The following is a 56,111-nucleotide window of genomic DNA, read 5'->3' on the forward strand; positions in this document are numbered from 1 at the left end:
GTGTTGTGGGGGTGGGGGGCGCCCCGCTTTCTCGCCACCCAAACCCCCGCCCCCCCCCCCCCCCCCCCCACACCTGCATCCGCAACAATGGGGTTTTTACCAATCCAGTACCAAGGACACTTATGTCGCGTCGTATCTCCCCCGTCATACCCGGCTTCGGGCTGACGCTGGGCTACACCTTGGTGTACCTCAGCCTGATTGTGCTGATTCCCCTGGCGGTGATGTTCGTCCATGCCGCCCAGCTCACCTTCGACCAGTTCTGGGCCATCGTCAGCTCGCCGCGCACGCTGGCGGCACTCAAGCTGAGCTTCGGCACCGCCCTGTGCGCGGCCATCGTCAACGGCATCATCGGCACGCTGCTGGCCTGGGTGCTGGTGCGCTACAGTTTCCCCGGGCGCAAGATCATCGACGCCATGATCGACCTGCCGTTCGCGCTGCCCACCGCCGTGGCCGGCATCGCCCTGACGGCGCTGTACACCCCCAACGGCCTGGTCGGCCAGTTCGCCGAGAGCCTGGGCTTCAAGATCGCCTATACCCCGCTGGGCATCACCCTGGCGCTGACCTTCGTGACCCTGCCATTCGTGGTGCGCACGGTGCAGCCGGTGCTGGCCGACATCCCCCGTGAAGTCGAGGAAGCCGCCGCCTGCCTGGGCGCCAAGCCGCTGCAGGTGTTCCGCTACATCCTGGCGCCAGCGCTGCTGCCGGCCTGGCTCACCGGTTTCGCTTTGGCGTTTGCCCGGGGCGTGGGCGAGTACGGTTCGGTGATCTTCATCGCCGGCAACATGCCCATGAAGACCGAGATCCTGCCGCTGCTGATCATGGTCAAGCTGGACCAGTACGACTACACCGGCGCCACCGCCATCGGCGTGATGATGCTGGTGGTTTCCTTCATCCTGTTGCTGCTGATCAACTTGCTGCAGCGGCGCATCGAAACCCCTTGAAGGAGGCGTCGGATATGTCTGCATCTTCAATTGCCGCTACCAGCGCCAACGCCGCCCGCCGTGGCAGCGCACTGTCGCGCACGGTGTTGATCGGCCTGGGCTGGCTGGTGTTCGCGGTGTTCCTGCTGTTGCCGTTGTTCATCGTCGTGTCCCAGGGCCTGAGCAAGGGCGTGGGCGAGTTCTTCACCGCCATCCTTGAGCCCGACGCGCTGTCGGCGCTGAAGCTGACGGTTATCGCCGTGGTGATCTCGGTGCCGCTCAACGTGGTATTCGGTGTCAGCGCCGCCTGGTGCGTCAGCAAGTACTCGTTCCGTGGCAAGGCCATCCTGGTAACGCTGATCGACCTGCCGTTCTCGGTGTCGCCAGTGATTGCCGGCCTGGTCTATGTGCTGATGTTCGGTGCCCAGGGCCTGTTCGGCCCGTGGCTGGCCGACCATGACATCCAGATCGTGTTCGCCCTGCCGGGCATCGTCCTGGCGACCATTTTCGTCACCGTGCCGTTCGTGGCCCGTGAGTTGATCCCGCTGATGCAGGAGCAGGGCACCCAGGAAGAGGAGGCCGCGCGCCTGCTGGGCGCCAACGGCTGGCAGATGTTCTGGCATGTCACCGTGCCGAACATCAAGTGGGGGTTGATCTACGGCGTGGTGCTGTGTACTGCGCGGGCCATGGGCGAGTTCGGCGCGGTGTCGGTGGTGTCCGGGCACATCCGTGGCGTCACCAACACCTTGCCGCTGCACGTCGAGATCCTCTACAACGAATACAACCACGTCGCCGCCTTCGCGGTCGCGAGCCTTCTGCTGGTCATGGCGCTCTTCATCCTGCTGCTCAAGCAGTGGAGCGAGAACCGTATTAACCGCCTGCGCCATAGCGCTGCGGAGGAATAATTCATGTCGATCGAAGTTCGTAATGTCAGCAAGCGCTTCAACGCCTTCCAGGCCCTGAACTCCATCAATCTGGACATCCAGAGTGGCGAGCTGGTGGCCCTGCTGGGCCCGTCGGGCTGTGGCAAGACCACCTTGCTGCGGATCATCGCCGGGCTGGAAACCCCCGACGATGGCAGCATCGTGTTTCATGGCGAGGACGTGTCGGGCACCGACGTGCGCAACCGCAACGTCGGTTTCGTGTTCCAGCACTACGCGCTGTTCCGCCACATGACCGTGTTCGACAACGTCGCCTTCGGCCTGCGCATGAAGCCCAAGGGCGAGCGCCCCAACGAGACGCGCATCGCCGAGAAGGTCCACGAACTGCTGAACATGGTGCAGCTGGACTGGCTGGCCGACCGCTACCCCGAGCAGCTGTCCGGTGGCCAGCGCCAGCGTATCGCCCTGGCTCGCGCCCTGGCGGTGGAACCCAAGGTGCTGCTGCTGGACGAGCCGTTCGGCGCCCTCGACGCCAAGGTACGCAAGGAGCTGCGCCGCTGGCTGGCGCGCCTGCACGAAGACATCAACCTGACCTCGGTATTCGTCACCCACGACCAGGAAGAAGCCATGGAAGTGGCCGACCGCATCGTGGTGATGAACAAGGGCGTGATCGAGCAGATCGGTTCGCCGGGCCAGGTGTACGAGAACCCGGCCAGCGACTTCGTCTACCACTTCCTCGGTGATTCGAACCGCCTGCACCTGGGCGAAGACAACCACGTGCTGTTCCGCCCGCACGAGGTGTCGCTGTCACGCTCCGAGGTGGAAGGCCACCACGCTGCCGAAGTGCGTGACATCCGCCCGCTGGGTGCTACCACCCGGGTGACGCTGAAGGTGGAAGGCCAGCCAGACCTGATCGAGGCCGAAGTGGTGAAGGACCACGACAGCCTGACCGGCCTGGCCAAGGGGGAAACGCTGTTCTTCAAGCCCAAGGTATGGCAGAAGGTTGCCAGCCTGTAGGATCGCATTCGCGGGCTTCGCCCGCTCCTACAGGATTGCGCGATCCCTGTAGGAGCGGGCGAAGCCCGCGAAGAGGCCCTAGACCGCAGCAGATTTATTCTTGGCGCCCACTGCCCCAGCCCTCACCTCGATGTCCCGCTTCAATGCTTCCCTCAGGCCCAGCAAGAACCCAGCTTCGGCCACCACAAACAACGGCCCCACAATCAACCCCGCCACGTCATCCACGAACGCCGGCTTGCGGCCCTCCCAGTAGTGGCCGACAAACTGAATCACCCAGCCCACCACGAACAACCCCAGCCCCGCACTCAGCCACACCATGGTGGCCTGTACCGCCAGCGCCTGCCCGGCCCACAGGCATAGCCCCAGCAGCAGCGTCATCAGCGCGCCGAAGCGCTTGTCCAGGCGCAGGTAGAACCACGCCGACGCCAGCGCCACGAACAGCGCCGGGCTGACCCACACGCCGGCCAGCCAACCGCCGGGCCGCGACAGCAGCACCGTCACGGCGACCACAATCATGGGAATGCCGATGAAATGGCTGGCGATGTTGCGCGGGTCGCGGTGGTAGGCCGCGTATTGGCTCAGGTGCTGCACGAGGTTTTTCATTGTTGTGCCCTCAGGGTGGGTGATGATTGATCATGCCCGTTCGCTGGCCCATGCTCTGTCGGCTAGCCGACAAACCTGTACGAGAGGCTTCATGAACGACGTCACCGCCTGGCGCCCGCGCCTGCTCAGCGGGCACTGGTTCGCACATTTGCCACCCAGCCTTCAGGATAGTGTGCTGGCGGCCGCCCGCGTGCGCCGCCTGCCGGCAGGCGCCTGCCTGTTCCAGCGCGGTGATGCGCCGTGTGGCCTGTATGCGGTAGTGGAGGGCGCCATGCGCATCGGTGCGGTGAACGCCCAGGGCAAGGAGGCGCTGCTGGCGCTGGTGGAGGCGCCACAGTGGTTCGGCGAAATCGCCCTGTTCGACGGCCAGCCGCGCACCCATGACGCCTATGCCGAGGAAGATTGCGTGCTGGTATGGGTGCCCCAGGGTGCGCTGTTGACGCTGCTGGCGGCCACCCCCGGTTACTGGCGGGAATTTGCCTTGCTGATGAGCCAGAAACTGCGGTTGGCGTTTGTCATGCTTGAGCAGCAAAGCCTGCTGGCGGCGGCGCCACGGCTGGCGCACCGGCTGCTGCTGATTGCCCAGGGGTACGGCGAGGTGGAGGGGGCGCGACGGGTTATTCGGCTAGGGCAGGAGCAGTTGGCGATGATGTTGTCGTTGTCGCGGCAGACTACCAACCAAATCCTCAAAGAACTGGAACAGCAGGGAGTGCTGCGGCTCAGCTACGGCGAGATCGAAATCCTCAACCTCAATGCCCTCAAGCACGCCGCAACCCTGTAGCAGCTGCCGAAGGCGGCGTCGGGCCCACGCGAACCATCAGCCACACTGCGGTGCCTGTGACGCGGCCTGGCGGCCGCTGCTACAGAGGGTAGGGGTGCTTTTTACGAACCGCGGTACGTGCTGAAGCCATAAGGGCTCAGCAGCAGCGGAATGTGGTAGTGCTGATCCGTCTGCTTCACCTGGAAGATCACCGGTATCTCCGGGAAGAACGTCTCATGCCCGGTGCGCTTGTAATAATCGCCAGTCTTGAACACCACCCGGTATTCACCCTGCACGAAGGTGTGGTCCGCCGGGAACAGCTCGGCAATGCGCCCCTGTTCGTTGGTGGTGCCGTGGGCCAGCATCTGCCAGTCCTTGCCCACGTGCTGCTCCAGGGTCACTTCCACGCCCGGCGACGGCACGCCGTTCTCCAGGTTCAACACGTGCACGCTCAGCGGGTTGGCCGCCATGGCCAGGCTCGACAGGGTGCTCAGGCCCAGGGCCAGCATCAGTTTCATCGGTAGCTCCTTCAAGGGTGAATGGCCAGGCCCAGGGCGCTGGCGGCAGTGGTTGCGCATTGTTCGTCCTGCTCGGCGCCGCCGGCCCCGGCCACGCCCAGCGCGCCCACCAGCTCGCGGCCTTCGAACAGCGGAATGCCGCCGCCCAGCAGCAACAGCTCGCCAAGCGTGTTGAGGTTGGCGGCTTCCGGGTTGTTGCGGGCGCGCTCGGCGAACAGGCGGGTAGGGGTCTTGGTCGACAGCGCGGTGTAGGCCTTGCGCCGCGCCGCATCGGCGTTGTGCGGGCCGACGCCGTCGGCGCGCTGGGCCAGGATCGGGTTGCCACCGCGGTCCAGCACGGCGATGGCGGCGTGGCAGGGCGCGGCGTCCACCAGCCGGCGGGCGTTGGCCAGGTCCAGCTCGGGGTGCTGCGGCAGGGCGGCCTGGGCCTGCAGGGAGGCCAGGGCGGCCAGGCTGAACAGCAAGGGTTTGAGCGGCATGGGACGGCTCCGTAATCAGGTGCCGGCAGGCTACCGGGCGCATGCCCACAGAACCCCGTCAGCCTGATTACAACTTTGTAATGGGCAAGCGCCGCCAACAGGCCTAGCCTATGGCCTGCGCAAACGAGGTGTACGATGCATTTGCTGGTGGTTGAAGACGAAGCCAAGACGGCCCGGTTCCTGGCCAAGGGCCTGGGTGAATCCGGGTTCAGCGTGGACGTGGCGCTCAATGGCCTGGATGGGCGGCACTTCATTGAGGAGCAGGCCTACGACCTGATCATCCTCGACGTCATGCTGCCCGGGCTTAACGGTTGGCAGTTGCTCAAGCTGATCCGCCAGCGCGGTGACACCCCGGTGCTGTTCCTCACCGCCAAGGACGCCATCGAAGACCGGGTGCGCGGGCTGGAGCTGGGTGCCGATGATTACCTGGTGAAACCGTTCGCCTTCGTCGAACTGCTGGCGCGGGTGCGCACCCTGCTGCGCCGCGGGCCCACGCGGGAAGTCGAGTACTACCGCATCGCCGACCTGGAACTGGACGTGCTGCGCCGCCGGGTCAGCCGCGCCGGCCAGCGCATTGCCCTGACCAACAAGGAGTTCGCCCTGTTGCAGCTGCTGGCCAGCCGCCGTGGCGAGGTGCTGTCGCGCACGCTGATCGCCTCGCAGGTGTGGAACCTGAATTTCGACAGCGACACCAACATGGTCGAGGTGGCCGTGCGCCGCCTGCGCGCCAAGGTCGACGACCCCTTCATGCCCAAGCTGATTCACACCGTGCGCGGCGTCGGCTACCAGCTGGACGGCCCCGATGAGTGAACCGAACCGCGGGCCGTCGCTGGCCTGGCGGCTGGCCCTGGCTTTCGCGGCGGTGTGCGCGTTGGTGCTGGGCGTGGCCGGGGTGTTTCTGTACCGCAGCCTGGAGTCGGAGCTGGCCTACCGTGACGACCAGGCCTTGCTCGGCCGCCTGGAACAGGTACGCGCGCTGCTGCAGGACAGCGACAGCCTGGACGCCCTGCAACAGCGCCCCAGGCTCTACCAGAACATGCTCGGCAACCAGGAGAGCCTGCTGTTGGTGAACCGCGCCGACGGCACCCCGGTGATCGCCATAAACCCGCGCGGGCAGCAGGTGCCCCAAGTGGCGCCGATCCCCGAGCAGCGCAGCCCACAGCGTGCCGATATTCACGATTGGCGCGCGACGGGCGCAGCGCCGTTGCTGCTGCTGGCCGGCCAGGCCCAGGGGCCACGGGGCGAAGCGCTGACGGTGGTGGTGGGCAAGCAGTTGGCCGAGCGCGAAGCGATGCTGGCCAGTTACCGCCTGCGGGTGTACCTGGCGGCTGGGGCCGGTGCGTTGCTGGCGTTTGCCGTGGGCCTGCTGCTGTTGCGCCGGGCCTTGCTGCCGCTGCGGCAAATGGCCCGCACAGTGGCGCAGATCGACCTGCGCAGCCTCGACCGGCGGCTGCAGTTGCACGCGGTTCCCAGCGAGTTGCACGAGCCGGTGCAGGCGCTCAACGGCATGCTCGCCCGCCTGGACGACAGCTTCGGGCGCCTGTCGCAGTTCTCTGCCGACCTTGCCCACGAGATCCGCACGCCCCTGCATAACCTGCTGGGCAGCAACGGCCTGGCCCTGAGCCAGCCGCGCAGCAGTGATGAATACCAGGAGCTGCTGGCGTCGAACGTGGAAGAGTTCGAACGCCTCAACCGCATGGTCGAGAACCTGCTATTCCTGGCCCGCGCCGACCATGGCCAGCGCCTGCTCAACCTGCAGGCCGTGGACCTGCACGCGCTGGGCGAAGACCTGTGCGCGTATTTCGAAGCGCTGGCCGAAGACCGCCAACTGCGCCTGGACAACCAGCTGCGCGGTAGCCTGGACGCCGACCTGCAGCTGTTGCAGCGGGCCCTGGGCAACCTGTTGGCCAACGCCGTACGCCATGCCACGCCAGGCAGCACGGTGACGTTGACACGGGTGGACGCGCAGTTGAAGGTCAGCAACCAGGGCGAGCCCATCGAACCGCAGCACCTGGGCCGGCTGTTCGACCGCTTCTACCGGGTCGACGCCTCACGGGCCGAGCCTGGCGACTCCGGTGGCCTGGGGCTGGCCATCGTGCGCTCGATCATGCAACTGCATGGCGGCCAGGTCACCGTCAGCAGTGACCCGCAGGCCACTGTTTTCAGCCTGGTATTCACACCATCCGGTCGCGGAACTGCCCCGGCGACAGCCCCGTCCAGCGTTTGAACGCGCGGTTGAAGCTGCTGGCGTCGGCAAAGCCCAGGCGGAACCCAATCTCGGTAAGCGTGACTTCAGCGTCGCGCAGGTAGGCCAATGCCAGGTTCTGCCGGCACTGGTCCAGCAGCGCATCGTAGCGGCAGCCTTCATCGGCCAGGTGGCGCTGCAGGCTGCGCAGGCTCAGGTGCATGGACTCGGCGATCTGGTCGGCCGAGGGCACGCCATTGGGCAAATGGTGCTCGATGGCATTGCGCACCCGCCGTTCCCACGTCAGCGGGTGCAGCAGCTCCAGGGTGCGGTTGAGCACCGCTTCGTTGTGCTCGGCCAGCTCGGGGTTGGCGTCGTCCAGGTGGCACTCGAAATCCACGCAGGCGAATTCCAGGCAGTTGCACGGCGCATTGAAGTGCACCGGCGCCCGGAAAACCGTGTGCCAGGGCGTCGGGTCGGCCGGCGGCGGGCGCGTCAGCCACACCCCCAGCGGCGCGTAGTCGCGGCCCAGGCGGTTGCGGCAGGTGCGCACGTAAATGGCGGCGAAGGCGTCCATGGCCTCTGGCGCCGGGGCCGGGCTGCCCTCGGGCACTTCCAGGCGGAACACATAGCGGCCGTTTTCGCGGCTCAGGTGCGGCACCACGGCGTCGCTGACCACCTGGTGGTAGCGCACGATGCGCTCGAACACCTCGCGCAGATTCTCGCTGGCGACAAGCGCGTAGCCCAGGGCGTGAAAGGTTGTGGGGCTGACGTAGCGCGACACGCGCAGGCCGATGGCCGGGTCGCCGCTGGCCTGCACCGCCAGTTGCCACAGGCGCGTGGTGGCGGACAGCGGGTAGCGGGCCTTGGGGTCGTCCATGTGCTGCAGGTCGAGGCCGGCCTTCTCGCACAGCGCGGTGCTGTCGAGGCCCAGGGCGTCCAGTTGCTTGCGCAAGGCGCGGGTCCAGCTGGCAAGCGAGGTCGGTTCAGTCATGACGAATGGCGCCTGAAGTCAACAGGTTGGCGTCCATGGCTAGCGTTCCTTGGCTGATTCCGGGTCAGAGTCGACCCATCCATAACAAGAGGATGGAAGCATGGACCGCACTTGTGCAAGCCCCGACAGACTGAATGCACAGCAACGCAGCGCACATATTCGCCAGGTAGTGATGGCCAAGGGCGATGAATTGCGCCGCCGCTACCCGATTCTCAAGCATCAGGACGCCATCGGCGCCAGCATCCTGGCCTTCTCGCTGCTGGGCATGGTTGGCAGCGCGGCGCTCTATATCGAGGGTTACATGGCGTGGTGGGCGTGCCTGCTGCTGAACGCCTTCTTCGCTTCGCTGACCCATGAACTGGAACACGACCTGATTCACAGCATGTATTTCCGCAAGCAGCGGGTGCCGCACAACCTGATGCTGGCGCTGGTGTGGCTGGCGCGGCCCAGCACCATCAACCCGTGGATCCGCCGGCACCTGCACCTCAACCACCACAAGGTTTCGGGCACCGAGACCGACATGGAAGAGCGCGCCATCACCAACGGCGAGCCCTGGGGCATCGTGCGCCTGCTGATGGTGGGCGACAACGTGATGTCATCGTTGATCCGCATGCTGCGCGCCAAGACCTGGGCGCACAAGTGGAGCATCCTCAAGCGCACCCTGCGGGTCTACGCACCGCTGGCGCTGCTGAACTGGGGCACCTGGTACGTGTTCCTCGGTTTCCATGCCGCCAACGGCGTGGCCTGGCTGCTGGGCGCGCCCATCGACTGGTCGGCGGGCACGCTTGCGGCCATGCAGGTGGTGAACGTGGCGGTGGTGGTGATCGTCGGGCCCAACGTGCTGCGCACTTTCTGCCTGCACTTCATCAGTTCGAACATGCACTACTACGGCGACGTGGAGCTGGGCAACGTGATGCAACAGACCCAGGTGTTGAACGCCTGGTGGTTGTGGCCGCTGCACGCGTTCTGCTTCAACTTCGGCAGCACCCATGGCATCCACCACTTCGTGGTGAAGGAACCCTTCTACATTCGGCAGATGACGGCGGGGGTGGCGCACAAGGTGATGGCGGAGATGGGCGTGCGCTTCAATGATTTCGGCACGTTTGCGCGGGCGAACCGGTTTACGCCGGTGGCGAATGAAGCCACGGCCCCGGTAGCGCAAGCCAACCCGTAGCAGCGGCCGCAGGCCGCGTCCGGGAGGGCCTCACGGTGCCTGCGGACGCCGCCTGGCGGCAGCTGCTACGGGGGTTAGTCGGGTTGGAACGGGGATTTGCTGAGGATTACCCCTGTCTCCTCAACATACTTCTGCCATTCGCCAATCAATTCCGCCAACTTCTGCGGGTGGCTGGCGGCCAAATCATGCACCTCGCCGCGATCCCGGCTCAGGTCATACAGCTGCCAGGTCGCCGGCCCGATCGGCCCGGGGATCCATACCGCTTTCCAGTCGCCCTGGCGAATGGCACGTTGGCCGAACAGCTCCCAGCCGGTGACAGTCTTGTCGTCATGCACGGTGGGCGTTTCGCCCGACAGGTAACCCAGCCACGAACGCCCGCGCACCGGCGCCACGTCCTTGCCACGCCAGCGCGTGCCGGGGTGGCGCACGCCGGCCAGGTCGAGAATGGTGGGGGTCACGTCCATCACCGTGCCGAAGCCATGGCCGATCTGCTTCTGCCGTGCCAGCGGCGGGTAGTGGATCAGCGCCGGCACGCGGATGCCGCCTTCGGTAGTGAACGCCTTGAACAGCCGCGACGGCGCGGTGGCCGCCTGGGCCCAGCCGGGGCCGTACCAGACGTAGGAGTTGGCGCGGCCAATGTTCTCCAGGCTGTTGTCGTAGTGGGCGTCCAGGTAGCTGAGCAGCTCGGGGCCGAACTTGGGGAAGGCTTCCAGCAGCGCGCCTTCGGCACCGTTGTCGGACATGAACAGGATGAAGGTATTGTCCAGCTGGCCCTGCTGGCGCAGGTACTCCACCACCCGGCCGATGTTCCAGTCCATGCGCTCGACCATGGCGGCGTACACCTCCATGGCCCGCGCCGAGGCCTGGCGCTGGCTGTCGTCGAGCTTGCTCCACTCGGCGTTGAGTTCCAGAAGCGGGTGCGCCTCGGTGGCGTCGTCGATCAGGCCCAGTTCGCGCAGCCTGGCCAAGCGCTCCTGCCGCAGGGCGTGGGGGCCGGCGTCGTAGCGGCCCTTGTATTTGGCGACGATGTCGGCTGGCGCCTGCAACGGCCAGTGCGGCGCAGAAAAGGGCAGGTAGGCGAAGAATGGCCGGCTCTGGTCGCGCTCCTTCAGGTACTGCAGCAGCTTGTCGCCGAAGGCGTCCGAGGAATAGAAGTCCTTGGGCAGCTCGTCAACGAAGGTGTCGTCCTCGATGTACAGCGCGGGGGTGGAGCGCAGCAGGCCCGGGGTGCTGTCGTCGTAGGTGGGTTCGAACCCGTAATGGTTGGCCGCGCCCGGCAGCAGCGAGAACGAACGCTCGAAGCCGCGCGCATGGGGCGCCAGCTCGGCGGTCAGGCCCAGGTGCCACTTGCCGCTCATCAACGTCTGGTAGCCGGCTTCGCGCAGCAGCTCCGGCAGGGCTACCACGCGGTCGTTCAGGTAACCCTCGTAGCCTGGCTTGCCGATCAGCTCGGGCGTCAGCGCCTCGGCCATGGTGCCGATGCCGGCGATGTGGTGGTCGGTGCCGGTCAGCAGCATGGAACGGGTAGGCGAACAGGTGGGGGCGGTGTGAAAGTCGGTCAGCCGCAGGCCGGCCAACGCCAGCTTGTCCAGGTGCGGGGTGGCGATCTCGCTGCCAAAGGCGCCGATGTCGGAAAAGCCGAGGTCGTCGGCCAGGATCACCAGGAAATTGGGACGTTGGGGCATCGTGCGGTTCCTTTGCTCAGCAGGCGATGAAAGCCGGCGGCAGATCGCGGATCTGCACCGGGTTGGGCGCGACGTAGTGGTCGTCGCTGGTCAGTTCGTGCAGCAGCTCTTCGCGCAGTTGGTGGAATTCGAAACTGCTGCGCTGGCGCGGGTGGGGCAGGTCGACCTCGACCACGCGCTTGATGCGCCCCGGGCGCGGTTCCATCACCACCACGCGGTCGGCGAGGAAAATCGCTTCCTCGACGTCGTGGGTCACCAGCACCGTGGTGATGCGCGCGCGCGCGCGGATGGCCAGCAGTTCGTCCTGCATCTGCTGGCGGGTCAGGGCATCGAGGGCGCCGAAGGGCTCGTCCAACAACAGGATCCGCGGGCTGGCCACCAGGCCACGGGCGATGGCCACGCGCTGGGCCATGCCGCCGGACAGTTGGTGCGGGTAGGCGCGGGTGAAGTCCTTGAGGCCCACCAGGTTGATGAAGTCCTGCACGCGGCGTTGGCGCTGCTCGTTGCTCAGCGCCTCGTTGACCAGGCCCAGGCCGATGTTTTCCTCGACAGTCAGCCAGGGGAACAGCCGGTGTTCCTGGAAGACGATGCCGCGCTCGCTGCCGATGCCTTTCACGGCCTTGCCGTCGACCTGGATCTCGCCGCGAAAGTCGGTGTCCAGGCCGATCAGCAAGCGCAGCAGGGTGGACTTGCCGCAACCGCTGGAACCGACGATGGCGACGAACTCGCCCTCGGCGATCTGCAGGTTGAACTCGCGGATGGCTTCCAGGGTGCCGCCGTCGACGTCGAATTGCTTGCCAACGTGGTTGAAGCTGACGATTGGGTGGGTCAGTGCGTTCATGCGTGTCTCCAGCGCGTGGCGCGCGCTTCGATGCGTTGTCCGAGGGCGTTGAGCAGCGCGCCGGTGATGCCGACCAGGAGCATGCCGCTCATGATCAGGTCCATGCGCATCAACTGTTGGGCGCCGATCATCAGGCTGGCGATGCCGCCGTTGGATGGCATGAAGTATTCGGCGCCGATGGTGCCCAGCCAGGCGTAGATCAGGCTCAGGCGCAGGCCGGCGAATATGCCTGGCGCTGCCCCCGGCAGAATCAGCCGGCGCAGGCGCTGCCACAGGCTCAGGCGCAGCACTTGGGCCGCTTCCGCCAGCTGTGGCGACAGGCTGGCGACGCTGCGGTGGGTGGCGATGAACAGCGGGAAGAACGCCGCCAGGGCCACGAACACCCACTTGGCCGGTTCGCCCAGGCCGAACCAGGCGGTAATCAGCGGCACCCAGGCGAAGATGGCGATCTGGCGCAGGGCGCCCAGGCTGGGGCCCAGCACCCGTTCAGAGGTTTTCGACAGGCCCAGCAGCAGCCCCAGCGCAAAGCCCAGGCCGCCGCCCAGCAGCAGGCCGCCCACGGTGCGGCCCAGGCTAAGCCCCATGGCGGTCAGCAGTGAACCGTCGGCAAGGCCGGCCCAGGTGGTGTGCAGCACCGCCAGCGGCGCGGCCAGAATGTTGGCGTCTACCCAGTTCAGCTGGCTCGCCAGCTGCCACAGCACCAGCAGCGCGGCCGGCAGCAGCCACGGCGTCAGGCGGTCCAGGCCCTGGCTGCGGGCGGTACGCGGCAGTGCGGCGGTGGCCGCGTGGGGCCAGTGCACCAGCTTGCGGTCGGCCAGGGCAATGCCCTTGTCCATGACCACGCCTATTACACCGATCACCACCACGCAGACGAAGACGATATCGAGCATGAACAGCTGCCGCGCCCACACCATCAGGTAGCCGATGCCCTCGCTGGAAGCCAGCAGCTCCACTGCCAGCAGCGACGACCAGCCGGCGCCCAGGGCCAGGCGCACGCCCGCCATGAACGAGGGCAGGGCGGCCGGCAGCACCAGCCGGCGAATCAGCAGGCGCGGCGGCAGGCGCAGCACCGCGGCGGCTTCGCGCAGCCGTGGTTGGGCATCGCGCACGCCCACCAGGGTATGCAGGGTCACCGGCACCACGATGGCCTTGATCAGCACCACCAGCTTGAGCAATTCGCCGATGCCGAAGAACACCATGAACAGCGGAATCCAGGCCAGGGTCGGGATCTGCGCCAGGGCCGTGAAGGTCGGCAGCACCAGGCGCTCGGCGCGGCGGCTGGCGCCCATCCAGGCGCCCAGCAGCGCACCGCCGAGAATGCCGGCCAGCAAGCCCCAGAACAGCCGCTGCAGGCTGATCCACAGGTTGGCGGGCAGGTCGTTGCCCGCCAGGTCCAGCGCGCTCTGCCACACCAGCGAGGGCGCGGGCAGAATCTGCTCGCTCATCCAGTGGTTGCGCGCGGCCAGCCACCACAGCACGAACAGCAGGGCGGGCAGCAGGAAGGGTTGCAGGCGTTGGCCCAGCCCGGGGCCGGTGCGCTTGCTGGCGCTGAGGGGTGTTGCCAGGGGCACACTGAGAAGCGATTCGCGGGCCATGTCAGACCTCCGTTGTCGGCTACTGCGTAAGGCTATTTGCTTATTCTTATCCGCTATATAAATAATAATTAACGGCAGATATGGAGATAAGAGGTGCCATTTAAGGCTCAAGCGCGCAACGCATCCAATGCATTCTTGGAATATTTTCGATGCACTCCATGCATGGGCCGCGCACGCCTCATCAAGCGCCTGCTTATTCCTATAAGTAACTAAAATGTGAATTTATAGTATTTATGGAAATCACCAGACCTGTGTCTGACTGGGCGCCAAACGTGATTCAGCCAGGAGCACCCACCATGAGAAATGCCCTTGCCCGCGCTATCAGCCGGTTCGCCCTTCCCGCCGTGCTGGCGCTTGCGCCGTTGGCCAGCTACGCCGACGCGGTGAAGGAAATTCGTATTGCCGTGCCTGACCTGAGCGCCGGCGCCCAGCCCAGTGGCGGCGGGGTGGTGGACGTGCTGCGGCAACAGCAGCTGTTTGAAAAAGCCTTCGCGGCCGATGGCATCAAGGTGCAGTGGACCTTCTTCAAGGGCGCAGGCCCGGTGATCAACGAAGCCTTCGCCAACGGCCAGGTGGACTTCGCCTACCTGGGCGACCTGGCGGCCATCATCGGCAAATCCAACGGCCTCGACACCCGCCTGCTCAGCGCCAGCGCACGGGGAGTAAAACAGTACCTGGCGGTGCAACCGGGCTCGGGGATCAAAACCCTGCAAGACCTCAAGGGCAAGCGCGTAGGCATCTTCCGCGGCAACCCCAGCCAGCTGTCGTTCGACGCCGCACTGGCCAGCCAGGGCCTCAGCGAGAAGGACATCAAGGTGGTGAACCTGGACTACGGTGCGGCCCAGTCGGCGCTGGCCGCCAAACAGATCGACGCCACCTGGGGCTTGAACAGCGTGATTGCCCTGCAACAGAAGGGCCTGGCCGAACTACCGCTGAACACCCGCGACCTGGGTGATGCTGGCAGCATCCAGAGCGTGCTGGTGGGCAGCGGGGCGTTCGTCGATGCCCATCCCGACATCGTCGCGCAGCTGCTCAAGGCGCAGGGCACGGCGGTGGAGTGGTTGACCCAGGACAGCAACAAGGACGCCTACGTGCAGTTGGTGTCGCAGGTGGCCAGCTACCCGCCGGCCATCCTGGCGCAGGACTTGAAGAATGACCGGCTGAGCCAGGTATTCCCGTCCACCCTGGACCCGCAGTTCCTGGGCACCTTGCAGGCGTCGGTGGATTTGGCGGCGAAGGAACGCTTGATTCGCAAGCCGTTCAAGGTGGCGGAGTGGGCGGCCCGCTAACCCTGTAGCCGCTGCCGCCAAGCTGCGCTCAGCCAGCCTTCGCCGCTGGCTGCGCATCAATCTCCACAATCGTATCAATCATCGCCCGCGCCGCCGGTGACAGCCGGTAGCCCATGCGGCTGACAATGCCGCAGCGGGCGCTCAGGCTTTCCAGGTTCTGCGGCAGGTTGCGCCAGTGCAGCCGCACCAGGCGCCGGTCGGCGCTGTCTTCCTCGAAGCCTTCCTCGGTGCACAGGCCGATCGCATCGGAGTTGAGCACGATCTTCACCAGCGTGGGCACGTGTTCAGTCTCGATGTGCGGGCTGAAGTCGGTCTTGCCGCTGAGGTTGGCGAGCAGCTTGCGCACCCCGGGCGGGATCAGCGTGGCCGCCAGCGGGTAGTCGAACATGTCGTTGGTGGACAGACTTTCCTTGTGCTCCAGCGGGTGCCCCGGGCGGCAGAAGAACACCCCGCGCCGGGGTGTCAGTGGCTGGGTCTGGAAATTGGGGTCGGCTTCGAAATGGCGAATGTCGGCGATGAAGAATTCGATCTCCTCGCGGCTCAGGGCGCGGCTCAGTTTCTCCCAGTTGTTCACCTCGAAACAGGTGCGCACTTTGGGGTGGGCGCGCACGAACGCCGATATCGCTTCCGGTACCAGCCGCACGGCGGGCGCGGGGCCACAGCCGAAGCGCAGCTCGCCGGCGTCGAGCTTGGTCATTTGCGTCACTTCGCTGGCCAGCAGGGCGGCGCCCTGCACCAGGCTCAGGGCGTGCTGCAGCACCACCTGGCCTTCCGGGGTTGGGCGCAGATCCTTGTTGCCGCGGTCCACCAGCACGCAGCCAAATTCCTGCTCCAGGCCCTGGATGCTGCGGCTGAAGGCTGGCTGGGTGATGCCCATGGCGTCGGCGGCACGCACGAAACTGCGGTGTTCGGTAAGGGCGATGAAGTACCGCAGTTGGCGCAGATCCATATGCATTCCCGGCATTTGAAAAATAGGTCGAAGGTATTGGTACAGCGGGTGGGTTGAGGTTTTAAATGCAAGCTCTTATTCCGTCAACGAAGCATTGGTGATTCATCTAGAACTAATGCTTATATGCATAGAGAGAAGAGGGTCGAACCATGAGCAATGCCACCGTCGCCACAAACCCCACCGCCGTTGCGTTGGATATTCACCCGGTTGCCGGCCGCATCGGTGCCGAGATCCGCGGCATCAAGCTGGGCGCCGAACTGGATGCTGCCACCGTCGCGGCCATCCAGGCTGCGCTGGTGCAGCACAAGGTGATTTTCTTCCGTGGCCAGACCCACCTCGACGACCAGAGCCAGGAAGCCTTTGCCCACCTGCTGGGCGAGCCCATTGCCCACCCCACCGTGCCGGTGCGTGACGGCACCCGCTACCTGATGCAGCTGAGCGGCGCCGACGGCCAGCGCGCCAATTCCTGGCACACCGACGTGACCTTCGTCGACGCCTACCCCAAGGCTTCCATCCTGCGCTCGGTGATCGCCCCGGCAGCCGGCGGCGACACCGTGTGGGCCAACACTGCGGCGGCCTACAACGACCTGCCGGCACCGCTGCAGGAACTGGCCGACAAGCTCTGGGCGGTGCACAGCAACGAATACGACTACGCCGCGGCCAAGCCCGACGTGTCGGCGGAAAAGCTGGAAAACTACCGCAAGGTGTTTACCTCCACGGTGTACGAAACCGAGCACCCGGTGGTGCGCGTGCACCCCATCAGCGGCGAAAAAACCCTGTTGCTGGGGCACTTCGTGAAGCGCATCAAGGGTTATAACGCCAGCGATTCGGCGCACCTGTTCGGCCTGTTGCAAAGCCACGTGGTGCGCCTGGAAAACACCGTGCGCTGGCGCTGGAGCACCGGCGACGTGGCCATCTGGGACAACCGCGCCACCCAGCATTACGCGGTGGACGACTACGGCACCCAGGAACGCATCGTGCGCCGGGTGACCCTGCAGGGCGAAGTGCCGGTCGGCGTGGCGGGGCAGCGGAGCGTCACCACGCGCGGGGCTTGAAGGCGACGCAGCCTGCGGCAGCTGCTACGGGATTTGTGTAGCAGCGGCCGCCAGGCCGCGTCCAGGGCATGCGCGGTTTACCAAACGCCGATAGGTACCAGCTTCTCTTCCTCAGGCTCGCCATAGCGGAAGCGCTGCCCACGCATATCAATCTCGCGATTGCTGATAGTGGTGCGGCGCTTCAAGCCGCGCAGCCAGTCAAACAGATACCCCTGATGCTGCTCCCGCACCCCGGCCAGCGCCGGATCGGTGCCCAGGTCATTCAGCTCCTGCGGGTCTTCATGCAGGTCGAACAGCTGCGGGCGGTGCCCGTCGTAGGCCAGGTACTTGTAGCGGTCGCTGCGCACCATGTACATGCGGCAACGGTCGATGGCCTGGCCCAGGCGTTCGCGGGCGGGCGCCTGGAACGCGTAGTCGTATTCGGCCACGGCGAAGTCGCGCCAGGCCGGTTGCTGGCCGTGCAGCAGCGGGATCAGCGAGCGGCCCTCCAGGCGGTGGTCTGCCGGGGGCAGGCCCAGGGCGTCGAGGAAGGTGGGCAGGGCGTCGATGGTCTCGGCCAGGCGCGCGTCCACGGTGCCACGGGTGACATCGGCGGCGGCACGCGGGTCGCGCACAATCAACGGCACGCCCACGGCCGGCTCCAGCAGGAACTCCTTTTCACCCAGGAAATGGTCGCCCAAATAGTCACCGTGGTCGCTGGTAAAGACGATCAGGGTGTCATCCCAGCGGCCGTTGCTTTGCAGGAAATCGAACAGCCGGCCCAACTGGTCATCCACCTGCTTGATCAGGCCCATGTAGGTGGGAATCACATTGAGGCGCACCTCCTCGCGGGAGAAGTTGCGGCTTTCCTCGTGCTGGCGGAAAGCGTTGTACACCGGGTGGTCATTCTCCTGGCCGGGCTGCGGCAGCACGGCCGGCAGCACCTGGTGTTTGCCGTACAGCGCGTGGTACGGCGCCGGGGCAATGTAGGGCCAGTGCGGCTTGATGTACGACAGGTGCAGGCACCAGGGATGTTCGGCCTGCTCGCTGATGAAATCGATGGCGCGGTCGGTGGTGTACACCGTTTCCGAGTGCTGCTCGGGCACGCGGGCCGGCAGGTGGGCGTTGCGCATTTTCCAGCCGCTGAGGATCTCGCCATTGGCACCTTCGGCAGCGTTGGCCCAGTCATGCCAGGGGTTGCGGCCGGCGTAGCCGAGTTTGCGCAGGTAATGGGTGTAGGGCGCGCCTTCGCGCTTGCCGTCGAAGATGGGGTCGTCGGGGAACAGGCCGTCGTGGCGCACGTAGGGTTCGAAGCCCACCTCGTTCAACTGCTCGGCCTGGGCGCTGTCCGGGGCCATGTCCAGGCGCTGTTGGGCGTCGGTGTTGGGCGTGGCGTGGGTCTTGCCCACCAGGGCGGTACGGATACCGGCCGGGTTCAGGTAATCGCCGATGGTGAACTCGTCCAGCGGCAACGGCACGCCGTTCCAGGCCACCTGGTGGCTGCTGACGTAGCGGCCGGTGTAGGCCGACATGCGCGACGGCCCGCAGATGGTGCCCTGGGTATAGGCACGGCTGAACCGCACGCCGGCGGCGGCCAGGCGGTCGATGTTGGGGGTGTGCAGGTGCGGGTGGCCGTAGCACGACAGGTAGTCGCGGCGCAGCTGGTCGCACATGATGTACAGCACGTTCTTGATCGCGGTCATGGTCGGTACCTGGAAGTCAGAGGGCTTTGCCGGTGGCGTCGAAAGCCGGCCACAGGGCGTCGAGTTTCTGCTGCTGCACGGCGGCGTCGACGAAACGCGGCTCTACCCAGTCGGCGGCAGTGAAGGGGCGGCGGATCAGGCCCAGGGACTTGGCCTGGTCGATGCTGTCCTGCAGGCTGGCGCGCAGGAACGCGTCGATGCGCGGCGACTCGCGAAACTTCAGGTCGTCGCCGGCGCTTTCCTTGGCGAACAGCTGCGCGGGAATGGCGCTCTGTTCAGCCATCAGCTGGTTGTAGGGCGCCTGGTTCTGCGGCTCGGTCAGGTAGGCGGCATTCTTCACCAGCACGTTGATCAGGCGCTGGGTGAGGTCGGGGTGTTTGTCGATGAAGTCCTGGGTGGCCACAAGGCCGGCCTGGGTGGTGGACAGGCGTGGCAGCTGCTTGGTGCTGAGCGGGAACTGGATGCCCTGCTTGTCGAGGGCGAGGATACCCATGCCCGACCAGGTGGCGTCGATCTGTCCGCTGGCCAACGCTGCGCGCGAGGCGCTCCAGTCCAGGCTGATGATTTGCAGGTCACGTTCTTTCAGGCCCTGGCTCTGCAGGGCGCGGCCGAACGACAGCTGGTCGGCGGTGCCACGGTATACGGCGACGCGCTTGCCCTTGAGGTCGGCGAGGCTGTGGATATTGGCGTTGGGCGTTACCGCAAGGTAGGTGTTGGCGCCGCGCGCACCCAGCAGCAGGCGGGTTTGCAGGCCGCTGGAACGGCCGATGATGGCCGCCAGGTCACCCAGCCAGGCGAAGTCCAGCTGCTGGTTGGCCAGGGCCTCGTTGACGGCGGGGCCGGCGCCTTTGAAGAAGTGCCATTCCACCTTCACGCCGTCGGCGGCGAACTCGTTCTCCAGCTGTTTCTGGATATGCGCCAGGCCCACGGGGCCGGCAATGAACGGCGTGCTGCCGGCGCCCTGGTCAGGCGCGCCGATGCGCAGGGTGACGGGGTCGGCTGCCTGGGCCTGGCCCAGCAGGCTGGCCAGGACGATGCCCAGCAGTGGTTTGAAGAACTTTTTCATGGGCCTTCCTGATTGCGCAAGTCACTGAAATAGCGACTATTTCGCGATCGGGAAGGGGTATTCGGCAAGCGCATTCAATGAATACTTTGTATGCGTTGCATGCATACGCTTCGCCTTTGATCCTGTGGGAGCTGGCTTGCCAGCGAGTTGTTGGGGCCAAAAAGCTCGCTGGCAAGCCAGCTCCCACGGAGCCCCTACACCGCCAGGTTCTGGATGTCGTAGGTGTTGCCGCCCTCATCCCGCGCATCCACCAGCTTGATCTCCTCGATCATCGCCTCGGCCAGCGGCGACAGCCGATAGCCCGCGCGGCTGACGATGCCGTAGCGGGTGAACAGCTCGTCACGCTGCTCGTCCAGCCCCTCCACCCGCAGCCGCACCAGCTCGCCGCCGGCGTTCTGCACGGCATCGCTGTAAGTGCCACTGATACCGATGGCGTCCGAGCGCAGCACCACGCTCAGCAGGGCATAGCTGCTTTCGCATTCCACATTGGGGCTGAAATCCGGGCGGCCGCTGAGGTCGGCCAGCACCTTGCGCAGGTTCGGCGGGCGCAGCGTGGCGGCCAGCGGGTAGCTCAACAGCTGCTCGGCGGTCACGGTTGCCTGTTGCGCCAGCGGGTGCCCGGCGCGGCAGCAGAAATGCCATTTGCGCGGGCGCAGGCGGTGGGTGTGGTAGTCGGGGTCGGCTTCGAACTGGCGGGTGTCGGCGACGAAGAACTCGAATTCCTCGCTGAGCAGCCGCTTGCTCAGGCTGTGCCAGTCATCGACATGAAAATGCACCCGCGCCTTGGGGTAGCGGCCAATGAAGCTGCCCACCGCCGACGGCACCAGCCAGGAGGCTGGGGCCGGGCCGCAGCCGAAGCGCAGCTCACCGGCCTCAAGACCATTGAACTGGCTGATCTCGTTGCTCAGCTGGCGTGCGCCGCTGACCAGCCGCCGGGCGTGTTCAAGCACTACCTGGCCTTGCTTGGTGGGCGGCAGGTCCTTGCGCCCACGGTCCACCAGCTGGCAGCCCACGGCGTGTTCCAACGCCTGGATGCTGCGGCTGAAGGCCGATTGCGACAGGTTCACCGCCACGGCCGCGGCCACGAAGCTGCGGTGTTCGGCGAGGGCGATCAGGTGGCGGAGTTGGCGCAGGTCTATATGCATTTTTCACATTAAAAGTATCGGGCAAATGCATTTGCTATGCATCCGGTGCACTCCTTATAAAGGCAATCACTTATGCAGTAAATCTCTAGAAAAACATATGCAAATAACTGAAGGGAATATGCGGAGTGGTCGGCACATCGAATGCCGTCCCCCAGTTCCCTCACCAAGGAGCCGTGCCATGAGTCGTCAGTCACCCCCCGCAGCCCCCACTTCCGCCAGGCGCCTGAAGCGCCTGCCGCTGGCCCTGCTGTTGGCCGGCAGCGCCAGTTTTTCCCTGGCCCATGCGGCTGACGACGTCGTCCCCACCAGCGCTGCGGCGCCCGCCGCCCAGGACGATGGTGCCCACCTCAAGACCGTGACCGTTACCGCGCGGCGCCGTGAGGAAAGCGCCCAGGACGTGCCCACGCCAATCAGCACCGTGGACGGCAGCACCCTGGAAGCCCAGCACGTTTACCGCATTCAGGACCTGCAGCAGCTGGTGCCCAGCGTCAACGTGGCGTTCATGCACGCGCGCCAGTCCAGCGTGTCGATTCGCGGCCTGGGCAACAACCCCGCCAGCGACGGCCTGGAAGGCAGCGTCGGCCTGTACATCGACAACGTCTACCTGGGGCGCCCGGGCATGGCGGTGTTCGACCTGATGGACATTGACCAGCTGGCGGTGCTGCGCGGCCCGCAAGGCACGCTGTTCGGCAAGAACACCACGGCGGGGGTGATCAACATCACCACCCGTGCGCCCAGCTTCACCCCCGAGCGCACCATCGAAAGCTCAGTGGGCCAGCATGGCTACGTGCAGACCAAGGGCACCATCTCCGGGCCCATCACCGATGAGCTGGCAGGCCGCCTGTCGGTGTACCGCAGCGACAGCGGCGGCACCATCACCAACGAAGAGAACGGCCACAAGCTGGGCGGCGGTGAGCGCGACGGCCTGCGCGGGCAGCTGCTGTTCAAACCGAACGAAGACTTCAGCCTGCGCGCCATCGTCGACTACAACGAAGAAGACTCAAGCTCTGGCACGCGCACGCTGTTCAGCACCGGGCCGACCATCAACGGCGTCAACCAGTACGAAACCCGTGCTGCGGCAGCGGGCGCCACGCTGGTGGAGCCGGGGTCGCGCAAGGTCAACCTGGATGGCAGCCAGCACGTTACCGTGCACCAGGGCGGCGGCTCGGTAGAGGCCAACTGGCGTTTGCCCAGCGACTTCACCCTGACCTCCATCAGTTCCTACCGCTTCTGGAACTTCACCCCGCGCAACGACGATGGCCTGAACGTGGCCGCCGCCTACAACGCCGGCGTGTCGGTGGAAGACAAGCAGTGGTCCCAGGAATTTCGCCTGGCATCGCCCACCGGCGGGGCGTTCGACTACGTGCTGGGTGGCTACTATTTCGGCTCCAAGACCGACAACAAATCGTTCTCGTACTACGGCCCCCAGGCCGATATCTGGAATGGCACCGCCACCGGCGCACTGGCCAATGTCACCAGCATTGGCCACGGCCATATCGATACCGACAGCTTTGCGCTGTTCGCCCAAGGCACCTGGCACCTCACGCCCAAGCTGGACCTGACTGCCGGCGTGCGCGGCACCTATGAAGAGAAGAGCGCCTGGGTTGAGCGCGATGCACCGGTGGGCGGCGCTGCGGTGACCGGCGCTGCGCTGGCCGCCCGCAACGGCCGTGCCGGCGCCTACAACTCCGGCGACCTCAGCCTGTACAGCGCCAGCCCTTCGGGCATGGTCAACTTGAGCTACCACTTCACCGATGACCTGATGGGCTACGCCACTGTGTCCCACGGCGAGAAGTCGGGCGGCGTCAACCTGGCCGTGGGCAGCGCGCCCACCGCCGGTGCCGACTCGCTGCTGATTGGCGCCGAGCGTGCCAACGATGCCGAACTGGGGCTCAAGAGCACCCTGTGGGACCGCCGCCTGCTGCTTAACGCCAACCTGTTCTGGACCACGGTCAATGGCTACCAGGCCAACGCCTACGACTCGGCGAACCGCGTGTCGTACCTGACCAACGCCGGCACCGTGCGCTCGCGTGGCCTGGAACTGGATGGCACGGTCATTCCGGTGAAGGGCCTGACCCTGAACTTCAACGGCGCCTACAACGACGTTCGCTACATGTCCTACAAGGATGCCCCGTGCCCACCGGAAGTCAGCCTGCAGGCCGGTGCGCCAGCCTCGTGCAGCCTGTCCGGCCACCAGGTGGTGGGCGCTTCGAAATACATGTTCAACACCAACGGCGAATACAAATGGAACTGGGATAACGGCCTGGAAGAGTACGTCACCGGCAGCTACTCGTACCGCTCCCATGCCGTGGGCACCCTGGAAGACTCTGCCTACGCACAGATCCCGGGCTACAGCCTGGTCAACCTCAGCACCGGCTTTCGCGGCAACCTCGGCCAGGGTCAGTGGGACGTATCGCTGTGGCTGAAAAACGCTTTCGACAAGACCTACTACACCACCCTGTGGGCCGAGGGTAACGGCGGCTACAGCGGCGTCCTGGGCGACCCGCGCACCTTGGGCGTGACTGCCCGCTACGACTTCTGACAACAAAGGACGTGATCATGAAAGCCTTCAAGACAGCGTTGCTGGCCAGTGCCGTGTTCGCCAGCGTGGCCCAGGCCGCCCCCAGCGTGTACCCCACCGGGGTGACCCGCTACGACCCGGCCAAGGCCTACAACCAGTACGTGATTTTCGCCGGTGCCGACAAGCAGACGCACCTGATCGACATGGACGGCAACGAGGTGAAAAACTGGCCGCACAACGGCTTCCCGTCGGCCATCATCGACCCCAGGCTGGTAGGGGGCGAGCGCGGCCATGTGCTGCTGCAACTCAGCGACAAGGCGCCGGGCCCGTTGGGGGCGGCCGGCAACGGCCTGGCCAACCAGAGCGTCGGCGAGCTGGACTGGAACGGCAAGGTGGTGTGGCAATGGGGCGACAAGGCCCCAGGCGGCGCCGCCCAGCAGCACCATGACCAGCGCCGCCTGAGCAACGGCAACACCCTGGTGCTGGCCAACAAGGTGCACAAGGTGGCGGGCTTCAAGGTGCCGCAACTGATAGACGACGTGGTGTACGAAGTGGACCCGCAAGGCCAGGTGAAATGGCAGTGGCTGGCCAGCGACCACCTTACCGAGTTCGGCTTCACGCCGGCGCAGTTGAAGCTGGTGCGCGCCACCGACAACCCCGATTACCTGCACATCAACAACCTCAGCGTGGTGGGCCCCAACAAGTGGTTCGACGCCGGCGACAAGCGCTTCGCCCCCGACAACCTGCTGCTGGATTCGCGCAACTCCAACTTCATCGCCATCATCGACAAGGCCAGCGGCAAGGTGGTGTGGCACCTGGGCCCGAACCTGCCAACCATCAACCCCAAGACCGCCCAGCAGGTGCCACGGCCGCTGGACCAGTTCGTTGGCCAGCATGACGTGCACATCATTCCGGCCGGGCTGCCGGGCGCTGGCAACCTGCTGGTGTTCGACAACCAGGGCACCGCCGGCTACCCCTCGGCGCCGCTGGGCCTGACCCCGGGTTCGCGCGTGCTGGAGGTCGACCCCATCAAGCAGCAGGTGGTGTGGCAGTACACCGCCGCCAGCTCGAAGCAGCCTTCCTGGGCGTTCTACAGCTCGTTCATCAGCAGTGCCCGGCGCTTGCCCAACGGCAACACGCTGGTCGATGAAGGCATGAACGGGCGCTTCTTCCAAGTGACCGACAAGGGCGAGATCGTGTGGGAGTACGTCAGCCCCTACCAGGGCAAGGCACCGGGCAGCGATGCGGTGAGCAACTGGGTGTACCGCGCCTTGCCGGTGGCCTACGACTGGGTGCCCGAGGGTACGCCGCACGCCGAGACTGCCGTGCTGGCCCCCGACGCTGGGCTGAAAAACGCCAACGCCAGCCGCTGAAAGCCATGCCTTGGGGGAATATTTTAAATGCCGCCAAGGCATCGGCTTGCGAGCGCTCTGCTACAGGCCTTGCAGGGCAAGGGCTGGGGCGAAACAGGGGTTCTGCATATTCCATACAGGTCTATGTATAACTTTAAAGATTACTTTCAGCGCTAAGCGTGTGGCGTCGATGATTCGCCTCGCGAGGCCTCCCTCGCGCTATCGCTGAAGACCGCAGGAGTACAACAATGGGCAATGTCCAGACCGCAGCCAGTGCACCCCAAGCGCTTCGGCGCCAGGCGCCAGGCGGCGAGTTGGTCGACCTGGGCCGCGCGCACCGTGCGCCGCTGGTCCAGTCGCGTCTGCACACGACCCCCAAGGGTGTACTGAGCCGGCGTGAAGGGATTCTGCTCGGCGTGTTTGCGCTGGTGCTGCATGGAGCGGTGATTTACTGGCTGAGCCAGGAACCGTTGGCCGCGCTGCCGATCAAGCCGCCAGAAATCCCGCCAATGACCATCGAGTTTTCTCAACCGGCACCGCCGGTGGTTGAAACGCCTCCACCGCCGCCGCCACCGCCCGTGGCGCAGCCGGTCGAGCCGCCGCCACCGGTCGAGGACGAACTGGCCACCAAGCCACCGCCCAAGCCAAAACCCAAACCCAAGCAGGTCGCAAAACCTGTGCCCAAGCCTGTGCCAAAACCGGTGGAACAACCGCCAGCGCCGCCACAACCGGTCGCTGCGCCCACGCCACCGGCTCCGCCAGCACCACCGGCGCCCAAGCCGGTGACCCCGGCTTCGGCCAACGCCGGTTACTTGCATAACCCGGCGCCTGAATACCCGGCGCTGGCCATGCGCCGCAACTGGGAAGGCACCGTGCTGCTGCGGGTGCATGTACTGGCCACGGGCAAGCCCGGCGAGATTCAGATTCAGAAAAGCAGTGGTCGCGATCAGCTCGATGACGCCGCGCTTGCCGCCGTCAAACGCTGGAGTTTCGTACCGGCCAAGCAGGGCGATGTCGCCCAGGACGGTTGGGTCAGCGTTCCCATCGACTTCAAGATCCGCTAATTCGCGCTAACACAAGGAATACACATCATGAGTACTTTGGCTTCCCCATTTGCATCCATCGAAGGCGCGGTGATCTGGTTGTTGATCGTCTTCTCCGTCGCCACCTGGGGCCTGTTCCTGCTGAAGGGCACCCAGTTCGGCCGCCTGAAGAACCAGGACCGCAAGTTCCACAAGCAATTCTGGGCGGCGTCGAGCCTTGATTCGGCCGCCGAACTGACCGTGACCCAGCCTGGCGCCGCCGCCCGCGTGGCCCAGGCAGGTTACGCCGCCATCCAGGTGGGTGAACCTGGCCATGCGGCTGACCTGAGCCAGGCCATCAACCACCAGGACCGCCTGGAGCGTGCCCTGCGCCAACAGATCGTGCGTGAGCGCCGCTCCCTGGAAACCGGCCTGGCCGTGCTTGCCAGTATCGGTTCCACTTCGCCCTTCATCGGCCTGTTCGGCACCGTGTGGGGCATCATGTCCGCGTTGAAAGGCATTAGCGCCGCCGGCTCTGCCAGCCTGGAAACCGTGGCCGGCCCGATCGGCTCGGCCCTGGTAGCCACCGGCGTGGGTATCGCCGTCGCCGTGCCGGCAGTCCTGGTCTACAACTACTTCCTGCGCCGCCTGAAGCTGACCGTCGCCGACCTCGACGATTTCGCCCACGACTTCTACAGCCTGGCCCAGAAGAGCCAGTTCCGGGTGCTGCTGCACCCGGCCCTGACCAAGACTGCCCAGGGCGGTGCTGGCCAGAAAGTGAAGGAGGCGTCCTGATATGGCCTTCTCTACCCAGGACAGTGATGAGGTACTGAGCGAGATCAACGTCACGCCGCTGGTGGACGTGATGCTGGTGCTGCTGGTGGTGTTCATCGTCACCGCGCCGCTGCTCACCAACTCGATCCCGATCAACCTGCCCAAGACCGACTCCGTGGCGCCGGTCGAGCAGAAAGACCCGTTGGTGGTGAGCATCGACGGTGGCGGCAAGTTCTTCATCAACAAGGATGAGGTGCAACCCGACCTGCTTGAATCGAACCTGGAAGCGGCCAAGGCCAAGAACCCGGATTTGCGCGTGCAGTTGCAGGCCGATGACGGCGTGGGCTACGGCAAGGTGGCGGGGGCCATGGCGTCGATTGAAAAGGCGGGCATTACCAAGTTGTCGGTGATTACCAAGCGGTAAAGATTGCAGAGGTTTCTTGGGTCGCTCCTCAGGCAGGGGGCGGCCCTTTTTTTTGCGCCTCCCCCGTAGCAGCGGCCACAGGCCGCGTCCGCAATCACCGCACAGTTATATCGTTATAAGTTATTAACAAATAGCTTCTTATTCCTTAACGAATATATGACCCGCCCCTATACTGACCTCAACGCAAACGATGCAGGAGGCGTATACCATGCGCAACGAGTCGATCCGCTACCTGATTGTGCCGGGCTGGCAAGGTTCACCCCAGGACCATTGGCAAAGCCACTGGTGCAACAGCCTGCCCAACAGCGCGCGGGTAGAGCAGGCCGACTGGTTGGCGCCGCAACGCCAGGACTGGGTGGCCGCCCTTGACCAGGCCATCAGTGCCAGCACCGATCCGGTGATCCTGATTGCCCACAGCCTGGGCTGCATCACCGTGGCCCACTGGGCCGCGCAGGCGCCGCGGGCGTTGCTGCGCCGCGTGCAGGGCGCGTTGCTGGTAGCACCGGCCGACGTCGAGCGCCCGGCATGCTCGCCGGCGCTGCGCAATTTCGCCCCTGTGCCCAAGCACCTGCTGCCGTTCCCAAGCCAGGTAGTCAGTTCCGACAACGACCCTGCGGTGAGCGTGCCGCGCGCCATGCAGATGGCCCGCGACTGGGGCGCCGAGGCCGGCATCCTGGCGGGCGCCGGGCACATCAACGTCAAGTCCGGCCACCAGCGCTGGGAGCAGGGCTTCGCCTACCTGTACCGCCTGCAGACCCGCCTGCAATCGCACGCCCTGCGTAGCGCCTGACCGCCACTTATTTGAATAAAACGCCCGGGCCCATGTTGTCCGGGCGGGAGTATTGCCATGAGTCATCCTGAACATTTCGGCCAGCCGCTGCTGACCTTCCCCGAAGCCGACAAAAGCCCGCTGAGCATCCGCGCCAAGGCGCTGGTGTTCGTCGACCCACGTTCGCGGCAGCTGCGCCAGGAGCTGGAAAGCCTGGCACCGCGCAGCCTGCCGGTGCTGATACACGGCGAAACGGGCACCGGCAAGGAGCTGCTGGCGCGGCACATCCACCGCGCCAGTGACCGCGCCGGGCTATTCGTGTCGGTGAACTGCGGCGCCATCAGCCCCACGTATGCCGACGCCGAATTGTTCGGCTACAGCGCCGGCGCCTACAGCGGCTCGGCCAGCAGCCGGGCAGGGTGGTTCGGTTCGGCCAATGGCGGCACCCTGTACCTGGATGAGATTGGCGACCTGCCGCTGCCTATCCAGCTGAAGCTGCTTGCCGCACTGGAAAACCACGAAGTGACCCGCGTCGGCGCCCAGCAGCCCAGCCCCGTGGACGTGCGCCTGGTGGCTGCCACCAGCATCGACCTGGCCCAGGCCGTGGCCGCCGGCAAGTTCAACGAGCGGCTTTACCACTACCTCAGCGAAGGCCGCCTGGTGTTGCCGGCGCTGCGTGAACGCCCAGGCGATATCCTGTCGCTGGCCGAATATTTTGTTGGCATCTACAGCGTACGCCTGAACCTGCCGGTGCCCCTGATCAGCGAGAGCGCCCAGCTGCTGCTGGAGCGGCACAGCTGGCCGGGCAATACCCGCGAACTGGAAAACATCATCCATTTTGCCTTGCTGGTCAGCAGCGGTGACGAGATCCTGCCCGAGCACCTGAACCTGCCGGTGGTGGCCGAGCCGCTGGCCGACATCGAGCGGCAGATTGACGCACTGCTAAGCGAAGGCTCTGGCTCGGCCCTTCAGGGCCTGAAGGCAGTGTTGGAACGCAGCGCATTGCGTGTGGCGCAACACAAGGGCTGAACCATGCACGGGGCGCCGACATGGCCTTTTGCCTGAAAATGATTAAAAAGGCATAAGCAGTGAAATAAAAGATATTGTCTTGGTATAAAAAATATCGGTATTGTCCGCCCCAAGCCGGCCAAATACGCAGCTGGCACCTTATTGATCAAGGACATTGCATGAAAAAGGCTCTGCTGTTCACTGCCCTGGCCGCCGCCCTGACCATGGGTGTTGCCAACGCCAACGAGAAGCTGGTGGTTGCCGCTACCCCAGTCCCGCACGCTGAAATCCTGGAACTGGTGAAACCGGTGCTGGCGAAAGAAGGCGTGGACCTGGAAATCAAGGTGTTCACCGACTACGTGCAGCCGAACGTGCAGGTTGACCAGAAGCGTCTGGACGCCAACTACTTCCAGACCCTGCCATACCTGAAGAACTTCAACGACGGCAAAGGCACCCACCTGGTGACTGTGGTCGGCGTGCACGTCGAACCTTTCGGCGGCTACTCGAAGAAGATCAAGTCGCTGTCCGAACTTAAAGACGGCGCTACCGTTGCCATTCCAAACGAAGGCAGCAACAGCGGCCGCGCCCTGATCCTGCTGCAGAAAGCCGGCCTGATCACCCTGAAAGATCCGAAGAACGCCCTGGCCACCCCGAAAGACATCGCCGAGAACCCCAAGCACCTGAAGTTCAAGGAGCTGGAATCGGCCATGCTGCCACGCGCCCTGGACCAGGTTGACCTGGACATGATCAACACCAACTACGCGCTGGACGCTGGCCTGAACCCGGCCAAGGACGCACTGGTCATTGAAGGCGCCGACTCGCCTTACGTGAACTACCTGGTTGCGCGCCCGGACAACAAGGACAGCGACGCCATCCAGAAACTGGCCAAGGCGCTGACCAGCCCGGAAGTGAAGGAATTCATCGCCAAGAAATACAACGGCGCGGTACTGCCGGCGTTCTGATCGCCCGCGAAGCTGCACTGAAACAAAAACGCCGACGGCTTATACAGCGTCGGCGTTTTTTATTGCCTGGGTCAGCGCGGCGGTTTGACCGCACGGCGCAGGGCCGCCAGCAATTTGATCACTTCCTGGGGGTCGAGCTTTTTCACGGGATTGTTATTCATTATTGGTCTTCCTTGGCACGGGCAGAAAAGTTTCGAGTACGGCCGTGCGAAAAAAATTCCGTGGTGGCGAAAAAACTTTTGCAGCGCCCGAATAATCCCCCACAAGTTTCCAGCGTATCGCCGCACGTACATCGCAGTTGTCCACACGATGAACCCTGAGCTACCCTCACAACTCGCAATAATTTCGAGTGAAACAGCGCACGCAAAGGAGCCTGCATGGCTGCTCTTAGGTTGGGGTGGGTGGTTGGTGTTTGCCTGGCGGCAACCCTGGCCGGTTGTGGGCAGGGCAAGCCGGCGGAGCCGCAGCGGCCCAGGGTGAGGGTGCAGACGGTGCAAAGCACCGACTTTGCCGCGCCCGTCAGCCTGACCGGCGACATTCAGGCGCGGGTGCAAACCCAGCTGTCGTTCCGCGTGGGCGGCAAGATCATCAAGCGCATGGTGGACGTGGGCGACCGCATCAGCGCCCGCCAGGTGCTGGCGCAACTCGACCCCAAGGACCTGCAGACCAACGTCGACTCGGCGAAAGCCGCCGTGTTTGCCGAACAGGCCCGCGTCACCCAGGCCCAGGCCGCCTTCGTGCGCCAGCAGAAGCTGTTGCCCAAGGGCTATACCAGCCAGAGCGAATACGATTCCGCCCAGGCCGCGCTGCGCAGCAGCCAAAGCGCCCTGGCCGCCGCCAACGCGCAGCTGGCCAGTGCCCGCGAGCAGCTGAGCTATACCGACCTTGTCGCCGACGCGCCAGGCATCATCACTGCGCGCCAGGCCGAAGTGGGGCAGGTGGTGCAGGCCACCGTGCCAATCTTCAGCCTGGCCCGCGACGGCGAGCGCGATGCGGTGTTCAACGTCTACGAATCACTGTTCGTGCAGCCGCCCACCGACCAGCAGGTACCGGTAAGCCTGGTGGAAGACCCCAAGGTGAAAACCACCGGCAAGGTGCGCGAAGTGACGCCCGCGGTGTCGGCACAGACCGGTACCCTGCAGGTGAAAGTGGCCCTGGCAGGCTTGCCGCAGGGCATGAACCTGGGCTCGGTGGTCAGCGGCACCCTCAGCGGGCCGGCCAAGCCCAGCATCGAGCTGCCGTGGTCGGCACTGACCAAGGACGGCAGCGACCCGGCCGTGTGGCGGGTGGATGCGCAGAACAAGGTCACCTTGAAGAAGGTCACGGTCGCCCGCTACCTCACCGGCAAGGTGGTGGTGGGCGAGGGCCTGCAGAGCGGCGACAGAATCGTGGTGGCCGGGGTGCAACTGCTGCACCCCGACATGCAGGTTGAAATCGCTTCCCAGGACACTGCCGAGGACAAGCCATGACCCGCTCGCTGGCCATGCTGGGCCTGTGCCTGGCGCTGTTGGGCTGCTCGAAGAACGAACCGCCGCCCGAACCGGTGCGCCCGGTGCTGTCAGTGGAAATCACCCCGCAGAACATGGAGCAGCTGGGACGCTTCGCCGGCACTATCCAGGCGCGCTACGAAAGCACCCTGGGCTTTCGCGTGTCCGGGCGCATTGCCCGGCGGGCCGTGGACGTGGGCAGCGAGGTGAAGGCCGGCGACCTGTTGGCCACGCTCGACCCCACCGACCTGCAGAACCAGGTGCGCTCGACCCAGGGCGACCTGGCGCGGGTGCAGGCGCAGTGGATCAACGCCCAGGCCGATGCACGCCGTCAGCAGGAGCTGTTCGACCGTGGCGTGGGCGCCCAGGCGCAACTGGATGTGGCGCAGACCAACCTGAAAACCACCAAGGCCTCGCTGGACCAGGCCCAGGCCTCGCTCAGCCAGGCCAGGGACCAGCTCAACTACAGTGAACTGCGCGTGGACCACGACGCCGTGGTCACCCACTGGAACGTCGAGGCCGGGCAGGTGGTCAGCGCTGGCCAGGAAGTGGTGACCCTGGCGCGGCCCGATATCAAGGAGGCGGTGATCGACCTGCCGTCATCGCTGGCCGAGCAGCTGCCGCCCGGGGTGACCTTCCGCGTCGCCGACCAACTGGAACCGAGCATCGCCACCACCGCCACCCTGCGCGAGCTGGAACCTCAGGCCGACAGTGCCACGCGCACCCGCCGCGCGCGCCTGACCCTGGCCGACACGCCGGCGGCATTCCGCCTGGGCACAGCCATCGGCGTGACCCTGAGCACCGCCATCGAACCCAAGGTGGAGTTGCCGCTCAGCGCCATTCAAGAGGCCGAGGGCCAATCGCGCATCTGGGTCATCGACATGCAGAACCACACCGTGGCGCCACAAGCGGTGCACGTACTCAGCCGTGGCCAGGACTCGGTCATTGTCAGCGCCGGGGTGAAAGCCGGCGAGCGCGTGGTCAGCGCCGGCGTCAACAGTCTCAAACCGGGGCAGAAGGTCAAAGTGGACGAGGGCAGCAAGCAATGAAAGGAAGCTTCAACTTGTCCGACTGGGCGCTCAAGCACCAGTCTTTCGTCTGGTACCTGATGTTCGTGGCATTGTTGATGGGGGTGTTTTCCTATCTCAACCTGGGCCGCGAGGAAGACCCCAGCTTCACCATCAAGACCATGGTTATCCAGACCCGCTGGCCGGGCGCCACCCAGGACGAAACGCTGCTGCAGGTCACCGACCGCATCGAGAAAAAGCTCGAAGAGCTGGACTCCCTCGACTACGTGAAAAGCTACACCCGCCCCGGCGAATCCACGGTATTCGTCTACCTGCGCGACACCACCAGCGGCAAGGCCATTCCGCAGATCTGGTACCAGGTGCGCAAGAAGATCGACGACATTCGCAGCAGCTTCCCCCAGGGCATCCAGGGCCCGGCGTTCAACGACGAATTCGGTGACGTATACGGCTCCATCTATGCGTTCACCTCCGACGGCCTGAGCATGCGCCAGCTGCGCGACTACGTGGAGCAGGCCCGCGCCGAGATTCGCCAGGTGCCGGGGCTGGGCAAGATCGAGATGATCGGCGCCCAGGACGAGGTGCTGTACCTGAACTTCTCCACGCGCAAACTGGCAGCCCTGGGCATCGACCAGCGCCAGGTGGTGCAGGCGTTGCAGGCGCAGAACGCGGTGACCCCGGCCGGCGTGATCGAGGCGGGGCCCGAGCGCATTTCCGTGCGCACCAGCGGCCAGTTCGCTTCCGAGAAAGACCTGGCTGCAGTGAACCTGCGGCTCAACGACCGCTTCTACCGCCTGGCCGATGTCGCCGATATCCAGCGCGGCTACAGCGACCCGCCCACGCCAATGTTCCGTTTCAACGGCCAGCCGGCAATCGGCCTGGCCATCGCCATGCGCGACGGCGGCAATATCCAGTCGTTTGGTAAAGCGCTGCACCAGCGCATTACCGAGATCACCGCCGACCTGCCGGTGGGGGTTGGCATCCACAACGTTTCCGACCAGGCGCAGGTGGTGGAAGAGGCCGTGGGCGGCTTCACCAGCGCGCTGTTCGAGGCGGTGATCATCGTGCTGGTGGTGAGCTTCATCAGCCTGGGCGTGCGCGCCGGCTTGGTGGTGGCCTGCTCGATCCCGCTGGTACTGGCCATGGTATTCGTGTTCATGGAGTACAGCGGCATCACCATGCAACGGATCTCCCTGGGCGCGCTGATCATCGCCCTGGGCCTGCTGGTGGATGACGCCATGATTACCGTGGAGATGATGGTCACGCGCCTGGAAATGGGCGAGACCAAGGAGCAGGCGGCCACGTTCGCCTACACCAGCACGGCGTTTCCCATGCTCACCGGCACCCTGGTGACGGTGGCGGGCTTCGTGCCCATCGGCCTCAACGCCAGCTCGGCGGGTGAGTACACCTTCACCCTGTTCGCGGTGATCGCCGTGGCCATGCTGGTGTCGTGGGTGGTGGCGGTGCTGTTCGCGCCGGTGCTGGGCGTGCACATTCTGAGCACCAACGTGAAGCCGCACTCCGACGACCCGGGGCGCATTGGCCGGGTGTTCAACAGCGGCCTGCTGTGGGCCATGCGCCACCGCTGGCTGACCATCCTGATTACCGTGGGGCTGTTCCTGTTGTCGGTGTTCTGCATGCGCTTCGTGCAGAACCAGTTCTTCCCCTCGTCTGACCGGCCCGAGGTGCTGGTGGAGCTGAACCTGCCGCAGAACTCGTCCATCAACGAAACGCGCAAGGCGGTGGACAAGCTGGAAGCGACGCTCAAGGACGACCCGGACATTGCCCGTTGGAGCACCTACATCGGCCAGGGCGCGATTCGTTTCTACCTGCCCCTGGACCAGCAGCTGGAGAACCCGTACTACGCCCAGCTGGTCATCGTCAGCAAGGGCCTGGAAGAGCGCGCCGCGCTGATGGACCGCCTGCGCCAACGCCTGCGCGACGACTTCGTGGGCATCGGCAGCTACGTGCAAACCCTGGAAATGGGCCCCCCGGTGGGGCGGCCGATTCAGTACCGGGTCAGCGGCAAGGACATCGACCAGGTGCGCAAGCACGCCATCGACCTGGCCACGCTGCTGGACCAGAACCCGCACATCGGCCAGATCATTTATGACTGGAACGAGCCGGGCAAGGTGCTGCGCATCGACATCAACCAGGACAAGGCACGGCAGCTGGGGCTGTCCTCGGAAGACGTGGCCAAGCTGATGAACACCATCGTCAGCGGCACCGCAGTCACCCAGGTCAACGATGATATCTACCTGATCAACGTGGTGGGGCGTGCCGAGAACGCCGAGCGTGGCTCGCCGGAAACCCTGCAGAACCTGCAGATCGTGACGCCCAACGGCGTATCCATTCCGTTGCTGGCGTTCGCCACCGTGCGCTACGAGTTGGAGCAGCCGTTGGTATGGCGCCGCGACCGCCACCCCACCATCACCATCAAGGCCTCGGTGCGCGACCAGATCCAGCCCACCGACCTGGTTACCCAGCTCAAGCCCACCATCGACCAGTTCGCCAGCACCCTGCCGGTTGGCTACAAAGTGGCCACCGGCGGTACCGTCGAAGAAAGCGGCAAGGCCCAGGGCCCGATTGCCAAGGTGGTGCCGCTGATGCTGTTCCTGATGGCCACCTTCCTGATGATCCAGTTGCACAGCGTGCAGAAGATGTTCCTGGTGGCCAGCGTCGCGCCGCTGGGGCTGATCGGCGTGGTGGTGGCGCTGGTGCCCACGGGCACGCCGATGGGCTTTGTGGCCATCCTCGGCATTCTGGCGCTGATCGGCATCATCATCCGCAACTCGGTGATTCTGGTTACGCAGATCAACATCTTCGAACAGGACGGCTACGCCCCGTGGGACGCGGTGGTCGAAGCCACCCAGCACCGCCGCCGGCCCATCCTGCTGACCGCCGCCGCAGCGAGCCTGGGCATGATCCCCATCGCCCGCGAAGTGTTCTGGGGCCCCATGGCCTACGCCATGATCGGCGGCATCATCAGCGCCACGCTGCTGACGCTGCTGTTCCTGCCGGCGCTTTATGTGGCGTGGTACAAGGTCAAGGAGCCGAAGAAGGCGGCGTGACGCGGCCTGCGGCCGCTGCTACAGGGGTTGGGTTTTGCGCCACACGCTGGCCAGCCAGGGTTGCTGCTCACGCGGCAACCCTGTGGGGCGGTAGTAGTGTTCGAGCTCCACGAAGCCGGCCTCGGCCAGCACTCGCTGCCAGTTCTCCAAATCGTGATAGGCGCCATAGCGCGGGCCTTTCCAGCCTTCCTGGTTGTTGCCGCGGGGGTTGGAACTGAACAGCACGCCGCCCGGTTTCAGCGTGGCGTGCAGTTGGCCCAGCACCCGTGGCAGTTCCTGGCTGGGGATGTGGAACAGCACGGCGTTGGCGAACACGCCGTCGAAACGTTCGGCGGGCAGGTCCAGGGCCAGGAAGTTTTGTTGCCACACCTCGCAGCCGCTGTCGGCGCGGGCCATTTCGGCGAAACGCTCGCTGCCGTCCAGGCCGGTGGCGATATGGCCCAGGCGGGTGAAGGTGCGCAGGTCGCGGCCCGGGCCGCAGCCAAAATCGAGGATCTGCGCCGGGGCCGGCACCTGCAGGTGGCGCAACAGCGCGTCGATGTTCTGGCTGACGTCGTGGTCGCGGGTGCCTTCGCGGAAGCTGTCGGCGGTCTGGTTGTAGTTGCCCAGGGTAGTCTGGGTGATCTGTTGCAGGGCCTGCGGGTCGAGTTTCATCGCGGTCGCCAACGGAAAAGGTGATAAGCGCGATGATACCTCAGCGCTTGTTCAACACCTTCGCCAGCCGATCACCGCCAAACTGGATGAACGCCACCAGCACCACCAGCAGCACGATCACCGTGAGCATGATTTGCGTGTCGAAGCGCTGGTAGCCGTAGCGGTAGGCAATGTCGCCCAGGCCGCCGGCACCGATGGCGCCGGCCATGGCCGAGGAGTTGATCATGGTCACCAGGGTAATGGTGAAGCCGCCGACTATGCCCGGCCGCGCTTCGGGCAGCAGCACGTGCCAGATGATGTGCCAGCGGCGGCAGCCCATGGCCTGGGCGGCCTCGATCAGGCCGTGGTCGACCTCGCGCAGGCTGACTTCGGCGATGCGCGCGAAGAACGGCGTGGCGGCGATAGTCAGCGGCACCACGGCGGCCCACACGCCGTAGGTGGTGCCGACGATCAGGCGGGTGAAGGGGATCAGCGCCACCATCAGAATCAGGAACGGCACCGAGCGGAACAGGTTGACGAACGCGCCCAGCACCCGGTTCAGGTGCGGCGCCTCATAGATGCCGCCCTTGCTGCTGGTGACCAGTATCACCGCCAGCGGAATACCCAGTACCAGGGCTATGAACGAAGAAACGCCGACCATCAGCAGCGTGTCGAGAATGCCCTGCAACAGCCGTTCAGCCCACATAGCCCAGCACCTCCACGCGGTCGGCCCACAAGGCCGCGCGTTCTATCAGTTGTTCACGTGGCAGCGGCGAGTGCGCCACGGCAATCACCAGTTGCCCCAGGGCGCGGCCCTGAATGCGTTCGACGCCGCCCTGCAGCAAGCTGACGCGGCCGCCCAGGCTGTGGAACAGCGCCGACAAGTCGGGCTCTTCACCGTCGCTGCCATTCAGGCGCAGGCCCAGCACCAGCGCTGATGCAGGCGAGGCCGGCTGCTGCTGGATGCGCGCCTGCAACTCGGCCGGCAGCCCGTGTTGCAGCGGTGCCAGCAAAGTTTTGCTGACGGCATGCTGGGGGTCGCCGAACACCTGCCACACTGGCCCTTGCTCCACTACCTGGCCGTTCTCCAGCACCACCACGCGGTCGCAGATGTCGCGGATCACCGCCATCTCGTGGGTGATCAGGATCACCGTCAGGCCCAGGTGCTGGTTGATGTCACGCAGCAGCGCCAGGATCGACTCGGTGGTCTCGGGGTCCAGCGCCGAGGTGGCCTCGTCGCACAGCAGTATGGCCGGGTCGTGCACCAGCGCGCGGGCGATGCCCACCCGCTGCTTCTGCCCGCCCGACAGCTGCGCCGGGTACACATGGTGCTTGTCGGCCAGGCCTACCAGGTCCAGCAGTTCGGTGACCTTGCGGTGGCGCTCGGCCTGGCTCATGCCGGCCACTTTCAGCGGCAGTTCGACGTTCTGCCACACGGTCTTGGCCGACATCAGGTTGAAGTGCTGGAAGATCATGCCGATGCGCCGGCGCAGCTGCACCAGGCGGTCTTCGTCGAATTCCCCTATGTCCACCTGGTCGATCAGCACGCGGCCGACGCTGGGTTGCTCCAGGCGGTTGATGGTGCGGATCAGCGACGACTTGCCGGCGCCGCTGCGGCCGATGATGCCGAAGATTTCGCCACGCTGGATGTTCAGGTCAATGCCTTGCAGCGCTTGCACCGGGCCATGCTGGCCCTGGTAGGTCTTGCCCAGGCCGATGAAGCGCACGTGGGCGTTGGCCAGCTCCGGGTGCAACTGGGTGCGCTCGGCGCTGGCGGGCGCGCGGGTTTCGGACAGGCGCTGGGCGCTGCTCATGGTCAGCCTCCCCAACCGGTCTGGTACAGCTTGCCGTAGGTCTTGTCCAGGGCGGCGCGGACCACCGGCGAGTGCTGGTAGATATCAACGAACTTCGCCAGGCGCGGGTCGGCCTTTTCCTTGGGCTGGATCACGAACTGAATCACGTACTCAGGGTGGTCGACGCCGTCGAACAGCAGGGCCGACTCGGCGTCGAAGGTTTTCGCCAGGCGGATGTAGGCGGGGTAGCCCTGCACCAGGTCGGCGTCATCGTAGGCACGCACCAGCTGCACGGCTTCCACCTGCAGGATTTTCAGGTGTTTGGGGTTGGCGGTGATGTCGTCTTCGGTGGCCTTGTAGCCCACGCCGTCCTTGAGGCTGATGAGCTTGGCCTTGGCCAGCAATTGCAGGCCGCGGCCACTGTTGATGGGGTCGTTGGCGATGGCCACGGTGGCGCCGTCGGGCAACTGGTCGAGGCTTTTGTACTTCTTCGAGTACAGGCCGACGTTGTTGATGATGCCGGGGGCGTAGGGCACCAGGTCGAAGCCGGCGGCGGCCTTGGCGTTTTCCAGGAAGGGGATGTGCTGGAAATAGTTCACGTCGATGTCGCCGGCAGCCAGGCTGACGTTGGGCGCGATCCAGTCGGTGAACTCCACCAGTTTTACCTTCAGGCCTTGCTTGTCGGCTTCGGCCACGGCGGCTTCCAGCGGAATGGCGAAGGCGGCGGTGGTGCCGATTTTCAGCGGCGCGTCGGCGGCGTGGGCAAGGCCGGTGGCCAGGCCAAGGGTGAGCAGCAGGGTGGTGAGTTTTTTCATGTCAGTCCTTCCGGAATTCATCTGGATTCTGTGGGAGCTGGCTTGCCAGCGAGCTTTTGGGGGCCTCAAAAGCTCGCGGGCCCCCCCCCCCCCCCCCGGACCGAGGGCCTGGCAAGCCAGCTCCCACAGGTACGTAGTCAGGCAGCAGGGTGTTTGAATTCACTGGCGATATGGTTGTGGGGCAACCGCGCGCCATGCTCGAAGAGTTTTTCGCGCAGGGTGCCGTCGCCGTATTTGGTCTTGTAGCGCCCGCGCTTTTGCAGCTCTGGCACTACCAGGTCGATGAAATCCACGTAGCTTTCCGGGGTGACCGTGCGCGCCAGGTTGAAGCCGTCCAGGCCGGTTTCATCGAGCCAGGCAATCAACTCGTCCGCCACCTGCTCGGGCGCACCGACCAGGGTGATATAGCGGCCGCCCAGGGCGTGCTGGTCCAGCAGCTTGCGGCGGGTCCAGTCGTTGTTCTGCAGGTTCTTGGTGGCCGACTGGATGGCGTTGCTTTTCACGTACTGGATCGGCTCGTCGAGTTCGTACTGGGCGAAGTCGATGCCCGTAGAGCTGGCGAAATGCGCCACGCCGGCCTCGGCGCTGGCGTACTGCAGGTATTCGGCGTGCTTGGCGTGGGCGGCTTCCTCGGTGGCGGCGACGATCACGGTCAGGCCCATGAACACCTTGATGTCCTCGGGGCGCCGGCCTGCCGCAGCAGCGCTGGCGCGTACCTTGTCCACCTGGGCGCGGGTGGCCGCCTTGGTCTGGCCGCTGATGAACACGCATTCGGCGTGGCGGCCGGCGAACAGCAGGCCACGGTCCGAGGCGCCGGCCTGGAACAGCACCGGCGTGCGCTGGGGCGAGGGCTCGCACAGGTGGTAGCCGTTCACCTGGTAGAACTCGCCCTGGTGCTGCACCTTGTGCACCTTGCTCGGCTCGGCATACACCCGGCGTGCCGGGTCGTTGACCACGGCGTCGTCTTCCCAGCTGCCTTCCCACAGTTTGTACAGCACCTGCAGGTATTCATCGGCCTGGTCGTAGCGGCGGTCATGTTCGGCCTGCTCGCTGAGGCCCATGGCCTTGGCGGCGCTGTCCAGGTAGCCGGTGACGATGTTCCAGCCCACGCGGCCACGGCTCAGGTGGTCGAGGGTCGACATGCGCCGGGCGAACAGGTACGGCGGTTCATAGGTGAGGTTGGCGGTCAGGCCGAACCCCAGGTTGCTGGTCACGGCGGCCATGGCCGACACCAGCAGCAGCGGGTCGTTGACCGGCAGCTGGATGGACTCGCGCAGGGGCACGTCGACGCTGTTCTGGTAGACGTCGTACACGCCGACGATGTCGGCAATGAACAGGCCGTCGAACAGGCCGCGCTCCAGGGTCTTCGCCAGCTCGGTCCAGTATTCCAGGGTCTTGTACTGGGTGGACGTGTCGCGCGGGTGCGTCCACAGGCCGTGGTTGATGTGCCCGATGCAGTTCATGTTGAAGGCGTTGAGCAGGATCTTTTTAGCGGGCATCAGATGGTCCCTCGGCGTGGCGGCTTCTCGTCACTGAGGTAGTAGTTGCCGATGGCGTGGTATTTCCAGCGCACCGGGTCGTGCAGGGTGTGCACGCGGGCATTGCGCCAGTGGCGGTCCAGGCCGTGCTCGGCGAGCGTGGCCTGGCTGCCGGCCAGTTCGAACAGGGTGCTGCCGGCCGCCAGCGACACTTCGGTGCTGATGGCGCGGGCTTCGGCGATGGCAATGGAGGCGGCGGCCACGCGGTCCGCGGTGCTGTCGGCCTGGGCCAGGTCGAGGAATTCGCCGGCACGTTCCAACAACGCTTCGGTGGCGTGCAGGCGGATGGCCAGGTGGCCGATGGTCTTCAGGCTCAGCGGGTCGTCCACAGCTTTCTCGACGCCCGAATCGATCCACGGCCGGGTGCGCGTGCGCACAAAATGCAGGGCGTCCTCAAAGGCGGCGCGGGCGATGCCGGTATCGATGGCGGCGTGAAGGATCTGCGCCAGCGGGCCCACTGGGGTAGGGCGCTCGAAGGCGGTCTGGAATGCGATGACGTCCTCGGCGGCCACGTACACGTTGTCGAACAGCACCGAGCCGCTGCCCGTAGTGCGCTGGCCGAAGCCGCTCCAGTCGTCGATCACCTGCAGGCCGTGGCTGTCGCGGGGCACGAAGGCCAGGTGCTGCACACCCTGCTCGTCCACCACCGAGGTAGGAATGCGCTGGGCATACAGGGCGCCGGTGGCGTAGAACTTGCGGCCATGGATGCGGTAGCCGTCGCCGTCGCGGGTGATTCGTGTGGTGCGGTCGTGGGCGGTCCTGGTACCCAGTTCGGCCAGGGCGTTGCCGAATCGCTGGCCGGCCAGCACTTCGGCGTACAGGCGCTGTTGCTGCGCGGCGCTGCCGTTCACGCGCAGCACTTCCAGGGCGTAGTAATGGTTCTGCGGGATCTGCCCCAGCGAGGCGTCGGCCTGGGCGATGATCGCCACCACCTGGGCCAGGGTGACGTTGGACACCCCGGCGCCGCCGAAGGCCTTGGGTACGCTGATACCCCACAAGCCCGACTGGCTGAACAACGCTAGTTCGGCATGGGGCAGGCGCCGTTCGCGGTCGCGCACGATGCTGTCCTGGCGCAGGGTGGCGGCCAGGTGGTGAGCGGTTTCGATGGCCTGGGCGTCAGAGCGAATCAGCTCCACCGGCCCTGGCTTGGGCGTGAATGCGTTCATTGCGTTCTCCAGTGGTCTGGTCAAATCCAGGAGTGGCGGGCGGGGTGGCTGCCGTTCAGGTGGTAGGCGCCCACCGCGTGGTATTTCCAGCGCACGGGGTCGTGAAGGGTGTGCACGCGGGCGTTGCGCCAGTGGCGGTCGAGGTTGAACTCGGCCAGGGTGGCGCGGCTGCCCGCCAGCTCCAGCAGCTTCTCGCTGGCCTGCAGCGCCACCTCGGTGGTCAGCACCTTGGCTTCGGCCACGGCAATGGAAGCGCGGGCCGCGGCGGCCTCGTCGATGGCCCCGGCGAATACCTCGTCCAGCACCCGGCCGGCCTTGCGCAGCAGTGCCTGGGCGGCGTGCAGCTCCAGGCTCAGGCGGCCGACGTCGGCAATCACGTAGGGGTCGTCGCTGGCGCGCTCGACGTTGGCGTCCACCCACGGGCGCGAGCGTTCGCGGACAAAGGCGATGGTGTCGGCGATGGCTTCTTCGGCAATGCCGGCATCAATGGCCGCTTGAATCAGCTGCGAGACGGCGCCCTGGATATTCGGCCGTTCGCCGCTGCGCCAGTTGTCCACCACCAACTCTGCGGCCACCTGCACGTTGTCCAGCAGCACGGTGCCGCTGGCGGTGGTGCGCTGGCCGAAGCCACTCCAGTCATCGACGATGCGCAGCCCGGCGCTGCCACGGGGCACGAAGGCCATGACCTGGCGGCCTTCATCATTCAGCGCCTTCACGGCCACCCAGTGGGCGAACAGGGCGCCGGTGGAATAGAACTTCTGGCCGTTGAGCACATAGCCCTCGCCCTGGCGGGTGATGCGTGCTTTCAACTCCAGGGTGTTGCGGGTACCGCGTTCGGGGCCGGCATTGCCGATGCGCGCGCCTTGCAGCACCGAGCTGAACAGGTGTTGCTGTTGCTGCTGCGTGGCCACGCCCGGCAGCAGGTGCAGCAGGCCGAACTGGTTCTGCGGGATCTGCCCCAGCGCCGGGTCGGCGGCCGAGACAATGCGGAACACCTCGGCAATGGTGACGAACGATAGCTGCGGGCCGCCGAACTGGCGGGGGATGGAAATACTGCCCAGGCCACTGGCGGTGAACTGCTCCACTTGCGCCCACGGCAGTTGCCGCTCGCGGTCGCGGTAGGCGGCGCCACTGCGGGCGGCGGCAGCCAGTTCATGGGCGGCTTGCAGGGCCTCGGCGTCGCTGCCCAGCACCTTGGCCGGCAGCAACGGTGGCGGGGTGTCCAGATGCGACTGGATGTCGTTGTTGCTGACCATACCGTCCTCACGTCATGAATAGCGCCGCGTTGTCGCGGCGGAAAATGCGCTGGTCCGGTGGTCCGGTTTATATACCCTAATCGTGTATAAAGTTTAAATATACTAACCTTTAGGAATATCAATAGAAGCGGGATCGCGGTACACCCGCACCTGCCTGGCAGGGGCCCAGCCAGACGGGTTGCCGACCTCGTCGAGGATGCAATAAGTGGCTTCCAGGTGGTCGTCCTGGCCCGCCTCGCGGACCACTTTCTTCGGGATTCGGCCGTTGATGGGCAGGCCCACCTGGCCAGGCAGCAGCGGTGGCAGGTCCAGGCGCAGGTCGCCCCAGCGCAAGGTCAGGCAATCGCGGCTGGCCATGTGTTGCCAAGGCTCGATGCTGAATGGCACGCCGCGCTTGAGGGTGTTCAGGCACACCGCGTCGGGCAAGGCCAGCGGGGCGAGGAACTGGTTTTCGCCATGGCCCGGCACGGGGCTGCCGGGGCACTGCAGTTTCACTGTGAAGTCGAGGTTGGGCGAACGCTGCGCGCGAACGCCTATGCGCAGCACGCGGTAATGCAGGCGTGCGTCGCCATTCAAGGCGAAGCTGGCCGGGATCGGCAGTTGCAGGGTGCGGCCAGTCTCGCCGGGCTGCACGGTGTGGGCGGTGACGAAACAGCCGTTCCAGAACAGCTCCAGCAGGTCGCCATGGTCCATGTGCTCCCAGGGCTCTATGGCGGCGTAAAGGTGCTGGGTGGCGTGCAGGCCGATGCCGTGGCTGGCGAGCAGTGGCAGGGCGGGGGGCAGCAGTTCAGATCCGTTGAACAGGTGCATGGCGATTCTCCTTGAAGGCCGGCGTCCTTCATAGGTTGTCGCAAGGGGAGGGTCAAGGTGGGGGGAGTGCCGTTTGTGGGGTTCAGACGCTTCCTACGTGGACCGTGTTGCTCTCGGACGCTGCCTGGCGGCAGCTGCTACAGGCCTGTGTAGCAGCTGCCGCCAGGCGGCGTCGAGGGCGTTTAACCTGCCAGGAACTTGCTGAGAAACTGCTTGGTGCGTTCCTCGCGAGGGTTGGCGAACAACGCTTTCGCCTCGCCTTGTTCCACGATCACACCCTTGTCGAAGAACACCACGCGGTTGGCCACGTCACGGGCGAAGGCCATTTCGTGGGTGACGATGATCATCGTGCGTTTCTCTTCGGCCAGGCTGCGAATGGTCGCCAGCACTTCGCCCACCAGCTCCGGGTCCAGCGCCGAGGTGGGTTCGTCGAACAGAATCACCTCCGGCTCCATGGCCAATGCGCGGGCAATGGCCACCCGTTGTTGCTGCCCACCGGACAGCCTGCGCGGGTAGGCGTCTTCCTTGCCGGCCAGGCCAACCTTGGCCAACAGCTTGCGGCCCAGGGCCTCGGCCTGGGCACGCGGGGTCTTCTTGACCACCACCGGGCCTTCAATCACGTTTTCCAGCGCCGTGCGGTGCGGGAACAGGTTGAAGTTCTGGAACACGAAGCCCACCTGCTGGCGCAGGCGGCGAATCAGGCCTTGTTGCTGGGCGATGCGGCTGCCATCGATCTCGATGTCACCCATGCGAATCCGCCCGCTATCGGGCGTTTCCAGCAGGTTCAGGCAGCGCAGGAAGGTAGTCTTGCCCGAGCCGCTAGGGCCGATGATGGCCACCACTTCACCGGCAGCCACCTGCAGGTCGATGCCCTTGAGCACGGCGTTGCCGTTGAAATGCTTGGTCAGTTTTTCCACCACGATCATGGCGTCAGGACTCCTGGTCATGGCGGTTCACCCGCGCTTCAAGGCGGTTCTGCAGCGCCGACAACGCGCTGGCCAGCACCCAGTAGATCAGCGCTGCGGCCAGGTACATGGTGAACACTTCGAATGTACGCGCGGTGATCAGCTGCGCCTGGCGGAACAGCTCCGGCACCTGGATGGTTGCGGCCAGGGCCGTGTCCTTCACCAGCGAGATGAAGCTGTTGCCCAGCGGCGGCAAAGCCGTGCGCGCCGCTTGCGGCAGGATGGCCCGGCGCAGGGTCTGGCCCCGGGTCATGCCGATGCTGGCAGCCGCTTCCCACTGGCCACGGTCCACGGAACTGATGGCCGCCCGCAGGATTTCACACACATAGGCGGCCATGTTCAGCGAGAAGCCGATCAGCGCCGCCGGCAGCGGGTCCAGCTCGATGCCCACCTGCGGCAGGCCGTAATAAATCACGAACAGCTGCACCAGCAGCGGCGTGCCGCGGAAGAACGACACGTACACCCGCGAAATGCCACGCGCCACCATGAAGCGTGACAAGCGCATCAGGGCCAGGCCGAAGCCCAGCAGCAAACCGAAAAACATACCGCCCAGGCTCAAGAGCACCGTGAATTCGGCACCCTTGAGCAGGAAAGGCGCTGAATCCAGCGCCAGTTTCAGACTTTCTTCAATCATTTGGTCACGTCAGCGTTGAAGTACTTCTGCGACAGCTTGGCCAGGGTGCCGTCCGCGCGCAGTTTGTCGATGGCCTTGTTGATGGCAGCCAGCAGTTCAGGCTCACCCTTGCGCAGGGTCACGCCGGCTTCCTGGCGGGAGAACGCCGGGCCGGAGACGGCCAGGGTGTCGTTGGTCTTGCTGATCAGCTCGAAGGCGGCCAGGCGGTCGACCAGGATGGCGTCGATACGGCCAACGCGCAGGTCCTGGTACTTGGTTGGGTCATCGTCGTAGGTCTTGATGATGGCGCCCGGCACGTTGTCCTTCAGCCATTGCTCGTAGTTGGTGCCAAGGCCCACACCGACTTTCTTGCCGTTCAGGTCGTTGGCCGAGGCGATCTTGCCGGCGTCTTTCTTCTGGGTCAGGGCCTGGATGCCGGACACAGTGTAGGGCTCGGAGAAGTCATACTTCTTCTTGCGCTCTTCGGAGATGGTCACCTGGTTGATGGCCACGTCCAGGCGCTTGGATTCCAGCGCCGCGAGGATACCGTCCCACTTGGTCGGCTGCAGCTTGGCGGTCACGCCCAGCTCTTTGGCCAGGGCCTGGGCGAACTCCACTTCGAAGCCGGTGAGCTTGCCGTTTTCGTCGACAAAGCTGAACGGTGGGTAGGTGCCTTCCAGGCCGACGCTGATGCTGCCCTTGTCCTGGATGGATTTCAGCTCGTCACCGGCCACTGCCTGGCCGATCAGAGCGGAACCCATGACCAGGCCCATGCTGGCAATGAGGAGATTGCGACGCAACGAAGAGAAAGTCATGTGATGCCCCATATGTTGTTGTGAGGGAAGGCACGCATCCTTGCGTTGGTGGCTGATTATCGCCGCCTGTCGTTATGGCTGAAAATAATAAAAAATTCAGCTTTCTTCTATTCCAGCTATATCAGTTCGACCAGATACCCGGGTAGGCGAACAGCGCCGGGGCGCCGCCGGTGTGCAGGAAAATCACCGGGCCGGCGTCCAGGCGCTGGCGGCCGATGCCGTCCAGCAGGCCGGCCATGGCCTTGCCGGTGTACACCGGGTCCAGCAGCAGGCCTTCCTGGTTGGCCACCAGCTTGATGGCCGACAGCGTGCCGGCGTTGGGTTCACCATAGCGCGGGCCGAAGAATTCATCCCACAGGGTGACCTTGAAGCTGTCCGGCAGCGGCACGCCCAGCAGCTCGGCGGTGCGTTCGGCCAGGCCCTGCACCTTGGGGCGCTGGGCCTCGTCGGTGCGGGACACGGTGACGCCGATCACTGGCAGCTGCGGCAGCGACTCGCTCAGGCCCAGGGCCAGGCCGCTGTGGGTGCCGGCGCTGCCCGAGGCCAGCACCACGGCGGCGAAGTCCAGGCCGGTGGCCTTGATTTGCTCGGCCAGTTCCAGGCCGGCGCGCACGTAGCCCAGGGCGCCCAAGGCATTGGAGCCGCCGATGGGCACCAGGTAAGGTTTTTTGCCGCTGTCGGCCAGCCGCTGGGCCAGGGCTTGCAGCTGCTGGTCGGCGTTGTCGAGGTTTTCCACCAGCTCCACCTTGGCATCGAACAGGTCCAGCAGCAGGCGGTTGCCATTGCCCAGGTAATTGCTGTCGTCGGTGGCGATGGGGTTTTCCAGCAGTGCCACGCAGCCCAGGCCCAGCTTGGCGGCGATGGCCGCAGTCTGGCGCACATGGTTGGACTGGATGGCGCCGGCGGTGATCAGGGTGTCGCAGCCTTGGGCCAGGGCGTCGGCGGCCAGGTATTCAAGCTTGCGCAGCTTGTTGCCGCCCATGGCCAGCGGGGTCAGGTCGTCACGCTTCACATAGATATCGCGGCCAACCCACTGTGACAGTCGCTCGAGTTTTTCCAGTGCAGTGGGGGCACCCAGGAGGTCGAGGCGTGGGAAGCGGGCAAGCGATTGCGTGATCATGGGGAATCCGGTGTTGGGGGAAACAGGACTATAGGCAGGCATAGATTGGGGGGCAACCCCACATCCCTGTGGGAGCTGGCTTGCCAGCGAGCTTTTTAGCGGGCCCGAACCGCTCGCTGGCAAGCCAGCTCCCACAAAGCTTATGTTCATAACGTCACCGCCCATCAGAATCCGTTCTTTTTGCGGTGCGACAATCTACCGTACAGTGGGCGCCGAACAGGCGGCCATATCAGGAGTACCCCATCGTGAGCGACAAACCCCAAGCGGCGAACGGCCATTGGCAGTTGCAGTCCATCGTCGGCCAGTTGCGCGGTGCGCGTGAGCAGTGGCGTCGTGAGAACGGGCGCAGCAGCGGCGAGCAGGGGGGCCGGCAGCTGCCGTCGCGCGAAGCGGTGCGCTGCATTCTTGAACAACTGTGCGGGGCGCTGTTCCCCATGCGCCTGGGGCCGGTGGACCTGCGCGAGGAAAGCGAGGACTTCTACGTCGGCCACACCCTGGACGCCGCGCTCAACGCGCTGCTGGCCCAGGCCCGGCTGGAGCTGCGCTACGCCGCACGCCACCAGCAGGCGCAGGAAGACGTGGACGCCCATGCGCTGCAGCTGATCCAGGGCTTCGCCGCAGCGCTGCCCGGGCTGCGCATCCTGCTGGACACCGACGTGCTGGCCGCCTACCACGGCGACCCGGCGGCGCGCAGCGTGGACGAAGTGCTGCTGTGCTACCCCGGCATTCTGGCCGTTATCCACCACCGCCTGGCGCACCACCTGTACCGCGCCGGCCTGCCGCTGCTGGCGCGCATCAGTTCGGAGCTGGCGCATTCGGCCACCGGCATCGACATTCACCCTGGCGCGCAGATCGGCCCCAGCTTCTTCATCGACCATGGCACCGGCGTGGTAATCGGCGAGACGGCGATCATTGGCGAGCGGGTGCGCATCTACCAGGCCGTGACCCTGGGCGCCAAGCGCTTCCCGGCGGACGAGTCGGGGCAACTGCAGAAAGGCCACCCGCGCCACCCGATTGTCGAGGACGACGTGGTGATTTATGCCGGGGCCACCATCCTGGGTCGCATCACCATTGGCAAGGGTTCCACTATTGGCGGCAACGTGTGGCTGACCCGCAACGTGGCGCCGGGCAGCAACCTGACGCAGGCGAATCTGCAGCACGATGACGGGACGCAGAAGTAACCGTGGGAGCTGGCTTGCCAGCGAGCTGTTTAGGCCCGCAAAGCTCGCTGGCAAGCCAGCTCCCACAGGGCCCGGTTTGGAGGGCGGGGCGGTTGTGTGGTTAAATTGAACGGTTGTTCAATTTAAAAGATGTTCGCGATTCGCGTTCTACAGGAGGTCATCCCTTGCTGAAAACGCTCTATTCAGCTGCTTTCCCGCCTTTCGAGGTGCACTGCCAATGAGTGCCTCGTCTTCTCCCGCCAGCGGCAACGTCCGCATGAACCCCCCGGTGTTCTACTTCGCCGCCAGCTTCATCCTGCTGTTCGGCATCGTCGTCATCGCCTTCCCGCAACAAGCCGGGGCCTGGCTTACCGCCGCGCAAGCCTGGGCCGCCAACACCGTTGGCTGGTATTACATGCTGGCCATGACCCTGTATCTGGTCTTCGTGGTGGTCACCGCCTTGTCTGGCTACGGCAAGATCAAGCTCGGTGCCGACCACGACGAGCCCGAATTCAGTTACCTGTCATGGGCCGGCATGCTGTTCGCCGCCGGCATCAGCATTACCCTGTTTTTCTTCTGCGTTTCCGAACCCCTGACCCACATGCTGACGCCGCCGCAAGGCGAGGGCGGCACGCAGGCTGCCGCGCGCCAGGCCATGCAGCTGCTGTTCCTGCACTGGGGCCTGCACGGCTGGGGCGTGTTCGCGTTCGTGGGCATGGCCCTGGCGTACTTCGCCTACCGGCATAACCTGCCGCTGGCGCTGCGCTCGGCCCTGTACCCACTGATCGGCAAGCGCATCAACGGGCCCATCGGCTACGCGGTGGACGGCTTCGGCATCATTGCCACGGTGTTCGGCCTGGGCGCCGACATGGGCTTTGGCGTGCTGCACCTGAATTCCGGCCTGGATATTTTGTTCGGCGTACCGCACACCCAGTGGGTGCAGGTGGTGCTCATCACGCTGATGATGGGCGCGGCGATCATCGTTGCCGTCTCCGGCGTGGACAAGGGCGTGCGAGTGATGTCCGACATCAACATGCTGCTGGCCGTTGCGCTGCTGCTGTTCGTGCTGTTTGCCGGGCCTACCCAGCACCTGCTGACCACGCTGATCCAGAACGTCGGCGACTACTTGGGCGCGCTGCCGTCGAAGAGTTTCGACGTGTACGCCTACGACAAGCCCAGCGACTGGCTGGGCAACTGGACGGTGTTCTACTGGGCCTGGTGGATCGCGTGGGCGCCGTTCGTGGGGCTGTTCATCGCGCGCATTTCCCGTGGCCGCACCATCCGCGAATTCGTCTTCGGCGTGCTGCTGATTCCGCTGGGCTTCACCCTGGCGTGGATGTCGATTTTCGGCAACAGCGCCATCGACATGGTGCTCAACCACGGCATGACGGCCCTCGGCCAGTCGGCCCTGGTGGACCCGGCCAAGACCCTGTACCTGCTGCTGGAAACCTACCCTTGGAGCCGCACGGTGATTGCCGTGACGGTGTTCATCAGCTTCGTGTTCTTCGTCACCTCGGCAGACTCGGGCACCGTGGTGCTGTCGACCTTGTCGGCCCGTGGCGGCAACGCCGATGAAGACGGGCCCAAGTGGCTGCGAGTGTTCTGGGGCGTGATGACCGCGGTCATCACCAGCGGGCTGCTGTTCGCCGGCAGCATCGACTCGCTGAAATCGGCGGTGGTGCTGACCTCGCTGCCGTTCTCGCTGATTTTGCTGGCGATGATGTGGGGCCTGCACAAGGCGTTCTACCTGGAGTCCCAGCGCAAGATCGCGCAGATGTACTCCCTGGCTCCGGTGGCCACCAACGCCCGCCGCGGCCGTGGTGGCTGGCGCCAGCGCCTGAGCCAGGCCGTGCACTTCCCCTCGCGGGACGAGGTGTACCGCTTCATGGACACCCTGGTGCGCCCGGCCATCGAGGAAGTCTCGGCGGTGTTCACCGAGAAAGGCCTGAAGGTGGTGACCCAGGAGGACCTCAGCCACGACCAGGTCAGCCTGGAAATCGGCCACGGCGAAGAGCGCCCGTTCATCTACCAGGTGCAGATGCGCGGCTACTTCACGCCGTCGTTCGCCCGTGGCGGCATGGGCACCAAGGAGCTGAAGAACCGTCGTTACTACCGCGCCGAGGTGCATTTGGCCGAGGGTAGCCAGGACTACGACCTGGTGGGCTACACCCGTGAGCAGGTGATCAACGACATCCTCGACCAGTACGAGCGGCATATGCAGTTCCTGCACATGGTCCGCTAACCCCCTGTAGCAGCGGCCGCAGGCCGCGTCACAGCCTACGCGGTACAGCTGATGCACCGCGTGTGGCGGACGCAGCCTTCGGCAGCTGCTACGAGGGTGAGTTAGACAATGCCGCCGTTGGCGCGCAGAGTCTGGCCGTTGACCCAGCCGCTGTCCCGCCCCGCCAGGAACGCCACCACGCTGGCGATATCCTCCGGCTGCCCAAGGCGCTCCAGCGGCGGCAGCTTGGCGAAGTGCTGGATCTGCTCTTCGCTTTTCCCCCTCAGGAACAACTCGGTGGCCACCGGCCCCGGTGCCACGGCGTTGACGGTGATTCCGCGCCCGCGCAGCTCTTTTGCAAATACATGGGTCATGGCTTCCACTGCCGCCTTGCTGGCGTTGTAGATGGCATAGCCAGGCAGCTTCAGGCCCAGCGCCGAACTTGAGAAATTGATCACCCGCCCGCCATCGTTCAGGCGCGCGGCCGCTTCGCGCAGGGCGTTGAAGGTGCCGCGGGTGTTGATGGCGAAGATCTGTTCGTACAGCTCGTCCGAGGTTTCGGCGATGGGGGCAGGCTTCATGATGCCGGCGTTGTTCACCAGCACGTCAACCTTGCCCAGCTGCTGTTCGGTGGTATCGAACAGCTGGCGCATGTCGCTGCTGCTGGCCACATCGGCCTCCACGGCAATGGCGCGGCCGCCGGCTGCGTTGATCTGGCTGGCCAGGGCCTCGGCCTCAACGGCGCTGCTGGCGTAGTTGACGGCCACCGCGAAGCCCTCGCGGGCCAGGCGCTGGGCGATGACGGCGCCGATGCCGCGGGAGGCACCGGTGACAATGGCTACTTTGCTCATGGGAGATGTCCTGTGTCGGGTAGGGGTGAAACAGAGGTTCACATGTTTACCCAGCCCGATAAATGCGCCAGAGTTGCCTTGACTGTTCAACTTTTGCCAACAATCAGGGGGCCGCATGGATCAGGTTCGCGCCATGAAAATCTTCGTGCGCATCTTCGAGCGCAGCAGCTTCACCCTGGCCGCCGAAGACCTGAACATGCCCCGCGCCACGCTGACCCACAGCCTCAACCAGTTCGAAGCCTGGGTGGGCACGCGGCTGCTGGAGCGCAGCACCCGGCGCGTACGCCCCACGCTGGACGGCGAGGCCTACTACACCCGTTGCGTACGCCTGCTGGCGGAGTTGGAAGAGGCCGAATTGGCCTTCCGCCAAGTGGCGCCCAAGGGCCGCTTGCGGGTAGACCTGCACGGCTCGCTCGCCAGCTACTTCGTGGTGCCGGCGCTGCCCGAGTTCATCGCCCGCTACCCGGATATCGAGCTATCGTTCAGCGAGGCGGACCGTTTCGTCGACCTGATCGAGGAGGGCGTGGACTGTGTGGTGCGCGCCGGCAACCTGGGCGACTCATCGCTGATCGGCCGGCGGGTGGCGAACCTGCCGCAGGTGACTTGCGCCAGCCCCGCCTACCTGCGCGCGCACGGCGAGCCGCAGGTGCTGGCGGATTTGCAGCAGCACAAGGCGGTGAACTACGTGTCGCGCACCTCGAACAAGCCGTTCCCTTTCGAATTCATGGTCGACGGCGAGGTGGTGGAAGTGCAGGTGCCGGGGGCCATCTCGGTGTTCGGCACACAGATCTACGCGGCGGCGGCGATTGCCGGGCTGGGGCTGTTCCAGGTGCCGCGCTACCGCGTGGCGCTGCCGATTCAGCAGGGCTTGCTACGCGAAGTGCTGCCGCAGTTCCCGCCACCGCCCATGCCGGTGTCGGTGCTATACCCGCAGAACCGCCACATGGCGCCGCGGGTGCGGGTGTTCGTGGATTGGGTGGCGGAGGTTTTTCAAGGAAAAACCTGGTAGGAGCCGACCTTGGTCGCGATGGCGTCCTCAAGGGCCCCATCGCGACCAAGGTCGGCTGCTACGGGGTCAGGCGCTTTCGCGTTCGATCAGGCGGCACTCCAACAGGTTCAGCCGCTCCACTTCCACCTCGCCCAAACTCTCCAATACCCGCGTCGCCGCCAACACGCCAATCTCCAGCGCCGGCGGCTTGATGGTGGTCAAACTGGGCATCAGCATCTCGGCAAACGGGTAATCGCCAAACCCCACCACCGCACAATCCTCGGGGATCTTCACCCCCGCCCGCTGCCCCGCCAGCATGCCGCCGGCCGCCAGGTTGTCGTTGGCAAAGATAATCGCCTGGGGCGGCTGCTCACCCGCCATCAACGCCTGCATGGCCTGCTTGCCGGCCTCGAACGGCGCCAGGCCTTCCTGCGGCGCGAACACCTGCGGCGCAAGGCCCAACTCGGCCATCGTGGCGCTGTAGCCGTCGCGCCGCTCCAGCGCGCTGAAGTCGCCGGCCGCGCTGTTCTGCACGAAGGCGATGCGCTGGTAGCCCTTGCCATGCAGGTAACGGGTGGCCGTGACCCCCACCTGGAAGTGCGAGAAACCGATCTGGATGGGGCTGCGCTCGGGCCGGTAGTCCCAGGTCTCGATCAGCGGAATGTCCGCCTCGGCGATCATCTTCTCGGTGGCTTCGCTATGGAAATGGCTGGTCAGCACCAGCGCCGCCGGTGACCAGCCGAGGAACGCGCGCACGGCGCTTTCCTCCTGCTCTACCGAGAAGTAACTGGAGGCCAGCAGCAGCTGGTAACCATGGCGGCTGAGGGTGTCGCTGAAGCCCTGGATGGTGTTGGCGAAGATCGGCCCGGAGATGTTGGGAATCACCATGCCCACAATGCGCCCACGCGCCGAGGCCAGGCCGCCGGCCACCAGGTTGGGCACGTAGCCCAGCTCGTCCACGGCTGCCTTGATGCGCTCGCGGCGCTCGGGCGACACCTGCTCGGGCTGGTTGAAATAGCGCGACACGGTAATCGCCGACACCCCGGCATGGCGGGCCACGGTGTTCAACGTGACCCGACCGGCGCCACGCCGCTTGCGCTTGTCGTCGCTCACTTCAATCTCCTGATAAAACCTAAACGCATATAAAAGTAATTTTTCAGTATTGGACGGTCTATGTGTGGATTGCCGATACTTTCGATGTTAGCGCTAACAAAGTGCTTTGTCTGCTACTCGCTCGAGCGAATGCCCACGACACCTTTTCTGCGAAACGACAGACGCAGTGGCCGCAGAGCCACGGCCAGGGCATAACCTTCGAGCAGGGCATCCGACATGCAAAACCGATTTGGGGATCGTTTCAAAACCACCGCGCTGGTACAGGCCTTCGGCTGGACCCTTGCCGCCTGCGCGGCCATGCCGCTGGGCGCGGTGCAGGCAGCGGATGCCACCACCACAGCCGACAGCAGCGCGGAACCGGTGCTGAAATCGGTGACCGTCACCGCCACCCGCCGCGAAGAGTCGCTGCAGAAAGTGCCCGTGGCCGTCACCGTGGTGGATGGTGAGCAGTTGGGGCGCGAGAACCGCACCAACATCGAAAGCATCGTGCAGCAGATTCCCACGGTGAACTTCCGCACCGGCGCATCGAACAAGGACACCTCGCTGTTCATTCGCGGCGTGGGCACTATCTCCACCTCACCGGGCGTGGAGCCCACCGTGGCCACCGTGGTCGACGGCGTGGTGTACGGCCGCCCGGGCATGGCCACCCTCGACCTGCTGGACCTGGACCGCATTGAAGTGCTGCGCGGCCCGCAGGGCACGCTGTTCGGCAAGAACGCCTCGGCCGGCGTGCTCAACATCGTCACCAAGGCGCCCACCGACGAGACCCACGGCTACGTGGAGCAGTCCTACTACCAGGGCAACGAAAGCCGCACCCGCTTCGGCATCGGCGGCACGCTGATCCCCGGCGTGCTGAAGGGCAACGTCACCGCGCTGGTCAGCGACTACGACGGCAACGTGCACAACAAGGCCAACGGCCAGGAGCTCAACGGCTACAACCGCAAGGGCGCGCGCGGCAAGCTGGAGTTCACCCCCAACGAAGACTTCAAGCTGACCCTGTCCGCCGACTACATGAACGCCGCCAGCGACGCCCCCAACGGCGTGGTCGCCGCCAGCACCCTGGCGTCGTTCGGCAGCGCACTGTCGCCGGTCACCGCCAGCTCGCACAACCGCGACATCGTCAGCGACTACCGCACCCACGTCGATGACATCAACAAGGGCCTCTCCGCGCAGGCCGACTGGAACCTGGGCGACTACACCCTGACCTCGATCACCGCCTGGCGTGGCTGGAACAACGACCAGTGGCAGGACGCCGACCGCCTGGCTACCATCAGCGCCGCCTACCCGGGCATTCAGGACAAAGGCACGCTGGACTACGACCAGTACAGCCAGGAGCTGCGCCTGGCCTCGCCCAAGGGCGAGTTCATGGAATACGTGGCCGGCCTGTACTACATGCACGCCCGCGACAAGGAAACCTACGGCCGCACGCTCATCACCCCGACCGCCACCAACAGCGGCCTGGCCAACTACGGCACCACCAGCGACAGCTACGCGGTATTCGGCGAGAACACCTTCAACTTCACCCCCACCTTCCGCGGCATCGCCGGCCTGCGCTGGACCCACGATGAGCTGAAATACGACCACGAGCGCACCTCCACCTCGGCCGTGGCGGTGAACGGCATCAACCCGGCCACCAGCAGCTCGGGTGACACCAACGCCGAAGGCTGGTCGGGCCGCCTGGGCCTGCAGTACGACCTCAGCGACAACGTCACCAGCTACCTGACCTACTCGCGCGGCTACAAGGGCCCGGCCTACAACGTGTTCTTCAACATGCAGCCGCGTGACACCGACGCGCTCAAGCCGGAAACCTCGAACACCTGGGAACTGGGCGTGAAGGCCACCAGCTGGAACAACCGCCTGACCACCAACCTTGCGGTGTTCCACAGCCAGTACAACAACTACCAGGCCAACTTCTACGACACCGTGGCCAACCAGGTGGTGACCCGCCTGATCAACGCCGGCACGGTGAGCACCGAAGGCGTGGAGGGCGACTGGGCCCTGCAGGCCACCCGCAACCTGAAACTGTCGGGTGCGTTCGCCTATACCCACGCCCGCATCGACCAGTTCAGCTGCCCGGCAGGCGCTGCCGCTTCGTGCGACGTCAACGGCAAGACCCTGCCGTTCAGCCCGGACTGGAAAACCTACGTGCGTGCCGACTACGACATCCCGCTGGACAACGGCATGGACATCGAACTGGGCACCGACTTCAACTGGCAGAGCAATGTGCAGTACGACATCAGCCAGAACCCGCTGACCGAGCAGGGCGCCTACGGCATCTGGAACGCCAGCGTAGCCCTGGCCGACTACGGCAGCGGCTGGCGCGTATCGCTGGAAGGCAAGAACCTGGCGAACAAGTCCTACTCGCCACTGCTGGCCAGCGGCACCGGCTACATCTACCGCGCGGTACCGCGTGACGACCAACGTTACTTCGGCATTCAAGTACGCAAGGACTTCTGAACATGAGCCAGGCACCACGACAACTGAAATTGGGCGCGTTCCTGATGGCAACCGGTCACCACGTGGCCGCCTGGCGGCACCCAGAAGTGCCGGCCAACGCCGGGCTGGATTTCAAGCACTACAAGCACCTGGCCCAGGTGGCCGAGCGCGCCCGCTTCGATACGCTGTTCGTGGCCGACAGCGTGGCGGCGGCCACCGGCGACATCGCCAGCCGCATGGCGCGCTCCGACCACTTCGAGCCGCTGACCCTGCTGTCGGCGCTGAGCGCGGTCACCGAGCACATCGGCCTGATCAGCACCGTCACCACCAGCTACAACGAGCCCTACCACGTAGCCCGCAAGTTTGCCTCGCTGGACCACCTGTCCGGCGGCCGCGCCGGTTGGAACCTGGTGACCTCGGACGCCGCTGCCGAAGCACTGAACTTCGGCCGTGACGCACACATCGGCCATGCCGAGCGCTACAGCCGCGCCCGCGAGTTCTACCAAGTGGTCACCGGCCTGTGGGACAGCTGGGCCGACGACGCTTTCACCCGCGACAAGGCCAG

At 65.3% G+C, this 56,111-nt stretch carries 50 protein-coding genes (1 of these 50 cut by a window edge); 25 read left to right on the forward strand and 25 right to left on the reverse strand.

The features are described 5' to 3' along the window. The first annotated feature begins 122 nt into the window (after positions 1-122). From cysT to AC0SZ7_RS01070, 3 genes are read left to right on the forward strand one after another with little or no spacing between them, the layout of a single operon-like run. The gene (gene cysT, locus AC0SZ7_RS01060) at positions 123-941 is read left to right on the forward strand and encodes a sulfate ABC transporter permease subunit CysT (protein ID WP_416421560.1); all 819 of its coding nucleotides are present in this window, start codon (positions 123-125) and stop codon (positions 939-941) included. 14 nt (positions 942-955) lie between these two features. Continuing rightward, complete coding sequence (gene cysW / locus AC0SZ7_RS01065; protein WP_416421559.1) at positions 956-1,825, forward strand: sulfate ABC transporter permease subunit CysW; 870 nt, start codon at positions 956-958, stop codon at positions 1,823-1,825. Between the two features lie 3 nt (positions 1,826-1,828). Further along, positions 1,829-2,818 carry a sulfate/molybdate ABC transporter ATP-binding protein gene (locus AC0SZ7_RS01070; protein ID WP_475502587.1) on the forward strand — a complete coding sequence of 330 codons (990 nt, stop codon included), beginning with the start codon at positions 1,829-1,831 and terminating at the stop codon, positions 2,816-2,818. A gap of 78 nt (positions 2,819-2,896) precedes the next feature. Here the strand turns inward: AC0SZ7_RS01070 and AC0SZ7_RS01075 are convergent, their stop codons facing one another. After that, positions 2,897-3,421 carry an Mpo1 family 2-hydroxy fatty acid dioxygenase gene (locus AC0SZ7_RS01075; protein ID WP_475502588.1) on the reverse strand — a complete coding sequence of 175 codons (525 nt, stop codon included), beginning with the start codon at positions 3,419-3,421 and terminating at the stop codon, positions 2,897-2,899. A gap of 91 nt (positions 3,422-3,512) precedes the next feature. On the opposite strand from AC0SZ7_RS01075, the gene AC0SZ7_RS01080 reads away from it, so the two are divergent. Next, entirely contained in the window at positions 3,513-4,202 is a 690-nt protein-coding gene (locus AC0SZ7_RS01080) for a Crp/Fnr family transcriptional regulator (protein ID WP_475502589.1), read from the forward strand. 101 nt (positions 4,203-4,303) lie between these two features. Here AC0SZ7_RS01080 and uraH read toward each other — a convergent pair whose 3' ends face one another. Both uraH and AC0SZ7_RS01090 read right to left on the reverse strand, forming a co-directional pair. Continuing rightward, positions 4,304-4,699: a hydroxyisourate hydrolase gene (gene uraH, locus AC0SZ7_RS01085; protein WP_473004900.1), complete on the reverse strand. Its 396-nt coding sequence runs from the start codon at positions 4,697-4,699 to the stop codon at positions 4,304-4,306. Between the two features lie 11 nt (positions 4,700-4,710). Next, positions 4,711-5,178, reverse strand: coding sequence for a GlcG/HbpS family heme-binding protein (locus AC0SZ7_RS01090; RefSeq protein ID WP_475502590.1), 468 nt, complete (start codon positions 5,176-5,178; stop codon positions 4,711-4,713). 135 nt (positions 5,179-5,313) lie between these two features. On the opposite strand from AC0SZ7_RS01090, the gene AC0SZ7_RS01095 reads away from it, so the two are divergent. Beyond that, on the forward strand, positions 5,314-5,988 hold the full coding sequence (locus AC0SZ7_RS01095) for a heavy metal response regulator transcription factor (protein WP_475502591.1): 675 nt from the start codon (positions 5,314-5,316) through the stop codon (positions 5,986-5,988). Beyond that, entirely contained in the window at positions 5,981-7,405 is a 1,425-nt protein-coding gene (locus tag AC0SZ7_RS01100) for a heavy metal sensor histidine kinase (protein ID WP_475502592.1), read from the forward strand. Before AC0SZ7_RS01095 ends, AC0SZ7_RS01100 begins: the two co-directional genes overlap by 8 nt. On the opposite strand, the gene AC0SZ7_RS01105 is transcribed toward AC0SZ7_RS01100, so the two are convergent. Continuing rightward, the gene (locus AC0SZ7_RS01105; protein ID WP_475502593.1) at positions 7,353-8,357 is read right to left on the reverse strand and encodes an AraC family transcriptional regulator; all 1,005 of its coding nucleotides are present in this window, start codon (positions 8,355-8,357) and stop codon (positions 7,353-7,355) included. The two genes, AC0SZ7_RS01100 and AC0SZ7_RS01105, sit on opposite strands and share 53 nt — an antisense overlap. Before the next feature lie 100 nt (positions 8,358-8,457). Between AC0SZ7_RS01105 and AC0SZ7_RS01110 the strand changes: the two genes are divergently transcribed. Further along, positions 8,458-9,531: a fatty acid desaturase gene (locus AC0SZ7_RS01110; protein ID WP_475502594.1), complete on the forward strand. Its 1,074-nt coding sequence runs from the start codon at positions 8,458-8,460 to the stop codon at positions 9,529-9,531. 74 nt (positions 9,532-9,605) lie between these two features. On the opposite strand, the gene AC0SZ7_RS01115 is transcribed toward AC0SZ7_RS01110, so the two are convergent. From AC0SZ7_RS01115 to AC0SZ7_RS01125, 3 genes are read right to left on the reverse strand one after another with little or no spacing between them, the layout of a single operon-like run. Beyond that, complete coding sequence (locus AC0SZ7_RS01115; protein WP_475502595.1) at positions 9,606-11,216, reverse strand: arylsulfatase; 1,611 nt, start codon at positions 11,214-11,216, stop codon at positions 9,606-9,608. Positions 11,217-11,232: 16 nt separating this feature from the next. Next, positions 11,233-12,048 carry an ABC transporter ATP-binding protein gene (locus AC0SZ7_RS01120; RefSeq protein ID WP_475502969.1) on the reverse strand — a complete coding sequence of 272 codons (816 nt, stop codon included), beginning with the start codon at positions 12,046-12,048 and terminating at the stop codon, positions 11,233-11,235. Positions 12,049-12,053: 5 nt separating this feature from the next. Continuing rightward, on the reverse strand, positions 12,054-13,652 hold the full coding sequence (locus AC0SZ7_RS01125; RefSeq protein WP_475502596.1) for an ABC transporter permease: 1,599 nt from the start codon (positions 13,650-13,652) through the stop codon (positions 12,054-12,056). 296 nt (positions 13,653-13,948) lie between these two features. On the opposite strand from AC0SZ7_RS01125, the gene AC0SZ7_RS01130 reads away from it, so the two are divergent. After that, positions 13,949-14,941: an ABC transporter substrate-binding protein gene (locus tag AC0SZ7_RS01130; RefSeq protein WP_475502597.1), complete on the forward strand. Its 993-nt coding sequence runs from the start codon at positions 13,949-13,951 to the stop codon at positions 14,939-14,941. A gap of 28 nt (positions 14,942-14,969) precedes the next feature. Here the strand turns inward: AC0SZ7_RS01130 and AC0SZ7_RS01135 are convergent, their stop codons facing one another. Then, the gene (locus tag AC0SZ7_RS01135) at positions 14,970-15,890 is read right to left on the reverse strand and encodes a LysR family transcriptional regulator (RefSeq protein WP_475502598.1); all 921 of its coding nucleotides are present in this window, start codon (positions 15,888-15,890) and stop codon (positions 14,970-14,972) included. 149 nt (positions 15,891-16,039) lie between these two features. Here AC0SZ7_RS01135 and AC0SZ7_RS01140 point away from each other — a divergent pair, with 149 nt between their 5' ends. Continuing rightward, positions 16,040-16,945, forward strand: a complete 906-nt coding sequence (locus tag AC0SZ7_RS01140) for a TauD/TfdA dioxygenase family protein (protein ID WP_475502599.1) — start codon at positions 16,040-16,042, stop codon at positions 16,943-16,945. A gap of 77 nt (positions 16,946-17,022) precedes the next feature. On the opposite strand, the gene AC0SZ7_RS01145 is transcribed toward AC0SZ7_RS01140, so the two are convergent. The 3 genes from AC0SZ7_RS01145 to AC0SZ7_RS01155 form a co-directional block, all read right to left on the reverse strand. After that, positions 17,023-18,627 carry an alkaline phosphatase family protein gene (locus tag AC0SZ7_RS01145; protein WP_475502600.1) on the reverse strand — a complete coding sequence of 535 codons (1,605 nt, stop codon included), beginning with the start codon at positions 18,625-18,627 and terminating at the stop codon, positions 17,023-17,025. Between the two features lie 16 nt (positions 18,628-18,643). Beyond that, positions 18,644-19,693 (reverse strand): ABC transporter substrate-binding protein, encoded by a 1,050-nt coding sequence (locus AC0SZ7_RS01150; protein ID WP_475502601.1) that lies wholly within the window; start codon positions 19,691-19,693, stop codon positions 18,644-18,646. Between the two features lie 194 nt (positions 19,694-19,887). Then, positions 19,888-20,838: a LysR family transcriptional regulator gene (locus AC0SZ7_RS01155; RefSeq protein WP_475502602.1), complete on the reverse strand. Its 951-nt coding sequence runs from the start codon at positions 20,836-20,838 to the stop codon at positions 19,888-19,890. A gap of 178 nt (positions 20,839-21,016) precedes the next feature. Between AC0SZ7_RS01155 and AC0SZ7_RS01160 the strand changes: the two genes are divergently transcribed. The 11 genes from AC0SZ7_RS01160 (at position 21,017) to AC0SZ7_RS01210 (ending at position 35,253) form a co-directional block, all read left to right on the forward strand. Further along, on the forward strand, positions 21,017-23,380 hold the full coding sequence (locus tag AC0SZ7_RS01160; protein WP_475502603.1) for a TonB-dependent receptor: 2,364 nt from the start codon (positions 21,017-21,019) through the stop codon (positions 23,378-23,380). Between the two features lie 17 nt (positions 23,381-23,397). Next, positions 23,398-24,732 carry an aryl-sulfate sulfotransferase gene (locus tag AC0SZ7_RS01165; RefSeq protein ID WP_475502604.1) on the forward strand — a complete coding sequence of 445 codons (1,335 nt, stop codon included), beginning with the start codon at positions 23,398-23,400 and terminating at the stop codon, positions 24,730-24,732. A 227-nt stretch (positions 24,733-24,959) separates the two neighbouring features. Continuing rightward, complete coding sequence (locus AC0SZ7_RS01170; protein WP_475502605.1) at positions 24,960-25,775, forward strand: energy transducer TonB; 816 nt, start codon at positions 24,960-24,962, stop codon at positions 25,773-25,775. 27 nt (positions 25,776-25,802) lie between these two features. Beyond that, complete coding sequence (locus tag AC0SZ7_RS01175) at positions 25,803-26,528, forward strand: MotA/TolQ/ExbB proton channel family protein (RefSeq protein WP_475502606.1); 726 nt, start codon at positions 25,803-25,805, stop codon at positions 26,526-26,528. Between the two features lies 1 nt (position 26,529). Then, positions 26,530-26,931 (forward strand): ExbD/TolR family protein, encoded by a 402-nt coding sequence (locus tag AC0SZ7_RS01180; RefSeq protein WP_416421539.1) that lies wholly within the window; start codon positions 26,530-26,532, stop codon positions 26,929-26,931. Positions 26,932-27,139: 208 nt separating this feature from the next. Beyond that, on the forward strand, positions 27,140-27,721 hold the full coding sequence (locus AC0SZ7_RS01185) for an alpha/beta hydrolase (RefSeq protein WP_475502607.1): 582 nt from the start codon (positions 27,140-27,142) through the stop codon (positions 27,719-27,721). Positions 27,722-27,778: 57 nt separating this feature from the next. Further along, positions 27,779-28,729 (forward strand): sigma 54-interacting transcriptional regulator, encoded by a 951-nt coding sequence (locus AC0SZ7_RS01190; protein ID WP_475502608.1) that lies wholly within the window; start codon positions 27,779-27,781, stop codon positions 28,727-28,729. Positions 28,730-28,887: 158 nt separating this feature from the next. Continuing rightward, positions 28,888-29,670 carry a MetQ/NlpA family ABC transporter substrate-binding protein gene (locus tag AC0SZ7_RS01195; protein ID WP_475502609.1) on the forward strand — a complete coding sequence of 261 codons (783 nt, stop codon included), beginning with the start codon at positions 28,888-28,890 and terminating at the stop codon, positions 29,668-29,670. A 377-nt stretch (positions 29,671-30,047) separates the two neighbouring features. Then, entirely contained in the window at positions 30,048-31,139 is a 1,092-nt protein-coding gene (locus AC0SZ7_RS01200) for an efflux RND transporter periplasmic adaptor subunit (protein WP_475502610.1), read from the forward strand. Beyond that, positions 31,136-32,206 carry an efflux RND transporter periplasmic adaptor subunit gene (locus tag AC0SZ7_RS01205; protein ID WP_475502611.1) on the forward strand — a complete coding sequence of 357 codons (1,071 nt, stop codon included), beginning with the start codon at positions 31,136-31,138 and terminating at the stop codon, positions 32,204-32,206. The genes AC0SZ7_RS01200 and AC0SZ7_RS01205 overlap by 4 nt, the downstream gene beginning before the upstream one ends. After that, positions 32,203-35,253 (forward strand): efflux RND transporter permease subunit, encoded by a 3,051-nt coding sequence (locus tag AC0SZ7_RS01210; RefSeq protein WP_475502612.1) that lies wholly within the window; start codon positions 32,203-32,205, stop codon positions 35,251-35,253. The genes AC0SZ7_RS01205 and AC0SZ7_RS01210 overlap by 4 nt, the downstream gene beginning before the upstream one ends. Before the next feature lie 18 nt (positions 35,254-35,271). Here the strand turns inward: AC0SZ7_RS01210 and AC0SZ7_RS01215 are convergent, their stop codons facing one another. The 12 genes from AC0SZ7_RS01215 to AC0SZ7_RS01270 form a co-directional block, all read right to left on the reverse strand. Next, on the reverse strand, positions 35,272-35,907 hold the full coding sequence (locus AC0SZ7_RS01215) for a class I SAM-dependent methyltransferase (RefSeq protein ID WP_475502613.1): 636 nt from the start codon (positions 35,905-35,907) through the stop codon (positions 35,272-35,274). 40 nt (positions 35,908-35,947) lie between these two features. Beyond that, a complete protein-coding gene (locus AC0SZ7_RS01220) occupies positions 35,948-36,592 on the reverse strand; it encodes a methionine ABC transporter permease (protein ID WP_475502614.1) in 645 nt (214 codons plus the stop codon). Continuing rightward, complete coding sequence (locus AC0SZ7_RS01225; RefSeq protein WP_475502615.1) at positions 36,582-37,700, reverse strand: methionine ABC transporter ATP-binding protein; 1,119 nt, start codon at positions 37,698-37,700, stop codon at positions 36,582-36,584. Before AC0SZ7_RS01225 ends, AC0SZ7_RS01220 begins: the two co-directional genes overlap by 11 nt. A 2-nt stretch (positions 37,701-37,702) precedes the next feature. Further along, positions 37,703-38,494 carry a MetQ/NlpA family ABC transporter substrate-binding protein gene (locus AC0SZ7_RS01230; protein ID WP_475502616.1) on the reverse strand — a complete coding sequence of 264 codons (792 nt, stop codon included), beginning with the start codon at positions 38,492-38,494 and terminating at the stop codon, positions 37,703-37,705. 137 nt (positions 38,495-38,631) lie between these two features. Beyond that, on the reverse strand, positions 38,632-39,993 hold the full coding sequence (locus AC0SZ7_RS01235) for an LLM class flavin-dependent oxidoreductase (protein ID WP_475502617.1): 1,362 nt from the start codon (positions 39,991-39,993) through the stop codon (positions 38,632-38,634). Beyond that, positions 39,993-41,198: an SfnB family sulfur acquisition oxidoreductase gene (locus AC0SZ7_RS01240; protein WP_475502618.1), complete on the reverse strand. Its 1,206-nt coding sequence runs from the start codon at positions 41,196-41,198 to the stop codon at positions 39,993-39,995. Before AC0SZ7_RS01240 ends, AC0SZ7_RS01235 begins: the two co-directional genes overlap by 1 nt. A gap of 20 nt (positions 41,199-41,218) precedes the next feature. Then, complete coding sequence (locus AC0SZ7_RS01245) at positions 41,219-42,454, reverse strand: SfnB family sulfur acquisition oxidoreductase (RefSeq protein WP_475502619.1); 1,236 nt, start codon at positions 42,452-42,454, stop codon at positions 41,219-41,221. 102 nt (positions 42,455-42,556) lie between these two features. Next, positions 42,557-43,264 carry a hypothetical protein gene (locus AC0SZ7_RS01250; RefSeq protein WP_475502620.1) on the reverse strand — a complete coding sequence of 236 codons (708 nt, stop codon included), beginning with the start codon at positions 43,262-43,264 and terminating at the stop codon, positions 42,557-42,559. A 182-nt stretch (positions 43,265-43,446) separates the two neighbouring features. After that, positions 43,447-44,190 (reverse strand): L-cystine ABC transporter ATP-binding protein TcyN, encoded by a 744-nt coding sequence (tcyN, locus tag AC0SZ7_RS01255; protein WP_475502970.1) that lies wholly within the window; start codon positions 44,188-44,190, stop codon positions 43,447-43,449. 4 nt (positions 44,191-44,194) lie between these two features. Then, positions 44,195-44,863 (reverse strand): cystine ABC transporter permease, encoded by a 669-nt coding sequence (tcyL, locus tag AC0SZ7_RS01260; RefSeq protein ID WP_475502621.1) that lies wholly within the window; start codon positions 44,861-44,863, stop codon positions 44,195-44,197. Then, positions 44,860-45,657: a cystine ABC transporter substrate-binding protein gene (gene tcyJ, locus AC0SZ7_RS01265; protein WP_475502622.1), complete on the reverse strand. Its 798-nt coding sequence runs from the start codon at positions 45,655-45,657 to the stop codon at positions 44,860-44,862. The genes tcyL and tcyJ overlap by 4 nt, the downstream gene beginning before the upstream one ends. A gap of 121 nt (positions 45,658-45,778) precedes the next feature. After that, a complete protein-coding gene (locus tag AC0SZ7_RS01270; RefSeq protein WP_475502623.1) occupies positions 45,779-46,777 on the reverse strand; it encodes a D-cysteine desulfhydrase in 999 nt (332 codons plus the stop codon). Between the two features lie 245 nt (positions 46,778-47,022). On the opposite strand from AC0SZ7_RS01270, the gene epsC reads away from it, so the two are divergent. Together epsC and betT are read left to right on the forward strand one after the other, a co-directional pair. Next, positions 47,023-47,958 carry a serine O-acetyltransferase EpsC gene (epsC, locus tag AC0SZ7_RS01275; protein WP_475502624.1) on the forward strand — a complete coding sequence of 312 codons (936 nt, stop codon included), beginning with the start codon at positions 47,023-47,025 and terminating at the stop codon, positions 47,956-47,958. Between the two features lie 256 nt (positions 47,959-48,214). Continuing rightward, positions 48,215-50,179: a choline transporter BetT gene (betT, locus tag AC0SZ7_RS01280; RefSeq protein ID WP_475502971.1), complete on the forward strand. Its 1,965-nt coding sequence runs from the start codon at positions 48,215-48,217 to the stop codon at positions 50,177-50,179. A gap of 101 nt (positions 50,180-50,280) precedes the next feature. On the opposite strand, the gene AC0SZ7_RS01285 is transcribed toward betT, so the two are convergent. After that, the gene (locus tag AC0SZ7_RS01285; protein WP_475502625.1) at positions 50,281-51,009 is read right to left on the reverse strand and encodes an SDR family oxidoreductase; all 729 of its coding nucleotides are present in this window, start codon (positions 51,007-51,009) and stop codon (positions 50,281-50,283) included. Positions 51,010-51,124: 115 nt separating this feature from the next. Between AC0SZ7_RS01285 and AC0SZ7_RS01290 the strand changes: the two genes are divergently transcribed. Further along, positions 51,125-52,018: a LysR family transcriptional regulator gene (locus AC0SZ7_RS01290; RefSeq protein WP_475502626.1), complete on the forward strand. Its 894-nt coding sequence runs from the start codon at positions 51,125-51,127 to the stop codon at positions 52,016-52,018. 66 nt (positions 52,019-52,084) lie between these two features. Here AC0SZ7_RS01290 and AC0SZ7_RS01295 read toward each other — a convergent pair whose 3' ends face one another. After that, on the reverse strand, positions 52,085-53,110 hold the full coding sequence (locus AC0SZ7_RS01295) for a LacI family DNA-binding transcriptional regulator (RefSeq protein WP_475502627.1): 1,026 nt from the start codon (positions 53,108-53,110) through the stop codon (positions 52,085-52,087). Positions 53,111-53,326: 216 nt separating this feature from the next. Here AC0SZ7_RS01295 and AC0SZ7_RS01300 point away from each other — a divergent pair, with 216 nt between their 5' ends. Next, positions 53,327-55,567 carry a TonB-dependent receptor gene (locus AC0SZ7_RS01300; RefSeq protein ID WP_475502628.1) on the forward strand — a complete coding sequence of 747 codons (2,241 nt, stop codon included), beginning with the start codon at positions 53,327-53,329 and terminating at the stop codon, positions 55,565-55,567. 2 nt (positions 55,568-55,569) lie between these two features. Continuing rightward, on the forward strand, positions 55,570-56,111 hold the 5' portion of the coding sequence (locus AC0SZ7_RS01305) for an LLM class flavin-dependent oxidoreductase (RefSeq protein ID WP_475502629.1). Its footprint extends 787 nt past the window's final position; 542 of the gene's 1,329 nt are visible here — the first part of the coding sequence; it begins with the start codon at positions 55,570-55,572; its stop codon lies beyond the right edge, outside the window.

The organism is Pseudomonas sp. JC1203 (assembly GCF_056175065.1).

Excerpts from the sequence above, each read along its gene's own strand:
- cysT (WP_416421560.1), top strand. The coding sequence starts at position 123 with ATGTCGCGTCGTATCTCCCCCGTCATACCCGGCTTCGGGCTGACGCTG.
- cysW (WP_416421559.1), top strand. The coding sequence starts at position 956 with ATGTCTGCATCTTCAATTGCCGCTACCAGCGCCAACGCCGCCCGCCGT.
- AC0SZ7_RS01070 (WP_475502587.1), top strand. The coding sequence starts at position 1,829 with ATGTCGATCGAAGTTCGTAATGTCAGCAAGCGCTTCAACGCCTTCCAG.
- AC0SZ7_RS01075 (WP_475502588.1), bottom strand. The coding sequence starts at position 3,421 with ATGAAAAACCTCGTGCAGCACCTGAGCCAATACGCGGCCTACCACCGC.
- AC0SZ7_RS01080 (WP_475502589.1), top strand. The coding sequence starts at position 3,513 with ATGAACGACGTCACCGCCTGGCGCCCGCGCCTGCTCAGCGGGCACTGG.
- uraH (WP_473004900.1), bottom strand. The coding sequence starts at position 4,699 with ATGAAACTGATGCTGGCCCTGGGCCTGAGCACCCTGTCGAGCCTGGCC.
- AC0SZ7_RS01090 (WP_475502590.1), bottom strand. The coding sequence starts at position 5,178 with ATGCCGCTCAAACCCTTGCTGTTCAGCCTGGCCGCCCTGGCCTCCCTG.
- AC0SZ7_RS01095 (WP_475502591.1), top strand. The coding sequence starts at position 5,314 with ATGCATTTGCTGGTGGTTGAAGACGAAGCCAAGACGGCCCGGTTCCTG.
- AC0SZ7_RS01100 (WP_475502592.1), top strand. The coding sequence starts at position 5,981 with ATGAGTGAACCGAACCGCGGGCCGTCGCTGGCCTGGCGGCTGGCCCTG.
- AC0SZ7_RS01105 (WP_475502593.1), bottom strand. The coding sequence starts at position 8,357 with ATGACTGAACCGACCTCGCTTGCCAGCTGGACCCGCGCCTTGCGCAAG.
- AC0SZ7_RS01110 (WP_475502594.1), top strand. The coding sequence starts at position 8,458 with ATGGACCGCACTTGTGCAAGCCCCGACAGACTGAATGCACAGCAACGC.
- AC0SZ7_RS01115 (WP_475502595.1), bottom strand. The coding sequence starts at position 11,216 with ATGCCCCAACGTCCCAATTTCCTGGTGATCCTGGCCGACGACCTCGGC.
- AC0SZ7_RS01125 (WP_475502596.1), bottom strand. The coding sequence starts at position 13,652 with ATGGCCCGCGAATCGCTTCTCAGTGTGCCCCTGGCAACACCCCTCAGC.
- AC0SZ7_RS01130 (WP_475502597.1), top strand. The coding sequence starts at position 13,949 with ATGAGAAATGCCCTTGCCCGCGCTATCAGCCGGTTCGCCCTTCCCGCC.
- AC0SZ7_RS01135 (WP_475502598.1), bottom strand. The coding sequence starts at position 15,890 with ATGGATCTGCGCCAACTGCGGTACTTCATCGCCCTTACCGAACACCGC.
- AC0SZ7_RS01140 (WP_475502599.1), top strand. The coding sequence starts at position 16,040 with ATGAGCAATGCCACCGTCGCCACAAACCCCACCGCCGTTGCGTTGGAT.
- AC0SZ7_RS01145 (WP_475502600.1), bottom strand. The coding sequence starts at position 18,627 with ATGACCGCGATCAAGAACGTGCTGTACATCATGTGCGACCAGCTGCGC.
- AC0SZ7_RS01150 (WP_475502601.1), bottom strand. The coding sequence starts at position 19,693 with ATGAAAAAGTTCTTCAAACCACTGCTGGGCATCGTCCTGGCCAGCCTG.
- AC0SZ7_RS01155 (WP_475502602.1), bottom strand. The coding sequence starts at position 20,838 with ATGCATATAGACCTGCGCCAACTCCGCCACCTGATCGCCCTCGCCGAA.
- AC0SZ7_RS01160 (WP_475502603.1), top strand. The coding sequence starts at position 21,017 with ATGAGTCGTCAGTCACCCCCCGCAGCCCCCACTTCCGCCAGGCGCCTG.
- AC0SZ7_RS01165 (WP_475502604.1), top strand. The coding sequence starts at position 23,398 with ATGAAAGCCTTCAAGACAGCGTTGCTGGCCAGTGCCGTGTTCGCCAGC.
- AC0SZ7_RS01170 (WP_475502605.1), top strand. The coding sequence starts at position 24,960 with ATGGGCAATGTCCAGACCGCAGCCAGTGCACCCCAAGCGCTTCGGCGC.
- AC0SZ7_RS01175 (WP_475502606.1), top strand. The coding sequence starts at position 25,803 with ATGAGTACTTTGGCTTCCCCATTTGCATCCATCGAAGGCGCGGTGATC.
- AC0SZ7_RS01180 (WP_416421539.1), top strand. The coding sequence starts at position 26,530 with ATGGCCTTCTCTACCCAGGACAGTGATGAGGTACTGAGCGAGATCAAC.
- AC0SZ7_RS01185 (WP_475502607.1), top strand. The coding sequence starts at position 27,140 with ATGCGCAACGAGTCGATCCGCTACCTGATTGTGCCGGGCTGGCAAGGT.
- AC0SZ7_RS01190 (WP_475502608.1), top strand. The coding sequence starts at position 27,779 with ATGAGTCATCCTGAACATTTCGGCCAGCCGCTGCTGACCTTCCCCGAA.
- AC0SZ7_RS01195 (WP_475502609.1), top strand. The coding sequence starts at position 28,888 with ATGAAAAAGGCTCTGCTGTTCACTGCCCTGGCCGCCGCCCTGACCATG.
- AC0SZ7_RS01200 (WP_475502610.1), top strand. The coding sequence starts at position 30,048 with ATGGCTGCTCTTAGGTTGGGGTGGGTGGTTGGTGTTTGCCTGGCGGCA.
- AC0SZ7_RS01205 (WP_475502611.1), top strand. The coding sequence starts at position 31,136 with ATGACCCGCTCGCTGGCCATGCTGGGCCTGTGCCTGGCGCTGTTGGGC.
- AC0SZ7_RS01210 (WP_475502612.1), top strand. The coding sequence starts at position 32,203 with ATGAAAGGAAGCTTCAACTTGTCCGACTGGGCGCTCAAGCACCAGTCT.
- AC0SZ7_RS01215 (WP_475502613.1), bottom strand. The coding sequence starts at position 35,907 with ATGAAACTCGACCCGCAGGCCCTGCAACAGATCACCCAGACTACCCTG.
- AC0SZ7_RS01220 (WP_475502614.1), bottom strand. The coding sequence starts at position 36,592 with ATGTGGGCTGAACGGCTGTTGCAGGGCATTCTCGACACGCTGCTGATG.
- AC0SZ7_RS01225 (WP_475502615.1), bottom strand. The coding sequence starts at position 37,700 with ATGAGCAGCGCCCAGCGCCTGTCCGAAACCCGCGCGCCCGCCAGCGCC.
- AC0SZ7_RS01230 (WP_475502616.1), bottom strand. The coding sequence starts at position 38,494 with ATGAAAAAACTCACCACCCTGCTGCTCACCCTTGGCCTGGCCACCGGC.
- AC0SZ7_RS01235 (WP_475502617.1), bottom strand. The coding sequence starts at position 39,993 with ATGCCCGCTAAAAAGATCCTGCTCAACGCCTTCAACATGAACTGCATC.
- AC0SZ7_RS01240 (WP_475502618.1), bottom strand. The coding sequence starts at position 41,198 with ATGAACGCATTCACGCCCAAGCCAGGGCCGGTGGAGCTGATTCGCTCT.
- AC0SZ7_RS01245 (WP_475502619.1), bottom strand. The coding sequence starts at position 42,454 with ATGGTCAGCAACAACGACATCCAGTCGCATCTGGACACCCCGCCACCG.
- AC0SZ7_RS01250 (WP_475502620.1), bottom strand. The coding sequence starts at position 43,264 with ATGCACCTGTTCAACGGATCTGAACTGCTGCCCCCCGCCCTGCCACTG.
- tcyN (WP_475502970.1), bottom strand. The coding sequence starts at position 44,190 with ATGATCGTGGTGGAAAAACTGACCAAGCATTTCAACGGCAACGCCGTG.
- tcyL (WP_475502621.1), bottom strand. The coding sequence starts at position 44,863 with ATGATTGAAGAAAGTCTGAAACTGGCGCTGGATTCAGCGCCTTTCCTG.
- tcyJ (WP_475502622.1), bottom strand. The coding sequence starts at position 45,657 with ATGACTTTCTCTTCGTTGCGTCGCAATCTCCTCATTGCCAGCATGGGC.
- AC0SZ7_RS01270 (WP_475502623.1), bottom strand. The coding sequence starts at position 46,777 with ATGATCACGCAATCGCTTGCCCGCTTCCCACGCCTCGACCTCCTGGGT.
- betT (WP_475502971.1), top strand. The coding sequence starts at position 48,215 with ATGAACCCCCCGGTGTTCTACTTCGCCGCCAGCTTCATCCTGCTGTTC.
- AC0SZ7_RS01285 (WP_475502625.1), bottom strand. The coding sequence starts at position 51,009 with ATGAGCAAAGTAGCCATTGTCACCGGTGCCTCCCGCGGCATCGGCGCC.
- AC0SZ7_RS01290 (WP_475502626.1), top strand. The coding sequence starts at position 51,125 with ATGGATCAGGTTCGCGCCATGAAAATCTTCGTGCGCATCTTCGAGCGC.
- AC0SZ7_RS01300 (WP_475502628.1), top strand. The coding sequence starts at position 53,327 with ATGCAAAACCGATTTGGGGATCGTTTCAAAACCACCGCGCTGGTACAG.